The organism is Schleiferia thermophila, from assembly GCF_003337435.1.
GTDB classification, from domain to species: domain Bacteria; phylum Bacteroidota; class Bacteroidia; order Flavobacteriales; family Schleiferiaceae; genus Schleiferia; species Schleiferia thermophila.
Genome location: NZ_QPJS01000005.1, coordinates 1 through 57,671 on the forward strand (window position 1 = coordinate 1; position 57,671 = coordinate 57,671).

Sequence of the window (57,671 nt, forward strand, 5' to 3'; positions counted from 1 at the left end):
ATATTCCTGTTTAACACTTCTTTTGCCTTCTCGCCTCCCAATTCGCCTCTCCAAAGAACTACCCGCTTCTAAAAAAACGGGCTGCAAAGGTAAAGATGTATAATTCAAACTGGCAATACTCCACAATACTATTTTTACAAAAAACTTTTTTATTTAGAAATCATTAATGACCAAGAAGAGAAATACCTTGGCAACCCGTTGCAGAATATGAGGTTATTTATTTGAACTTGAATATTTTGGCTATTGTTTTCCCCAGGTCATCCAATTTTTCAATTGAGTCAGTCATCGAAGGATTTTTCAAATCCAGGTTTTCTGAATGCTCGGTAATATATTGGATTGGATACACCAGTATAAAGTTGTTTTGCATGAAATATTTATTGAGATAATGAGGCACCTTCACCATGTTGAGTTGGTAAGAAGGCTTGTGAGGGCGGCTCAATTGAATAATTATATTATCATCTATCCTTACATCCCTGGATAATATCAGAAAGTCATCCCAGTCATCAAATACATTAAATTCGCAATTGATAGGTTGGCGCTCGTTGATACTTTTAATGATTTTGGAGGTGTTTTCGGTGGAATAAAATACAACTTTGGCTCCTGAGTTTTTTGAAATGTTCCATATCTTATACATCCAAAATAAAAACCCTATTTCTTTTTCTGCTTTATCGGGCACTACGACCAAATGTCGTTTGATGGTTGCTAATGGTTGTGCAGGTTTATAGATAAGTGTGGTGACGTTGTTTTTTGCCAGGATTCCTTCTGTCAGGTTTCCAAGGAAATTTTTGGACAGGCCTTTCTGGGGATTTAGTCCGAGTATCAGTTCGGTTATTTTCTTTTCTTTTATCGTTCCCGTAATGGCATTAACAACATTTACGTCATATCGCAAAATGTCTTGCAGCCTGACGTCAGCCCCGGATGCAGTAATTACCGCTTTTTCAAGAATTCTTTTTGCTGCTTTATCCGTAATCTCATCTCCATACTCTTCAACTACAGTGAGCCCATACAGACCCGATTTATTTTTGGGAGATTTAATTAAAAGTGCCAGCTGAACTAATTCTTCAACTTGTTTTTCCTGATGAGAGGCTATGAGTATACGCTCTTCTTCTTCTGTCTGTTCATCGCTTTCTTCATTGCTCATTTCTTTTAAAGCGAGTGCCTGCGCTCCTTTCTGTGCTGCAAATGAAGCGATAGTGCAAGTGACGAGAATCATCAAAATTGTACCGTTCAATACGCTGTCGTTTAAAAGCCGGACGGGCTCTATTACTTCACCAATTGCCTCGGCAGCTTTGATTTCTTCTACATTGAGAATGATATTGTACCCCACCAAAACAGCGGCAAGTGTGGCAGCTGCCTGAGCATTGGACAATCCAAAAATGACCAAGCGCTCGTCTTTTGAAAAACCAAAAATCTTTTGAGTCAGGAAAGCAGCTAGAAATTTTGAAGAAGTGGCAGCAACTATCATTACCGCTGCTACAAGTAGTGTTTCATACCCGTGAAAAAATACCCGGTAATCAATAAGCATCCCGACTCCAATAAGAAAAAAAGGAATAAAAAGTGCGTTTCCTACGAATTCGATTCTATTCATTAAAGGAGAGGTATGAGGAATTAATTTGTTAAGGGCTAAACCCACTAAAAAGGCCCCTATAATTGCTTCAAGTCCTGCAACCTCTGCAGCAAATGCACCGAGGAACAACAGAGCCAGCACAAAAATGTATTGGGAAATACTGTCATCGAAGTTTTTAAAAAACCATCTGGCAAGAATAGGAAATCCAACTAGTACAACGGTGCCAAAAATTATTACTGATATGATCAACCGATACCAAAAGCTTTCATCCACATTGCCGGTAGCCATACCAGCTATTACTGCCAACACCAAGAGAGCCATCGTGTCAGTAATCACCGTACCTCCAACCGTAATGTTTACCGCTCTGTTTTTTGTAATTCCAAATTTGCTGATTAAAGGATAAGTAAGTAAAGTGTGCGAGGCATACATGCTGGCGAGCAACACAGAGGTCATTAATGAAAATTTCAATATGTATTGGCCCGAAAAAATCCCCAAAATCATTGGAATCGAAAAAGTAAGCAGTCCAAAAACAAGGCTTTTTCCACTGTTCTTTTTAAATTCTGCCAGATCTATTTCAAGACCCGCCAAAAACATTATGTACAACAAGCCGGCATTACCAAATAAAATAATGCTGCTATCACGATCCATAATGTAAAACCCATTAGGACCTATTAATGCACCTGCTATAATTAATCCTATTAAATGAGGAATTCTGATTTTGTTGAGTAGTAGCGGTGCAAATAATATAATGAATAAAATGAGAGAGAATATTAGAACGGGATTCTTCAGTGGAATGGAAAAATTTGTATCAAGTGCCAAAAATGTCATAACCTTCTTTCAAAATTTTCAGTCGCAAGATATAGAAATATTCGAAATAGCACAGGTCCTGAGTAAATTAAATAGGTTTACACAAAATTTTATCTGCGAGGTCAAAAATTTATCTACCTGAATATCAACAAAAAGTAGGTCTACACTACATGCTCGTATCTGGCCCGATTGAAAACCATACCTTTGCCCTCTAAAAATTCAGCAAACATGCCCGTGTTTTCAATGACAGGCTTCGGCAAACACTCTTTTCAAGTAAAAAATAAGAACTATACTATTGAAATTAAAACCTTAAACAGCAAACAATTAGATCTCACTCTAAGGATACCTCCCGAATTCAGACCCCTTGAACCTACTATTCGAAAAATCATGTCCTCTGCTCTCGAAAGGGGTAAGGTAGATGTGGCAATATATGCCGAAAACTGTTTTGATTATCTTCCATTTGACGAAAAAACATTGCTTAAATACGTTTCGTATTTTAAAAAACTTTCGGAAAGTCAAAGCATCCACTCAGATCCGCTGCTTGCTGCACTGCGCATGCCCGATTTGTTTAGTTCGCCTATTTCCGAAGATTTCAGCACTGATGAAATTTTTCTGATTGAAAGTGAAATTTTTCAATGTGTATCATCTGTAATAACGCATCGCAAGGAAGAGGGTCAAAGTTTAAAAACTGAATTTCAAAGGGCTTTGGGAGAAATTAAAAAGCTCCTGAGTCAGATTGAACCTTATGAACAATCCCGTATTGCTCACGTGCGCAGTAAACTAATGAGCAATCTAAAATCTCTGGGCGATGAGTGTTCTTTCGACACCAACCGTTTTGAGCAAGAACTCATCTATTATCTCGAGAAAATGGACTTCACTGAGGAAAAAGTCAGACTTGCGAGTCATTTGAATTACTTTGAAACGACCATGGAAAATGAAGCTTCTTGCGGCCGCAAACTCAATTTTATTGCTCAGGAAATGGGAAGAGAAATTAATACTCTTGGTGCCAAGGCCAATCACGCTGAAATCCAAAAAATAGTAGTTCAGATGAAAGATGAGCTTGAGAAAATCAAAGAGCAAGTTTTGAATGTATTGTAAAACCAAGAAACCAAAACCTTGAAAAAGCTTCTCATATTTTCTGCCCCATCGGGAGCTGGGAAAACCACGATTGTACGACATTTACTCAATAAATATCCGGATCACCTGGAATTTTCGATCTCTGCAACCAGCAGACAGCCCAGAGCTCAGGAAGTAGATGGCAGAGATTATTACTTTCTATCCAAAGAAGCATTTCTTGAAAAAGTCAAAAATGACGAATTTGCTGAGTGGGAGGAGGTATATACCCAGACATATTACGGAACATTAAAAAGTGAAATTGAAAGGATTTTTAAAAAAAATAAATCAGTGATATTTGACATTGACGTGATCGGTGGGCTAAATTTGAAATCAAAATTTGGCAACAATGCATTGGCAGTTTTCATAGAGCCGCCTTCAATTGAAGAGTTGAAAAAAAGATTGATGGAAAGAAATACCGAAACGCCGGAAAAGCTAAAGCAAAGAATTGAAAAGGCGTCTAGAGAGTTGAAATACAAAAGTTATTTTGATGCGATAATTGTAAATGAAAATCTCGATGCTGCTTTACGCTTGGCAGAAAAATTAACAGAAGAATTTCTTGAAATCAGAAAATGAAAAAAATTGGATTGTACTTCGGTACTTTTAACCCAATTCATATCGGGCATCTGATTATTGCTCAATACTTTTACAATGAAACCGATCTGTATGAAGTTTGGCTGATTTTAAGCCCCAGAAGCCCTTTTAAAATAAAAGAAACAATCGCTGACGACCGCCAAAGGCTTTACATGGCTCAACTAGCTTTGGATGGAATAAGCGGAATAAAAGTATCCGACATTGAATTCACGCTTCCCAAGCCATCATATTCGGCCACTACTTTAAAAGCTCTTAAAGACAGATATCCCGAAACGGAATTTGTATTGCTTATGGGTGCTGATAATGTAAAAAGTATTAAAAAATGGCATTTGTATGAAGAAGTAATCAGTAAACATCAAATTTACATATACCCAAGGCCCTACATACGGTTAGATGCAGATGAGGCTGAACTAGGCGTATTCTTCGAAAAAGCACCTTTAATCGACATTTCTTCAACCTATATCAGGGATTGTCTTAAAAAAAAGAAAGACATCAGGTTTTTACTTCATCACAAAGTGTGGAATTACATTGATTCTACCGGGCTATACCGATGATTTGATGAATACGAATTTTATATCAGCACACCTACAATAATAGCGGTGAACATAGAGGCCATATTGCCACCAATGAGTGCATATATTCCGAGTCTGCTCAGATCACTTTTCCTGTTTGGAGCCAATGAGCCGATGCCGCCAATTTGAATGCCGATGCTTGCAAAATTCGCGAAACCACACAGAATGTATGTAGCAATGATGATGGACTTTGGATCGACAAATCCGCCAGACTGAATGATTTGACTCATCGAAACATAAGCAACAAATTCGTTCAAAATGGATTTTTCGCCCAATAGCTGTCCAACCAGCACGATGTCTGTGCCATTTACTCCCATAAGCCAGGTCAGGGGAGCCAAAATGTACCCAAGAATAAATTGCAAGGATAAGCCTTGATATTGCCCTTTGGTAAGTGTTTTAATCGCCTCATTGATACCGGCCAATTCCCCAACTGCATTCATCAAAATGTAGTTCATAAGGGCTATTAAAGAAATAAATACCAACAGCATCGCTGCCACATTTACAGCCAGCTTCAAACCATCTGTAGTTCCGTTTGCAATGGCTTCGAGAGCGTTGGAGCCAATTTTGTTCTGCTCTATGTGCATTTCTTCTGAGAATTTTTCTGTTTCAGGTAATAAGAGCTTCGATGCGACAATTGCCCCTGGAGCAGCCATTACGGAAGCTGTGATGAGATGTTTTGCAAAAAAAACCTGCATTTCCGGGTCATTTCCTCCCAAAAATCCAATATATGCTGCAAGTACTCCTCCTGCTATGGTAGCCATTCCTCCTGTCATTACACAAAGCAATTCCGAACGCGTCATTTTGCTCAGATAGGGTTTGACCAGAAGTGGTGACTCGGTTTGACCAAGAAAAATATTTCCTGCGGCAGATAAGCTCTCAGCTCCACTGAGCCTAAGAGTGTATTTCATAAACCAGGCGAAGGCATACACAACTTTTTGAAGAATACCATAGTAAAAAAGCAAACTGGTCAAAGCTGAAAAGAATATCACTGTAGGCAGCACCTGAAATGCAAATATGAACCCAAATGATTCGGTATTTTCGATGATGCTCCCAAATAGAAACCGTGCCCCGTTTTGGGTAAAAGAGAGCAACAACACAAACTTTTGACTGATGAAGTTTACAACATTTTGAACCCATACTAACTTAAGCACTGAAATGGCAATCAGAATTTGAATTGCCAGGCCTTTGCCAATCAACCACCAATTGATTTGTTTCCGGTCTTTTGAAATCAAAGCGCCAATTATCAAAAGGACCGTAAGCCCAAGTATACCTCTCAGTAGCGATTGAAGTGAAAAGCTTCCGGTATTGAATGTTCGTATGGCCGACGACAGATTGTTATTCTCTGAAACAACAGGCCGTTCTGCTGGAATATTTTCTGACATATTGATCAGCAAACCCTCAGTATGGCCATCTAAAGAGTCCAACTGCACCTCAGCAGACTGAGCAAAGCAGTAAGCAAAATGGAGTAAAAAAAACAGGATTACGGTCAGGAGTAGTCTTGTCTTTGTATTCATTATTTTGTTCAGAGATTAAACAGGCAATATTAACTAGTTAATAATTATTTTTTTGTTCCCGCCTGTTCATCTCATCTCGTATACGCGCTGCTAATTCATAGTCTTCTGTTTCTACGGCTTTTTGTAGCATTTTTTTCAGTTGTTCTGTGGTTTTATTGGTCAAAGATGTCTTTTTCTCAGGTTCATTGGTTGAAGTTTTGTCAGTATGAATTGGTCTATTGGATTGCTCGGGGTTTTCCAAAACTACACCTGCCTTTTCAAGAATTTCCTCGGTTGTGTAAATCGGGCAATTGAATCTGATAGCAAGGGCAACTGCATCTGAAGGTCTTGAATCGATCAAAACTTCCTGATCACCTTGATGGCAAACGATATATGCATAAAAAATCCCCTCTTCAAGTTTATGGATGACTACTTCTGTAATTTCTATTCCAAATGTCTCAGCGAATGATTTGAACAAATCATGGGTGAGGGGTCGGGGCACGGCCATTTCATACTCCACGGCCATTGCAATGCTCTGTGCCTCAAATCCTCCGATGATAATAGGAAGGCGTCTATTTTGAACATCTTCGCCCAATACGAGCGCATAGGCACCGGATTGAGTCTGACTATACGACAGACCTTTCAGATAAAGTTGCACCTTTGTCATGGGTGCAAAATTACGTCAACATTATTGGGCTTTAAATTTTCTTATTGCCTCTGTCAATGCAGGTACTACTTTAAAAGCATCGCCCACGACTCCATAATCTGCAGCTTTAAAAAACGGTGCTTCCGGATCGCTGTTGATGACGACGATGGTCTTTGAACCACTGACTCCGGCTAAATGCTGTATGGCACCTGAAATACCTATGGCGATGTACAGCTGAGGATTAATGGTAATACCCGTCTGGCCTACGTGTTCGCTGTGAGGTCTCCAGTGCATATCGCTCACAGGTTTTGAACACGCTGTACTTGCACCTAATGCTTCTGCAAGTTCTTCAATCATCCCCCAGTTATCAGGAGATTTTAATCCTCTTCCAGCAGATACCACAATTTCAGCCTCAGGCAGTGGTACTTTTCCTTTTACTTTATCAATTTCAACAATTTGTATTTCAATGTTTGTTTCCGGGGTGTGGACAATTTCTTCTACTTCTCCCTGGCCTGTTGATTCGGAAACGCCAAGGGCATTTGGTAAAATGGAAAGAATATTTACTTCAGACTGACTTTCATAGTATACAAAACCCTTATTCGAAAATGCACTTCTCTTTACGGTCAGAGGGGTGACTTCTTGAGGGTCACTTACCACGTTGGTTATCAATGCTGCATTGATTTTTACGGCAAGTAGGGGTGCCACCATCTTTCCTGTAAATGTTCCTGACAATACCAAGGCTTTAGCCTGAATTTGTTCTGCCACATGAGCAATGGCCTCTACATATTTATAATTGTGAAAATGCTGGAAATGCTCCCCTTTTACAGAAAATGTTTTTTTTATTCCGTATTTGCCCAGTACTGATGCGTCATCAGAGGCATTTAGAACAATTGCGTAGGCATCTGTCCCCAGTCTGCTTGCAAGTCTTGCGCCGTATGAGGCGGCTTCGTAGGAAGCTTTTTTCAATTTTCCTTCCCAGGTTTCTACATACACTAGTACACTCATGACAAAAATTTTTTTAAATTTAAATTACTTTGGCTTCTTCATGAAGCAGGCGGACCAACTCTTCGATATTATCTGGATCGACCAGTTTTACAGATGCTTTTGAGGCTGGTTTTTCGAATAAAACAGCTTTGGTTTTACGCTCGCTTTCAACTGGTGCAACCACTTTGAGAGGTTTGGTTCTTGCCTGCATTATGCCTCTCATATTTGGTATTCTAAGGTCGCTTTCTTCTACAAGTCCTTTCTGACCGGCAATTACGGCAGGTAGAGATATAATACTTTTTTCCTTTCCCCCATCGATTTCTCTAATTACAGTGGCTTTTCCGCCATCTACTTCCAACCCCACACACGCATTTACAAACGGTACTCCCAACATGGCAGCAACCATTCCCGGGACTTGAGAGCCGTTGTAGTCAATCGATTCTCTTCCACCGATGATCAGGTCATATCCTCCCTCTTTTGCCTGAGCGGCTATCTGTGATGCGACAAACCAGGCATCAGTTGGCTCAGCATCTATTCGTATAGCATCATTTGCTCCTATGGCCAGTGCTTTTCGGAGCGTGGGTTCGGTTTCAGATGTACCGACATTAATTACCGTGATATGGGCACCTTGCTTTTCCTGCAACCAAATGGCCCTGGTAAGGCCAAATTCGTCGTAGGGATTTATTATAAAGGTAATTCCGGATTTATCAAACTCCGTATTGTTGTTGGTAAAATTTATTTTAGAGGTTGTATCGGGCACATGACTAATGCAGACAAGTACTTTCATTATTGCTTATTTTTGATGTCAAGTTGGTTGCGAAGGTAATGTTGATGTTTAAAAAATTAAAATTTATATGCATGCATAACATTTTATTTAGCATGCAGGTTCAACTTTTTTTCAAATCGTTGAAGGTTCTGAGCACGGGTGCTAAACCATAGTATTGAACGAGTACAAAACGCTCTTTTCCAGTTTGGTCAGTGATATATGCATGCAGTCTGTCAGGATCATACTTACCTAAGTTGGTATAAAATTCCTCTGATTCTTCACTTGCTTTGATGTGATAGGTTGTGAGTTTTCTCCAATATCCATTGGATTTCCAGACGGTGATTTCAAAGGCAGGTACTGACGCTTTTAATGAATCCTGCCTATTGTAGATAGGGTCCTGAGGCAGAATAACTCCTTCGTATTCTACAACCCTAAAACCACCCAGGTAAACAGCACTTTTGATTGTATCAGCTACAGCCGTCTTTCCGGTTCGATCCGTGAGAAGGAAACCGTCTTCCTTGACAACCAATTCAAAAGATTCCTGAGGTTGATCGTAGTTAACGTATTTTACTTTTGAGATTTCCAGGTTGTCAAACCCCCAAATAATTTTTTTAATCCAAAGTGCTTCGTTTGCAAAAAAGCGTGTAGATAAGAACCCATTAAATCCAGGTATAAACATGGCATACGGATTTTTTCCATTTTTGAGCATCATATAGGTGCCCATTTCATCCATTGTTTCAGTGCCCACGTAAAAATGTCTAATTAATTTATTTCCAGCATATACTTTAACTTCTTTGCCTGCGCTAGCCATACGTTTCAGCACATTGTCTCGTGCGGATTCCGGAACGAAATTTTTGAGGCGTACCCTGTACAGGGTTTCGAGCAATGTTTCAATAGCATCTTTTCTGGTTAGTTCTCCGGAACCCGTTCGCCACACATTTCCATCGCGTACCAAGGTGACTGATTGGGGTGTTTTGTCACTGATTATAATCCTGGTTATTGAGGCTGTATCTTCTATGTGAATGGTGTAATCTTTTTTAAGTCTTTCCAAATCATCTTTTTTATTGAAGAGGTTCCACACAATCCAAAGTAACATCAAGAGCGCTACGGCAACCCCCACAAACTTTGCCATTCCTTTCATTGCCTTGTAATTAAGGTGCTAAAGTACTGTGTTCTCGATAGCATTTCCTTTCAAAAAAATGTTAAGGAAACTATTTGTATCGAAATGCAATCAGCCCCTCTCCGTTTGTAATTTCAGCTAGGGACGAATCATTTACTGAAATGAGGAAACAGGAAAAGCGTATTTCAGCTTCAATATATTTTTTTTCAGAAACTGTAAAGTCTCTCAATGATATGGTAAGTAATTTTTTATCTTCATTTAAAGCTATTTCTGTGGATTTGGTCAGTTGCTCACTGGCAAACATTTCGATAAGTACACTTCCGGGATGGTTTCCGGAGGAGGTTTTAAAGGGTAGCCCTTCAGAAGAATTTAGTAGGTGTACCAAATCTTTTTCTGGTCGTTCGGTGTTTTTTTTACTAAAGAAAGTGATTCTGAAAAATTCATTTCCATCCAGGTGCAATTCATACACAAATTTCCGATTTCCGTCTGAGTTGATGAGAACAAAACTTCTGGAAAACATTGCATTTTCTCCGACCCGGTATTCATATTCAATTCCATTGATGTTCCATTTTAAATACAAGGGTATTACAAAAGCGTAATCAGGCAAACTATCTTTTTTGGAACAAGAATTGGCTAAAAAAGCCAGTACTATGTACAAAGTTATTTTTCTCACAAAAATTTAAAAATAATATTTCCATTCGAATCCTATATCCCAACCGTAAAATCTGTCTATATTGGCATTTTGTACACCGCCATATGGGCTTAACTTCGTGAATATCTCTATAGAGTTTTTTTCAGAAATTATCCAGCCCAGCTCAGTCCTGAAACCAGGATTGATCCCGGGAATCCCTGCATCGTAGTTTGATGCTCTTTTTCTTCTTTCATCAGTCTCGACATTAAGAGAGGGAATCTGTGTTTTCATTCCTAAAATGGCTGACTGGTATAGCAGGATATCTGCAGTAAATGCACCTCCAATATAGGTTCTGCTGTTATTCAAATAATATTGAATGCCAAGTGGAATTTCAAGCCAATAGGTACTTTGTACATAGAGTGTGTAAATATTTATTTGTTCTACATCGTATATTTCTCTTGTCTTTGAAAAAATATTGAGATCTTGATTGCCTCTGTGGACATATCTGAATCCTGTGTTCCATCGGATATTTTTTCGAAGGACACCTGAGAATTGTACGCCTAAACCGGGATGATTGCCTCCCATAAAATTACCTCCATCGATAAAGTGATTGTGCAGCATATAGCCCAATGAAAGATTTACTGAAAATTTCTTTCCGTATGTATTGCCACTCGATTGATAATCGGCAATCATATTTCGTAATCCTAAGGTGTTTTGATGAAATTCTGTCATTCTCTGAACTGCTTCGATATGTTTTGATGCATCAGTTACATCTGGATGGGATAAAATTTGAGGTATTTCTTCCCATTCCTTGGGATTTTCATCGACCGAAACATTGGATATAATTGTTTCTTTAATCTGTTTTTTTTGTGTGCTTTGAGATGTTTTTTGGAGGATATCTATAGGTATTTCTTTCTCAGTGCTGGTAACTGTCGGAGCAGAGTCCATTTTATCGTTGGTTACTGGTTTTAATATGTGTAAATCACCCTGGTGATGGCTAAATCGATTTGAGACATAGAAAAATCCTGCTAAAGCAATCATTAATGGAGGCAATATCAAATAGGACATTACCGACCGATTTCTTTTTCTCTGAAATTTTTTCCAGGCAGAATGCTCATCAGGGGCACTATTGTATATTCTTTCAAATGCCTCTTTAAACAACCGGTCAAGCTCGTTGTAATCTTTTTCGATTTTCATTTGGATTTTTTGAGCTTTTGCTGCAACATTTTACGCGCCTCATGAAGGAGCAGCTTGCTGTTTCCCTCAGTGATTCCAAGTGCTTCGGCTATCTCTTTGTGAGAGAATCCTTCAATAGCAAAGAGCATAAAAACCATACGTCTGCGTTCGGGTAATTGATGGACAAGGTTAATTAAGTACTTGTAATCATACTCTACTTCGGGAGCAGTATTATGGTCTGCTATTTTTCTGATCGCATCATCCATAGGCTGGAAAAATTCTTTGTTCTTTTTATTAGCCCTTAGAGAGTCTAGTGCGGTATTTACAATTACTTTTCTGATCCAGCTTTCTACTTTTTCATAATCCTCTAGTGTATTGATGTGCCTGAACACCTTAATCATTGCTGTGTTAAAAACCTCTAAAGCATCGTCGTGATTGGGGATATATCTGAGAACAACCGAGTAAAATTTCTTGTAAGAATATTTGTAAAGTTCTTCTTCGGACTTACTATTTCCACGGGATAAACCGGCTATCCAATCAAGAACCGACTCAGCGGTACTTGATTGACCAATATCATGGGTCAGAGGTATTGACAGGCTGTCCAATTTATCCCGTTTACCCATTATGTAACGGAGTAAGTACGCAATTCGTTAGAAACAAATGTAAAACAGAAGTACGAAGTCACTCCCTTGAATCTTATTTAGGATATTGAATTCTATTGTGATAGATGTTCATTATTTTCTTTTTGAGCGTTTTATTTACTTCACTTATTTCTGATAGGGTAATGTTGGCATGATCAAATTGTTTTTGTTCCATGAGGCTTTCAAATATCTGATCTATTTGTTTTTCCATTTGCGCCTTATCTGCTCCGGCTTGTGCAAGACTACGACACGATGCCTCAACACTGTCTGCCAGCATCAGTATAGCCGTCTCTTTTGAGAAAGGTGTGGGTCCGGGATATCGAAACCGCTCCTCCGATGATGTGATGTTTGGGAAATTTTTCAGGTACAGTTTGTAAAAATAGTGCACTTTGGTGGTTCCGTGATGGGTTCGTATAAAATCGATGATTGATTCGGGTAGTTTTCGTTCTCTGGCTATTTTGATGCCTTCTTTTACATGGTCTATGATCACACGGGCACTTTCTTCAAAAGACAGTTCGTCATGAGGATTGTACCCTGTGATTTGATTTTCGATAAAATATTGCGGGTGGTTCATTTTACCGATGTCGTGATACAATGCAGCCGTCCGGACCAATAAGGTATTGGCACCGATGGCAGATGCTGCACTTTCAGCCAGATTGGATACCTGTAAGCTGTGGTGAAAGGTGCCGGGAGCTTTTTCTGCCAATTCTTTAAGCAATGGCATATTAGTATCTAAAAGCTCCAGTAGACTCAAATCGGAAATCAACCCAAAGATTTTCTCAATACTGTAAATCAGTGGAAAAGCAAGCAAAATCAAAAAGGCATTTATCACCAGTTTAATGTAATTGTTCACTCCATACTCAAACACCTCCCCACTTGTGAGTTGAAGAGCAAAATAAATTAAAATATACACTGCTATAATCTTAAATACGGAAGTGAAAAGCTGACTTCTTTTATAAATAGATTCGACGGTAATGATGGAAAAAACTCCTGCAGTAAAATGCAGAATGTAAAATGAATAAACATTGTGCAGGAAAATACCTAACAATAAAAGCAAAAGGAAGTGTGTGAATAATGCAAGTCTTGTGTCAAAAAAAGCTTTTAACACTATTGGCACTATTGGTAAAGGGATAAAATAAATCCAATCTTTGTCCTTGAGATATGCCTGAAGCGTAGCAACAAAAAAAATCAAAACAAGACTAAGAATCATCAGTAACTTTGAGCTGTCTTCAAAAATATTCGGTCTGAAAAACAACAAGAATTGATGGAGCATTATCAGTACAAAAGCTACCAGAATCCAACGTCCAAGCAACACCCAATATTTGTTTATTCCATTAGGGTATCCGGTGATATATAATTCTCTGTAGTACTTAATCAAATCGTCTAAATTTCGGTCGATAAATTGTCCCTTTTTTACCAGTAATTGACCTTCAGAAATCACAATGTTTCCTTGCATTCTACTTAAGGATATATCGGATTCCCCAGATGATTTTTGAAGTAAAAATGCATTGTGTCTTATTTGAATTTTCAAGTGTGAGGATAGGGTTTCATCGACCAGACCATTTTGTCTGAGCATTGAAAGTATAAAGCTTATCACCTGGGCTTTACTGTGAAAATCACCTGCGTCAGCTTCCATTGTGTCTCCTCGCGGGCCAAACAAGAACAGACGTGAATTGTCTGAAATCTCTAAAAAATCGGAGTCTTCAAGTACAAAGCGATATTTCTGACCGACAATTTTTTTAATATCAAGGGTAAGTTTGTCATCCATCAAGTTGCTCAATCCACTTAAATCTACAGAGGGCTTTTCACCAGTGTAGTAAAAAAATTTTAATGTTTCGGAATTTTGTGTTTGAGAGATGCTGAACGGCTTTTTTATGCTTTGGTATACAAAAGAGAATTCGGCGTACAAATCTTGATTTTCCCACTGTGAATTTATTTTCCAATCATAGGGAAATCTTCTCGTATCGGGCAGGAGGAATGTGATGATAAGAGAGAACAGTCCAAATAAAAATAGCTCTTTGTTTTTTATGAAAGAATTTTTTAGGAAGATGATGATTTTTTTAATTGTTTTCATGCAAAACAATCGGCTAAATTAATCTGCAATATGGGCAAACTGAATTTCATATAATTTACTGTAGTATCCATTATTTTTCATCAATTGCTGATGGGTTCCCATTTCTACTATTTTGCCTTTTTTAAGTACGAGTATGTTATTGGCATGTTGAATGGTGCTCAATCGATGTGCAATGATGATGCTGGTGCGGCCCTGAGTGATTTTTTCAATAGCTCCCTGTACGAGGAGCTCTGTTTGACTGTCAATACTGGAAGTAGCTTCATCTAAAATAAAAATGGCGGGTCTGGCCAGATAAGCCCTAAGAAAGGCAATGAGCTGACGCTGACCGGTACTGAGTGTTGCTCCCCTTTCCCTTACATTGTAGTTCCATCCGCCAGGCAGTGATTCAATAAAGGACAGAATACCGATCTGGCGGGCAGCCTCTTCTACTTCCTTTTGTGCATACTGCTGACCCAGCGTGATATTTTTCAATATGGTATCTGAGAAAAGAAATACATCCTGCAGGACTACGGCCATCTGGCTGCGCAAACTGCTGAGGGACACTGTGCTGATATCTATGCCGTCTATGTAAATCCTTCCTGATTGCTGTTCATAGAAGCGGGAGAGAAGCTGTATGATGGTGGATTTTCCTGCGCCGGTAGCTCCAACTATTGCCAGCGAAGTGCCTGAGGGTATTTCAAAGCTCAGATCTTTAAGTACCCATTCATTTGGTTTGTATCCAAAAGTCACTTTGTCAAATACGATGTGCCCTTTAATGGGCGGCATCACCTTACCTTGTTCTTTTTCGGGCTCGTGCTGGTCATCCAGCAGGTTAAAGACTCTAGAAGAGGCCACTATACCCATCTGAAGGGAATTGACACGGTCAGCCAGCTGTCTCAATGGTCTGAAGATCATATTGATGAACATAATCAAGGAGGTAAGCTCCCCAAGTGAAACGTCCATTCCAGATACGGCCCACCACGAGCCTACACTCACTACCAGTGCAATGGATACAGCTGACAACAGCTCCAAGAGGGGAAGAAAGATGCTAAAGTACCAGATTCCTTTAATGTTGGCATCTCTATGTCGGGCATTAATGCGCTTAAACTTTTCGTATTCTTCTTTTTCGCGACCAAAGATCTGTACTATGCTCATGCCGGTAAGCCTTTCCTGTACAAAGGCATTGAGATTAGCTACTTCGTTTCGTACTTGCTGAAAAGAGATTTTTATGTTTTTCTGAAACCAACGTGTGGCGATGTACAATAAAGGTAATACTGAAAGTGAAATCAGAACCAGTCTGTAATCGATGAAATAAAACATTGCAAAAAGCATAGCCGCAACTTTCAGCAAATCGCCTATGATTACCAGAAGACCTTCTGAAAAAATTTCAGATATTACCTCGATATCACTGATGGATCTGGTGACGAGATTGCCTACAGGAGTTCGGTCATAAAACGAGAGTCTGAAGCTCATCAATTGCTTGTAAAGAGAGGCTCTTATATCCTTGATAATGTTTTGACCGAGAAAGTTTGCCAGATATGTATAAAAGTATTGTCCGATACTTTCGGCAATCATCAGCAGCAGGATACCCACTGAGAAATTGAGCAGGAGTCTGTAATCTGAAAGCAAAATGGCGTCATCAATAGCTTTTTGCACCAGGATTGGTCTGGCGGAAGTGACCACCGAAAGCAGGATGACCAATCCCATACCTGCATAAAATTTCTTTTTGTAAGGTCCCAGGAATCTGAAGACTTTACGCAGGGCGGTTAGATCAAATGTATTATTTCTGTCTTGTTTTTTCATGCAAAAAAATGGTATCCGGATAACATACTTCTGTCAGATAAAGTGCATAAGGTGCAGCGGATGAACCCGCTATTTTGCGGTCGCCACTTTGTAAGATGCACGCAAAGTCTCGGGATTTTAGTTTTCCGGTGGATACATCCAGCATGGTCCCTACGATGGCGCGCACCATATTTCGCAGAAACCTGTTGGCCGTAATAGTAAATACAGCACCATGCTTAGTAGGTTTCCAGTTGGCGTAGCTCACATTGCACAAAGAGTGGCTGTTGCTACCCCCTACTTTTTCAAAACAGGAAAAATCCTTTTCGCCGAGAAGCAGTTCACACAAGGTATTGAGAACTTGAAGATCCAGTGGAGTCCAAAGCCAAAGCAAACTGCGGTGATGCAGGAAAGGATTGGGAGAATAATGGACAAAGTATTTATAAGTACGGCTCAATGCGCTGAACCTGGCATGGGCATCCCCAGGCACCTCAAATATTTGTTTCACTGCTACGTCGGGGTATAACACTCCGTTAAGGGATCTTACTATTTTGTTTGAATCAGGAATACGTTCAGCCAGGTCAAAGTGTGCAAACATCTGCAGAGCATGAACTCCTGTATCGGTGCGGCCAGCTCCTACGGCATAAACTTTTTGTCTGAGCACCAAAGAAAGAGCCTCATTTAGTCTTTGCTGTACTGTTACGGCATTTGGCTGAATCTGCCAGCCGTGAAAGGCCATTCCATTGTAGGCAATTTCTATAAAATAGCGCAACGATTTCAGTACTTTACCTTTGCAAAGGTACATGTAAACGACTCCATACCATCAAAAAGATATTCTTACTTTCGGACACACACTCTTATATAGACACTGCCATAAGCCGATATGCCTCTACGGCAGACGAGGTTTGGCATGCCGGCGACATAGGATCAGTAGAAGTCACCGATACTCTGGCTGCACTGTCGCCCCAACTTCGGGCTGTGTATGGCAATATTGACGACACCTCACTGAGGTTGCGCTTTCCTCTAGATCAGGTTTTCGAGATAGAAGGTCTTAAGGTCTGGATCACACACATTGGGGGCTATCCGGGGCGCTATTCAAAACGCGTCAAAGACCTTTGGCCAGAAATTAGACCTAATTTGTTCATTTGCGGGCATTCCCACATTTTAAAGGTCATCAAGGATACAAAAAAACAATGCCTGCATTTGAATCCCGGGGCTGTCGGTCATCATGGTTTTCATCAGATGCGCACAGCTCTCCTTTTTGAACTATCTGAGGGCACTGTCAGAAATCTGGAGATCATCGAATTCGGTAAACGCGGTATGCTTTAATGAAAATAGCTGTTGTAGGTCCGGAATCAACCGGAAAAACCCAATTGTGCAAAAGACTCGCCCACTACTATGGAGGTCACTGGGTCCCCGAATATGCTCGTTACTACCTGGCGACACGCAACCATCAATACCAGGCAGAAGATCTTACACAAATGGCTGGAGGCCAATTATTTTGGAGGGAGCTGTACAGCACTTGCTTTCCTTCAGGCTATCTCTTTTTCGATACTGCACTAATCACTTACTGCATCTGGAGCCAATGGAAGTACCATTACACGCCATCTTTCATTGAAAAAAACTTTGAAAACGAGCACTTTGACCTCGTTCTGCTCACCTATCCCGACCTTCCCTGGACCTATGACCCCCAGCGCGAGAATCCTGACGACCGGGAAGCACTCTTTGAACGACACCTGAAAATCCTTACCGAGCGAAATACAAACTTTCATGTCGTAAGTGGATTTCAACACTATAGAATACTGAATGCCATACAAATTATCGAAATGGAGAAAAAAAATCTCCACATTTAAAATTTTTCCCTTTGTTTTGTAAAAATTTATCTAACATGAAAAAAATTTACACGCTTGGATTGGCCCTTTGCATCGCATTCACAGCTTTTGGCCAGCAGAGAAAGACAGGTAAAACCACTTACAAAAACCACCAAAATTTAACTCAACACTTCAAAAGTACAGGTGCCGAGGCAGTCAACGACACACTTTCGGCCAATGTTCTTCCTGGATGTAACCTTGGACCTACGCTCCTTCAGTCAACAAATGGAGGTTTTGTAGCCGGTACCAATGGATATGGAGATGTAGAAAAAGCTCAGCGCATTCAAACCAATACACTGGGTACTATTCACTCAGTGCTGGTAGCTTTTGGCGCCAAGAAAATAGTTGGTACAGCTGACAATATTAATGCTATCATTTATAACGTAAATGCAACCAGTGGCTCACCAAGTGGCACCGGCGTAGCTACTTCAGAAGCTGTAAGCGTATCCAATATTGATACCTCTGGACAATTCACTCGGTTTTCTTTTGCTACACCGGTCAGCTATTCGGGCGATTTCTTTGCCAGTATTGTGGTGTCTGGCGGCACCATCAACGATACTGTGGGAATATTGCATACCGGTGGAAATTGTGGTGGCGGTTCGGCCTGGGAGCGTTGGGATACCGGTCAATGGTATGCCTTTAACGATCCTAACTCATGGGGCCCTAATACGGATATTGTGCTTTACATCTTTGTCGAAGTAGAAAAATCTGGCAATATCGGTCTTGACAATGCATTTCTGCTCGACAGAAATTCTGTAAAAGTATTCCCCAACCCGGCACATGACCTGATTACCGTATCATACAAGCTGGCACAAGGTACTAAAGCGCTCTTTACCATTCACGACCTTACTGGCCGTACTGTTCTCTCCGAAGAGCTATCAGCCGCTTACAACGGTCTCAATGCTAAAAATATCCGAATTGGCCATCTGCCTGCCGGTGTATTCACCTACACGCTGAAGACTGCTACCCAATCCATCAGCGGAAAGTTGGTAATCCGGTAAACCAGGTTTAAATTTATTTAAAGGTTGCTGACCCGGAATCCCAGTGATTTCGGGTCTTTTATTTTCATGACAGGTGATCGCCGGTGATTTGATCGGCTGATCGGGTTTTCTTTTTGTTTATGTTCTTTTTACAGACGTGTTTCGAATCATAGGCCAGTGTACTATTTGATTAATTGAATTTTTTGGACCGTGGAAAAAGAGCAGGAAGTTCCTTCGGCTACTTGGGTTAAAAATCTGTAGTTGACTTGAATGGTTATTTGGGTTTTTGGTGCAGAACTTCATCTGTAATCTTCTGGTTGGATGTGATGCGGAGGAAGTAGTTATCAGTTTATGCATGCGTGCGTGTAGTCAACCTGCTGAAAACTGCTGTACACCTTTGGTGTAAATATTTTTTTAGGTGCAGAGGGTGGTGCATCCGTTTAAACTTATGGCTTTTGAATGCTGGACCTGTAGGAATTATATCAGATGCTATGGTTGGGGCGGAACTCTCTAATGAGCGGGAGATGAGTTGGTCTTTATATGCAAAGATTGCATATAGCAGTGATTTAATGATTTTTCTTAAATTCGAAAATTTTTAAGCAGGGTGTGGTGCCAAATGGTTTGCAGACAATGAGACCGGATGCTGATTGAAAATGTGTTGGGTAATTTGTGTTGTGGGTGGCATTCTGAAGGCACCTGTGCCGGAGTGATGTATTGCGTGAGGGATGCGTAGGGCGCCCGCAGGGCGGTGCGCAGCACGGGAGCGAAGCGTACCCCGGAGCAGCCCGACCCCGCGCGGTAAGGCCGACGGCAGGAGGCCGGCGCACGGGGGCACGCCCAAAAAATTTAAAATGAAGAAAATGGTGCAATAAATATATTTGAAGGGTTTTAAGAAAAATGTGGCGATGAGATTGCTGTGTTTGGTTTTTGCATTAATGGTCTGCGGCTCGGTCGATGGGCAGGTCTGGTATGATATGATTTTGAATGGGGAGCGAGATTTTCGGAAGATTAGGGCACATGCTGAGGAGTTTTTTTCGCAGAAAGTCACCCGGGAGAGAGGGATTGGATACAATTGGTACAAACGGTGGGAATACCATCAGCTGCAGGCTATAGGGGAGGACAGTCTGCTGCCGGTGGTGGATGTAGCGGATGAATGGACTGCTTACATCAGCCGGCAAAGGAATAGACCTGAAAGCTTTGCGGGCAATTGGGAACCATTGGGTCCTGTGGCCTGGTCCGTGCTGAACAACGGATACAGTCCGGGCCTTGGTCGGGTAAATTACATCTACCTTGATACGCTATACAGCGGAACGATGTATGTGTGTACGCCTTCAGGTGGACTTTGGCGCAGCTACGACGGAGGGGTCACCTATACGGTGCTTACCGACCAGCTGGCTTCAATAGGTTGTGGTATGGTGGTAGTGAATCCACTGGATACCAATGTATTGTATTTGGCTACGGGCGATAATTTCGGGTCGGATACCTACTCGATAGGGGTGCTTAAATCGACGGACTATGGCCAGACCTGGCAGCCAACGGGTCTTAGTTACGTGCAGTCGCAAATGGTGAGAATATTCAGATTGGTCATGCATCCAGTGGATACAGCTACGCTTTTGGCGAGTACATCGCAAGGTATCTTTCGCACGACGGACGGGGGCTTGACATGGGCGCTGGTGAGCAGCCTGCAGGCGCGAAGTCTTGTGTATAATCCAAAAAACCCGAATACGGTATTTGCTGCCTTTAAAACACTGATCAGAAGTCACGATTTTGGGGCTACTTGGATTCAGGTGACGGATACTGTGCCTCCGGCAAGCGCTGTGTCGAGAATGGAGGTGGCGATTTCTCCGTCAGATACGAGTGTGGTCTATCTGCTGATTGGAAATTCGGAGAATGGCTTTTTGAATGTGAGCCGTTCGGCTGATGGGGGTCATACTTTTGAAGTAAGGGCTACAACACCCAACATACTTCATCATTCGCTGCAGGGTACTGGTACGGGTGGACAGGCCTGGTACGATTTGGCCATCGCGGTGGATCCGGTAAATCCAAATATCGTTTACACTGGTGGTATCAACATCTGGAAATCGGTAAACGGGGGGCAGTCATTTGCCATTAATACGCATTGGGTATATACCAATCAAGGTTTGCCGTATGTGCATGCGGACATTCACTATCTGGGATTTTACAACGGGGCACTATATGCGGGCTGCGACGGGGGTGTCTATCGCACTACCAATGGAGGGGCCAGTTGGACGGATTTGTCGGAAGGATTAAAGATTACACAGGTCTATCGGCTGGGCACGTCGCATACGCATCCGGACATAGTGCAGTTTGGGGCTCAGGACAACGGGAGCATGAGGAGATTTCCGGCTGGTACCTGGAAACAGGCCTTCGGAGCTGATGGAATGGAGACGGTGATTGACTATTCAAATCCAAATATTGCGGTGATTAGCTATCAGAATGGAGGCTTGCTGCTGACTATGGACGGTGGAAATTCGTTTACTGAATTTATGAATGGAGTAAATCAGCCTTCTGGCTGGATTACGCCGTTTGTACTACATCCTACTGATCCGGAGCGCTGGCTGGTGGGTAGGCGTGCTGTGTGGGAAACGTACGACCGTGGTGTAAGCTGGGGGACTATATCGCCGTCTGATAACGTAAACATAGGCGCTTTGGCCTGGTCAAAGTCTGATCCTCTGGTGATATACTTTTCGAAGGGCAATGTGCTGAGAAAAACTACCGATGGAGGTGGAACCTGGAGTATTGTGAATCAAGGATTGCCGTTTCAAAATATTTCGAGTATTGCCATCCACCCCACTCATCCAGATCATGTAGTGATCACGTATAGTTCATTTGCAGCCGGACAAAAGGTATATCGCACGCTGAACGGTGGTGCCACATGGACTAATATTTCTGAGAACCTACCGAATTTGCAGGCTTGGTCGGTGATTTTTCAGGAGAATAGTCCATTGGATGCCATGTACCTGGGCATGGGAATCGGGGTGTATTACCGCGACAGCACCATGGCGCAGTGGGAGCCTTTTTTCGATGGTTTGCCCAATGTGGCAGTAAGAGAGCTGGAAATAAATTACAATAACGGCAAGCTTTATGCGGCCACCTATGGACGTGGTGTATGGTATAGCGATTTGAAATTGATAACTTCCGGCCTTTCAGATGGTGGTCTCTTACCTGCTGTGGAGGTCTATCCGAATCCCTTCCGTTCGGAATTCAAGATAGCCGTGAGTTCCACCGGTGTAGTGGAAATATGCGACTTGTCTGGCAGAGTGATCTACGAAAGCCCGATAGAGAGTGATAAGGCTGTTCTCAAGCCAGGAAAACTGCCAGCAAGCATCTATCTACTAAAATTTCAAGATCGGCATGGACGCACTGTGATCAAAAAAATCGTCAGCCGAGGTGACTGATGTAAAATGGGGTACATAGGACGAAAATTTGACTTCTTGAAAAAATCATTTGGTATCCTGAACGGAAACCGGATGAACCGAAAGACTCTATGATTTACTTACGTGTGATCAGACTTCAATCAGTTGGCCTTTGAGGTCAAGCCGGAGGGGATCACCTGTGTGCCGTGTAATGGTGGTTCCTTGGTGAGAGGTGTTGATTTCGAGGATTCTGCCGTGAAAAATGATTTTAAAACTAAGTCGCTTCCAGTGGCGCGGCAAGACTGGATTGAAGTACAGTTGTTGGTTTCGCACGCGCATGCCTCCGAAACCTTCGACTACGCTCATCCAGGTACCGGCCATTGAGGTAATGTGCAAACCTTCGTGAACTTCCTTATTGTAATCGTCGAGGTCAAGTCGAGAGGTTCGAAGGTAAAGCTCATAAGCCTTGTCCAACTTGCCGAGTTTGGCAGCCAGGACTACGTGTACACAAGGACTAAGAGAGGATTCGTGTACTGTGCGGGGCTCGTAAAAGTCAAAATGGCGTTGGTGTTCATCGGTTGTGAAGTGGTCTTCGAAGAAGTAAAAGGCCTGCAAGGTGTCTGCCTGTTTTATAAAGCATGATCGCAGGATTCGGTCCCAACTCCAATGCTGATTGATAGGGCGCTGGGTATGTGGTATTTCGGATGCCAGTTGTTGTATTTTGTCCAGGTAACCTTCTTGCTGTAGGTAGATTTGATACTTTTCAGAATAGGGGAAATAGATATTTGAAATGATTTTTTTCCAGAGAATGGGCTCTGATTGTGTATCAAAATTGGTTTTTTGAAAGACATCGCTGAGCTCTTTTGGGTACTGGTTTTTTAGCAGTTCAATGGTTTGGAGGGTATACTCCAGGCACCATCGGGCGATGTAGGAAGTGTAAAAGTTGTTGTTGATGTTGTTTTCGTATTCATTTGGTCCGGTTACACCGAGCATTACATACTGCTGCTTCTCTTCACTCCAGTTAAAGCGCTGTGCCCAGAACCTTGCGATGGCGATCATCACTTCAAGGCCATAATCAGCCAGATACCGGAAGTCGCCTGTGTATTCGACGTATCGGTGTATGGCTTTTACCATGGCTCCATTGCGGTGAATTTCTTCGAAGGTAATTTCCCATTCGTTGTGGCACTCTTCTCCATTGATGGTGACCATGGGATAGAGGGCTGCTCCATCCGTGAAGCCAAGTTTGCAGGCATTTTCTATTGCTTTGGGCAAGTGACGGTAGCGATAGAGCAGCAGATTACGGGCGACCTGCGGGTCACGGGTACTGAGGTAAAAGGGGAAGCAATAGGCTTCGGTATCCCAATAAGTGACTCCGCCGTACTTTTCACCGGTGAAGCCTTTAGGTCCGATGTTAAGGCGTTCGTCTTCGCCGGTATAGGTCTGATTGAGTTGGAAGATATTGAAACGTATGCCTTGTTGCGCTTCCGGATCGCCTTCAATGACGATATCGGATGTTTCCCAGATGGCAGCCCATGCTTTTTTTTGTTCTTCAAGCAGTGCATCAAATCCGGCCCGCATTGCTTCCGAGGCTTTGTAATCGGCTTCTTCCGCGATTTTTTCAATGGGATAGTTGAGGGAAGAAGTAATGGCTGCATACTTATAAAGGGTATAGGTAGTGCCGGCCTGGGCATTGATTTCAAAGCGATTGGCTACATATTTTTCGCGTTTGATGTTTTCGGGATACAGTGTAAGGTGTCTGCTGTCGGCTTCGAGTTCATAGCGCATGGCAGCTGCTACGTGAAAGTTGGTTTTCTTGGTTGCGGCTACATTGATGGCTTTCTGGGAGGCTACAGAGGTAAATACTTCATCCCAGAATTTTTCTCCATAGTTGGAATCTTCGTTGTACACATCAAAATCCAGATAAGGTGTATAGGAAATTTTTGGAGAAAAGCCCCTGGGCGTAATGGAATAGCGGATGGCTCCTATTTCATGTCTTTTCATGGAGATGAAGCGAAGGGCTTCAACCTCAAGAGTTTTAAATTCGTCGAATTGTGCGGTAAATTTTCTCAGCAGATAGCCTTCTTTCATATTTAGCTCTCGATAGAAGCCGGAAACTTTCACTTTGGCAAGGTCAAGTGGCTGGCCGTCGATGGAAATGTCAATTCCAATCCAGTTGACAGAATTGATGACTTTGGCGAAGTACTCCGGATAGCCATTTTTCCACCATCCCACTCTGGTTTTATCGGGATAATATACTCCCCCGATATAACTGCCTTGCATGGAACGACCTGAGTAAGTCTCTTCAAAATTTGCCCTTTGTCCCATCCGGCCATTGCCGATTGAAAAAAGGCTTTCGGAGCAAGGATGAAGAGCTGGGTCAAAGCCCTTTTCGATGATTTTCCATTCGTCGGTGATGATGTATTTTCTGTGCATGGGAATGTTGTAATCAAATTATTTGTTTAATACTTCTGATATCACAATAGATGGGGTAAGAAACTCGAGTGAGCCGGCCTGAAAGTCGGCGATTCCTTTGGGCAACATGTAGCCGATGCCGACTGTGTACATGCCGGCACCTTTAGCGGCCTGAATTCCTGCCAGAGAATCTTCAAACACAATGCATGAGAGAGGGTCGACGTTCAGCTCACTGGCACCCAGCAGAAACACTTCCGGGTCGGGTTTGCTTTTGGTAGCTTTGTTACCATCGATCAAAACGTCGAATAAATGTTTAACCCCGAGCTTTTCGACGATGGGGATGGCATTTTTACTGGCTGAGCCGAGGGCTGTTTTGATTCCGGCCTCCCGGGTAGCCAATAGAAATTCTCTGGCGCCAGGCAACAGGTCGTTTGCGGAAACTTCCTGGATATACTGCAGATACCATTGATTTTTTTGTTCTGCCAATCTGATTTTTTCTTCTTCAGATAAGGTGATTCCTCCCCACTGCAGGATTTTGTTGAGGCTTTCCAGACGGCCAACACCTTTGAGTTCTTCATTTTTTTCTTCACTGAAATCAAAACCAAGTTCATTGGCCATTCTTCTCCAGGCTTTGAAGTGATAACGGGCTGTGTCGGTTATGACTCCATCGAGATCGAAGATAAATGCTTTGATTTGCTGATTCATCATCTGCGGGCGGTTTCCTTTTTAATCAGGCCAATAATGATCAGCTCGGCTGCCAGGGCGTTGGTAGCTATAGGTACATTATGGTTGTCGCAGGCATCGAGCAGAGCCTGAATATCTTCGTGATTGGCTTGTTTGATGGAAGGGTCCCTGAAGAAGATGACAAAGCTAATTTCACCACTTTTGATCATTCGGGTAATTTCCTGATAACCGCCACTTTCACCCTTATTTACATGGAGTATATCAAGCCCTGGAGAGGCTTTTTCAAGGGCTTCGGCTGTACGTCCTGTAGCTACAAGTGATTTGCCCCACAACCAGTCTTTTCGCTCTGCAAGGAAACTGCAGAGCATTGGTTTGAATCTATCGTGAGCGATCACGGCTATTTTTTTCATGCTTCGGAATTTTCGAGAATTTTCATGTATTTGATATGATAGTTGATCAATCCTTCCAAGGGTTTTTGAATCACATTTGTAATTTTTAAACCAAGGGAATCTGCTACTTCAAAAAGATATTTTCGGAAATGGTATGCTACGGAGCCTACAAAGTTGATTTCAACTTCACGAGCGTTTTTATAGCTGAGAACGTGAGTTTTTAAAAACAGCTCAAAACCTTCTTTTACAATTTGTTGAAAGATAGGTAAATTTATGTGTTTATACACAAAAAGGCTGAAACTGGCGAGAAAAACATTGGCGTAGGGTTCGTTGTAAACTCGTCTGAAAATATCAGCCTTTTCCATTTTATAGGTATTGCGGAAATCCTCAGACACCTCTTTGGGTAGTTGCTTATAGAAATACATGGCAATCAATTTTTTGCCCAACCAACTGGCACTGCCTTCATCGCCAAGGATATAAGCCAGGGCAGGTACTTCCTGAAACAATTCGTTTCCGTCGAAATAACAGCTGTTTGACCCGGTGCCTATTATGCATGCAATTTCAGGATTGCCATTGTAGGTTGCATAAGCAGCCGCTTTCAAGTCGTGATCTACATGAACCGTAGCATTTGAAAACACCTTTCTTAGACCGGCAGCTATGATTTCGTTGTAATATGGTGATTCGCACCCTGCACCATAAAAGAATACTTTTGAAATTTTATCAGCATACATGCGAATTGTCTCAATTTTTGACAACTCATTGAACACTAATTCGCTGCTGTGAAAAAAGGGGTTAAACCCCATGTGCTTGATTTCTTCGAATACAGTTCCATCTTCGTTGATAAGCACTGCATCGCATTTTGTTGATCCGCTTTCTGCCAGATAAATCATCGGATGTGAGATTAAAAGAGGTGTCAAAAATACACTTAGTCAGATAAGGATTCAATCCCTTTGATTCCTATATGTATGAAATTCAACCAAAGGTACGCAATTCTAAAAAATTTGAGACTCCGAGAGAATGTATAAGTCTGATAGAGAGTTAAATTAAGATGAAAAATTCTCCATTGCCTGCATTGTTGAACTATTTTAACGGTTAGCCCAGATGTTTCTTAATCCACTTTCTGGAATCCGGAACAATATCCAGGAGCAGGTCTTTGAAATGTTTTTCCAACTCTTCTTTGTATTCATATATGACGGCAGCCGCTTCGCTGAGTCGATTAGAGTATTTGGTTCGGCGACTCATACCGTCAAATGCCTTTTGCAAGCCTTCAATAGTGCTGTACGATTGAAGCCAGTTGTAACGAATCATATAGGTCATCACAGTCCGAAACTGAGCAGGGAGTTCGCCTTTGTATTCAAGATATTCATTGTAAAAACCTCGCACATACTCGTCGAGAGCAATCTCAGAATACACATCCCAATTCAGCGCCAGAAAGTGGTCATACGCCAGATCAACAACGACGGCGGCATAGTGCCCCTGATGTGGAGACAGCAAAGCCTTACTTCTCTTAAAACCATGGTGACCATCTGTATATTCATCAATCCAATGATGATAGCGATATCCAAGCTGCATCATTGGCGGATAGCCAGATAGCTGAGATGCCGGAAGGCCGTCTGCCATGAGATTGCCTATTCTAAACTCAGTGTTGTCAATGGAAAGAAATAAATGCCCCAAAAAATTCATATTGTAAAGCTAAGGTTTGAAAAGATACAATTAAACCAATCTGAAGGCAGAAATTTGAAAAAATGGATAATGAACAAAATTGTTTCTTTTGCAATTGTATCATTATTTTTGACCAATAGTTTCACAAATGAGGAGGAAGTACAGCATTGGATTAGGTATTGGATTAATTGCAATAATATATGGCAAATTGGCCAGTTACAGCGGTGGATTTTTTAGTACAGGATATACCGGTTCACCTGGTGATAATGGAATGAGCTGTGTATCCTGCCATGCAGGATCACCGGTAACTTCGACACAAGGGGCCATTACTACCAACATACCACAGGCAGGTTATGTGCCCGGACAAAGCTATACTGTGACTGTGACCGCCCAGCATCCTACTTTTAATGTTTTCGGATTTATGTTGACTGCAGAAACTTCGACAGGAGCAAAGGCAGGGACCTGGTCCATTCTTAACGCAACAGAAACTCAGCTCACTGCAGGCGGCAATTATGTTTCCCACACTTCATCAGGCATTTTTGGCTCATCAAACAGCAAGAGCTGGACAGTCCAATGGACAGCGCCCACACCTGGTGTTGGGCCTGTGACATTTTATGTCGCCATTAACAGAGCCAATGGAAACTCAACCACATCCGGCGATCATATACAGATTGCTTCTTTACAAGTTATGCAATACACTCCACCTCCTCCACCGCCGGTTTCTGTCAAAATCGACACTGTACTTGACGAAAGATGTTTGAATGGTTGTAATGGAAGTATTCAGGCATCGGCTACAGGAGGAATTCCACCGATCACGCTGTCAATCACGGGCAATAGTTTCACTAATCTATGTGGTGGTCAATATTGGGTAATTGCAACCGACAGTATCGGACAGACAGATTCTGTGTTAGTACAAGTCAAAAACGGTTCAAATCCGCCGATACCCGATATTCACTATGACCAGGCCTATTCATTGCTTTATACTACCGCAAAGGCTCAGGGATATGAGTGGTATTATTTTGGTCAAGCCATCCCAAACAGCAATAATGACACATTAAGTCTTACAGGAATGCAAGCAGGAGAGTACTCTGTAGAAATATCTGACTCCCTCAGCTGTAGAAGTATGTCTCAGGTCTTAAGCATTATCTTTGGAAATATTGCGGAAGGCAATGCTTACAGGTGTGTTGTTTATCCCAATCCGGTTTTATCGGGAGATTGGTTGTTTATTAAATATGAGGGAGGGCCGGCTACAATTCAAATACTAAGTATTGAAGGTCGCTTGGTATTATCCGATAAAATTTATCACGGAATTCATTCGATAAACACCCATACTATAGCACCTGGAGTATATCTTTTGTTTTTGAAAAGCAGCAAAGGCGATCTGAGGACTGTAAAATTTCTGGTAAAATAACTACGACATAAATGCACTTATTTTCAACCTTGAATTTTCGAAAACTTCAGGAGAAAGTTTAAGCTTTGGCTTTGAAAAATTTAAATCATCTATCTGATTGATTGGCATGAGGTGTATATGTGCATGCGGAACTTCTAATCCTACAACTGCTACCCCTACTTTTATACAGGGATAAGCTGATTTGATTGCAAAAGCTACTTTTTTGGCCAGGGTCCACAGTTCGGAATAAATTTCGTCAGGAAGGTCGAATAAATCGTCTACCTCAATTTTTGGAATTACTAAAGTATGACCCTCGACTAAGGGGAAAATATCCAGAAAAGCAATGCAATTTTCGGTTTCTGCCACGATGTAGGCCGGAACCTCTCCTTTGACAATTTTTGTGAAAATAGAGGCCATAAGTGTTTAGTTTTTATTCTACAGAAATTTCAAGAATTTCAAACTCGAGGATACCCGCAGGCACCTTGATAGCTACTTTCTCACCCACTTTTTTACCGACAAGACCTTGTCCGATGGGCGAGTTGATTGATATTTTTCCCTTTTTCAGATCAGCTTCAGATTCAGAGACCAAGGTGTACGAAACCACTTGTTTAGTTTTCAAATTTTTTAGCTTAACAGTGCTCATCACCATTACTTTGGAAACATCCACATCGCTTTTGTCCATAATCTTGGCATTGGCAATAAGGTCCTCTAATTTGGCTATTTTCAGTTCCAGTAATCCTTGTGCTTCTTTTGCCGCATCGTACTCTGCGTTTTCGGAGAGGTCTCCTTTATCACGTGCTTCAGCTATTTGCTGAGAGATTTTAGGCCTTTCAACATTTTTAAGATATTCAAGCTCTTCTTTTAATTTTTTCAAACCTTCAGCTGTCAGATATGATACTTTGGTCATACGTCTTAATAATTGATAATGAAGTTAAACAATAAAAGAATGAGACCTCAAGCAGAGGCCTCATTCGGGCGACAAATATAATGAGAAATCGTCAGAGCGTTAGACGTATTCCCAGTGAGTGTGTGCCTAAGAATGGAGTACGGGTAGCTCTGAAGGAATAGTCCAGTGCAAGATTGTTGCCACCGGCGTCTTTTGACATTGGTAACATAAATGAAACACCTGCTGCAAGGCCGGTATGCACATTGGTTTGTTGGCGGTCAATTCTATTGTCAAAGATTGTGTAACCGACCCGTGCCATAAAAGTTTGCCTGAAACTATACTCAAGACCGAGTCCATATTCATCTTTTTGTAGAGAATTTGACTGGAAGTTGATGGCAGCGGTAAGCATTTGATCCGAACCCAGGTAAAAGTCGTAGCTACCACCGATTACAAGGTTTGAGGGAAATTCAAATTTAGCTGATCGGCTGCTAAATGTCTGAGAATACCCTCCTCCCGGAACCGTCGCCTGTATGGACAGTCCGTCTCCGCCAAATGCAGCAGAGGGGCCAATATTTCTGAGTGTAATTCCAAACTTTAAGCGATTGTCTTTACCGGTATGGTATTGTACACCGGCATCCACCAACAAGGCTGAAACGGATAAGTTTGGAAGACCTTGGTTATAGAATTTTAAATTAACCCCTCCAAAAATACTTTCGGTGAATTTTTGAGCATAACCACCCGTAATAATTGCTGCATATGGTGATATTGTAGATATTCCTCCATCTGGCTGTGCCTCAGTTCTGACGATCAGGTCACCATAGGAAAAATTACTTAAAGAGATGGCTAACGCTCCACTACCTCCTACAGTTTTAACTAATCCAATAGAATTGATTGTGATATCACTTCCTGAAAGCCACTGGGTATTGCTGAAGGCAAGCTCAAGATTTTCGACATTAGCTATGCCTGCAATGTTCAGAAAAACAGACTCAACACCACGTACTCCTGCAGTATTCACATTGCCCCAGCCAGAATTTCTCGCCCATGAATTGTTGAGCAATTCACTTGCACCAGCTGAACCCACCCGTTGGGGGTTTCCGGCAAACAGTGAGCCTGACACCAGGCTCACTATTGTTAATATGCTGATTTTCTTCACTTTTTTAGTTAAATTATTGTTTTAGAATGCGTTTAAGTCCACTGGTCTCATGGCACCGAACCATTTAATGACCTTATGTCCTATTCCTGGAGCATCTACATGAATTATGTACATACCACTGGCGATGGGTATGCCATAATTATTTCGTAAATCCCATTCTACCCAAGTATCGGAATTATCTTTTGTAATGGTTCGCACAAGTTCACCGTTGGTGGTAAATATATTCACGTTGCAACGGATAGGCAGATTGATGATTTTGACTCTGTTGTCGAGCTGCGATGTTTCATACAGAGAATACGCAAAGTAGGGATTAGGAACAACTCCGATCAGATCCAAAGCATTTTTTGCGGTTTGCAGATCGTTGTTTTTAGCTGCTATGTTCTTTGTGCTGAATTTGTACATCGGAAATCCTCCGTTGCCATCAGGGTTGGAGCTAAAAGATGTTTCATATCTGTCAAACGTCCGCGAGACTCTCAGCTTGATTTTTACTTCCGCCGGCATACTGACGTTGGGATCCACATTATATCCCGGAGCTGTTAGCGGAATATTGGCCCAATCGATATTTCTGAAAACGGCTGCTCTGGCGATCGGTTGGCTGAGGTTGTTAATTTCATTGAAGAGAGGAAAATCCTCTGGGGCATCGCCTCTGTAAGTTAAGTCAATAGGTTGTCCTTGTCCGTTAAGCCCGTCGGCAGCAAACACATAGACATAGTGCTGACCTCCGAAGACAAAATTTCCGAGTTTGTCCTGTACTTCCGAAGTGGGATTCCATTTCATATCGTTACCCCTTTGTCCTACTCTGAAAGAGTTTTCGCCAAAGGCCATGCATAGTCTTCTTCCGGTTTCTACATCGATTGCATATCCAGGGAAGAATGACCAGCCTTGTGGTATGGAGGGATCTTCCACCAATTGGCCATTAACGAGACTTAGGGACGTACTTTTTCTCAATTCAAATTTGGCTGCATTTCCAATCGCAAGTGGCGGCTCTTCACAAAGCTCAAACACCGGTACGCGTGTCCATTTTGAACGGTCATTGGTAATGACGACGTTTATGGAACGAAGTAATGAAATATCCCTCCTCGGTGTCTGTGCTCTGGCAGGTCCCATTCCGAGATTGTTGGGTAAAGCCAGCGTGTTGGTTCTGGCGAAAACGTAAGGACCCCATGTACCATCCACAAATGTTGCAAAATACCTGCACGGATCCATGGGCTCCGTCACATTGCTGTTTGGCAATACAAACGTGGCATCAGGATACAGGTTTGCCGGGGGAGATGTAGCTACTGTATTTGTTCCTACGGCAATCCAGTTTCTCGGGGTAAAGGAGGTGTTGTCGCTTACACCGGACAGCCATGCCTGAGTAGGAACGCTAAATTCAATACTTGAGCCAACTACGCCATTTCTGTACGTGCATTGCCAATCTCTTCCTGGATTGTTAAAATTTGAAACGGTAACGGATAACCCCAACTCAGGAATTATTTGTTCATTTGGGAAGCTCAAAGTTGTGTCACTAAAAATCGGATTGACTAGAGTTCCTCCACTGATCACCCATTTAGCTGTGTCACCCATACCCAGCAATCGGAGGGTAAAGTCACCTGCTGGTACTCTCTTTGGATCAACAACTTTAATATTTACAGGACCAAAACCTGGTAGGTAGGCCAATTCGTCTGCTCTTCCTTCTCTAACTATTTTTTCCTCAATATCTGGTCTTAGTTCAATAAAATTACCCATATTGCCAAGTCCTTCATATCGAATGATCTCAGGTGAATCGCCATAGTTGGCACCGAGAACCAACCCATTTTGTTCAGGTTTTGTGATACGAGGTATTCCTTTAAAGACGACGATACCTTCCGCACCGGAGGTTTTCCGACCAGGCAAGAAAGGAGTTTGTTGCGTTAATTCGGGTCTGGCTGGATCGAAAGGAGCAAATTGGTTTACTGCATACGCTATAGCAATAAAATAATAATCCTTATGATTTATTAACCTTCTGTTTGTACCTGTAGCGAATGCATCCTCAATTATCCTAAACGACATTTGTATCCCATCGTTATTTGCTTGAATGGTCATATCTTGAGGCACAAGTGCATTCATGCTTGCATCTCGGGTGTAATTGATGAGTTGCGCATGTTGATTTTTAATATCGCACTGAGCAACGAGTCGTGAGAGAGAAGGATTGTATAAGTCGGCCACACTTACATTGGCATCTCTGAGTTGGAATATTTGAAATCCTTCAAATTTGTAATCATAATACCCTGTATCGCGGGCTTCTTGAATTTGTTGGGGAGTAGCACCAGGAGGATCTGGAATTAATGGATCTCTCTGACGATATCTGAGATTGAAGTTATTGGAGGTCTCATCATACATCAAGTTAAGAATTAATTCTCTATCCAGTTCCACGATTTCCAATTTAGGACCATCTGGACCATCAAGCAATTGGAAGCAATTATCGAAAAGTTTTTGAGCCTTATCGTCAGCAATGATTACAAGTTCCATGGAGGCGAACAGATCGTCTGAGAAAAAGTTTCTGGCCCATACAGCCCCTGTAGTAATAAAGTTGAGAGCTCCTGGTGCCAGAGAGAAGGGACCCGCGCAGTGAAGACCCCTTTTGTCAGCCTTATTTGCGGGTGACTCCCACCAGCCACCATTGGGCAGTGGAGCATCTGGCTTATAGGCTCCTGTGGTATCGTAAGACAATCCGGGATAAGCAAAGAAAGTCCTCTCTCCACTTCCATCGACAGTAAAACCATCACCATTATTGGTGTTGCCTTTGCCACTTGGATTTTCTATGACTAATGGGTTTCCGTTTCTCCAGATGCACTGCAGGTATTGATAAAATTCAGCTGCATTTCGCGGGTCAGTCGTATTGGGATTTACCCCTGGGCTTCCTGTATTGTTGTAATACATAAACCCACTCATGATAATTCTTTCATTTCTTCCAATTGAAGGATCTTCGGGCTGGCAAACTCCGAAATCGTCTCTGACACCATCAACACATCCATCTCTGTCGTTGTCGATTCCATCAAAGTAATCAGCAAAAGGTCCCTGGAAAAAGTCAAGACCTATAGCAGGTGGAAAGGGTCCATACCCCAGTGGACCGGCATCGACGGGTTCAGCATTATATACATATCCGAGTCCTCTTGCTATATCGCATCCAATGATATCATCATAAGGATTGCCCAGGTCTGCATCAAACCAGGTCCCGAAAAATGTATTGGTAAGTCTGAAGGTGGATTTATTGAGAATGCGATAGTTGTAAAAAGTCATGTTGTTGATTTCATCATTGGTGGAAAAAGCAAAAGCCTGTGCTCTGATTTCAAAACCTAAAGCACCGGCCTGCGTTTCTGTGTGTATATTTCCTCTGTCGTTGTATACCCACCAAATGGTCATGTCCCCGTAGAGCAAATCCACTTCTTTTATGCGGCAGTCGAATGATCGGTCTAAATCGTATGCCGGGTAATCAAATCTGTAATCGTACAAATCGTTGCCATCTAAATCCATAAATGGAGCCAATCGAAAATCCAGCTCACCATTAATGCCATTACCTGGCCAATCGCGGATGATGGTCGGCACTTCGTTCTCGTAGTTAGGATAACGGACTGATACATCGCAATCCGGGTCTTCCTGACATCTGAGCCATCCTCTGTGTTTTTCGACCTGTGAGCGGAAAATGATCCAGAATCTGTCATATGTCCGACACACTTCGGCATTGACGCTTGCCAGGCCGTCGTTTGACAAAGGGCCAGGCCAAAAGTCATTACCTCTTTGACGATAGGTCATGGCCGCCATTTTCAATTGGTTTCCTTCGTCAAGGCCTCCCAGCCATAAGGCCCCGGCAAACATGGAATGCCTGTTAGACCCTTTGGGCACTTCGTACCTTGGCTGATTGAGGTTCCACCACATATCGCCAGCGGCTAATACGGTAGCTCTGACGTTGTTGAGATTTAAATCAGCCTGTGCTGTGGCCGGAGCACACAATTCAGAAAGTGTTCGACCAGTTCTTTTTTTAGGACTTCCGAGACCCGGAATTTCTCGGGCTCCCAAGTACACTGCATTGGCCAGAAAAGTAATGATCCACAAAAACCGCATATACTTCATTTTAACTCGATTAAAAATTAAACATAATACCTAGGCGAATACGTCTGGGCAACCCAAAATTAAATGGACTTAATAGTCTTACATTATACAGGTCAATGTAAGATTGGGCACTTACCTGTGAATTAATCGCGTTTATTGCCTGAGGAGAGGTCAGGTAACCATCGTCATCGGGCAATCCGGTGTAGGGATAAACCGCTACAACATTTCTTGTGTTCAAGGCATTGAGCACCTGAAGATAAACATCCAGTTGTTGTGATTTTTTGCTGTCTTTATTCAATTTAACATCAAATATTTTATTTACACGAAGATCGACTCTCAACTGCCAGGGAAGTCTTGAACCATTTACCTGGCCGATCAATGGGGATTGTGTTTCTGATGCATTGATAGGGTAGGCAAACAATCTTCTGGAATAAGGGGTCCCTGAGTTTGCAGTGACCAGAATGTTTACCCCGGCATTTTCAAAAACTTTTTTGTTAAACCATACTGGCCCATTGTAATTGACTCCTTTTCCGTAGCGATAATCGAGTCTGGTTACAATCCTGTGTCTGGTATCAAAGCTAAGAGGAAGAATGTATCTGATGTTGGGTTGACCTGATCTTGCAAGGTTGGCTCCTGAGTTAGGGCCAGAACCTGTTCCATCTGCAAACTGCAAAGTATAATTGGCCGTAAGCGACACATTACCGGTTCTTCTCAGGTCGTATTCAAATGTAAATCCTTTCACAGTTCCAAAGTCTCTGTTTCCATAGGTAATATAGGTATTTGGATACGCTTGGGTCAGAGCTATTGTCTGCATCATATCGCGCATCTCGCGGTAGAAAGATGCAATTTTTAGTACCGACCTTGCAGAAAGCACCTGTTGAAAACCTATTTCATAGTCAGTGGTTCTCTGTGGCCTTAAGTTTGGATTGTTGATAGGATCTAATAGATTTTTACCAAATTCCAGTTCGAGATATTCAATAGGGTTGAACCTCGATAGCCCTACATCAGGACGCTGAGCCAACACATCGTAGTGCGCATAAAACAAAGCTACATCGGAAATCGGGAAGTTGAAGCTAATCCGGGGCATCACAACGACCTGCGGACGGTAATCAGTGAAAGAATTTGGCCCGAGTCTTTGATTTTCTGGTCTGTCGTATAGGACTGGTCTCACGTTTCCTCCCCCGAGGTCGGCAATCAGTTTGGGGTTGTCAATTCTACGGCCTTGTACATCGTACCAGTCATTGCCATTTCGAAAACCTACTACATTAGAGAATTCATTTCCACCAATGAAATAATTGTAGTTGTCTACATATACGGCAAAGTTGTCGCCGATATTGGAGGGAATGGTACCTCTGATGTTGGGGAATATGCCATTTCTGACTTCGCCTACAGACACTCCAGGATAAAGGTTGTAAGGATCTTTTAGTACCGGCTGGTTCAGATCGAAATAGTCAACACGAACTCCTACGTTGAATCTCAAATCGTAAAATTCAAATTGGTCTTGAATGTAACCGGCTACATATATAGGTTCGAAGGCTCCTATAGGTCTAAGAAGTCTTCCGTCGGCTCCCCTTCTTGTAAAAAAGTCATTGATGGAGACTCGGCGGTCGGATATTCGACCTGTATGATCAAATCCATAATAATTCACCAGTCTCGAACCACTTAGGTTAATAAGTTCATCTGCAGCAAACAAATCCAATGAAAAAATAGAGGGGTCGTGACTAAAGACATTCAAAAAGTCAAGACCATTCGGATCTAGTCCTAATCTTCTACGAAATCTTTCGTCAAATGCATTTTGCTTTCCGGCATCAAACTTTCTCGGATAAAAAATGGTATCTAAAAAAACGCCATTTTCATCGCGAACCGGCATGGGATTTCCAAAATCCAATTCCCTGATGTGATCGTTTTGAAGCTGTTGCATGAGAGTCCACAATCCATTGGCTCCTACACTAAAAGCCCGGTCTACCCTCTGTTCAAATTCAAAGCCGGTGATAATTTGATGACGTTCATATTCAAATGAAAAGGACCCTGTAACTCTGAATTGCGAAAATCTTCCTTTGCTGTAGCCAGCGATCTGGGCACCGACGTTACCCCACAGGCCATTGTAAACGGTTTGAGGATTATCCCCGTTCCACAATGCACGACCTTGACGAAGAGCATCGTAGGTGCGTGTATTGCCTAGGAAGGGATTTTGACGAACAGTCTCGTAAAAAATTTCAGTATAGCGCGCTCTTATCGGATTATATGGACCTGGTCTAAAAGTAATTGCCGTGTCAAAAGGAACAATAGCCAGCCAACCTGTCAGCCCGGTCGCCGTGTCTGTGCCGTATGTGTAAAAGAAATCTTGGAATCTATCGAAATACCCAATGTGACCGTAAGCAAAAATGTTGTCGCCAAAGCGAGGGTCAAAACTTCTCCTTTCATTTCTTTGGTAATCCACTTGTATTTGATAGAAGGCATTCTTTAGCTTAGAAGATCCTTGATTGCTGCCAAGGGTTTGCTGAAAGCGTCCAAACACGGCCCAGTCAGTATTTCTGGATTCTCCGTAAAACTCATAATTAAAGAGAGAATTGAGAAAACTCGGATCTTTTCCCCATCGCGATGAAAGACGAACTCCCATCAATATTCCTGTATTGTCATTAAGTTTAATATTAAAATTTGTTTGCATTCTGAAATCATTTCTAGCTGCATTCAGGCGTGCCGGAATCTCTTCCAAATCATCCATTGTGATAAATTCGGAATTGTAGAGCACACCTTGCCCAAGATTAGCAGGTCTCACTGGTGTTTTTTGCAGATCTCTTAATACATCCTCTCTGACGCGATACTGCTTTGTATAAAAGGGGCGAGGGTCAGCCTGGTATTCATATTCGGATGAAAACAGAAATCCTACGATAGGTTTACCCTTCTTTTTGATCAATGGGCCTCCGGCCGTAAAGCCGAACAGGTTGTAGTGATAAGGGTCAAAAAGTGAGGAGGATAATATTTCTGCTTCTCCATAATATACCGGAGAGGGTCCTTTGGTGGTTGTGGATATAACCCCCCCGATGGCATCACCAAATTGCGCCGGGACTCCGCCGGTATAAACCTGTTGCTGAGCAATGGCACCTTGCGGAAGCGAAAGGCTTCCTCTGACCTTAACACCATCTATAAAATAAGTCGTGGCGTCTTCACGACCTCCACGAATACTGATACCACCTCCCTCAACTGCCTGAAAGGCTCCGGCTGCAGTAGCTGCCACGGCTGCCACATCGCGGATGGCCATGTTGACGATTTCTTCGGAGGTCACTACAGTTTTGTTGTCAACCAATGGTTTCTCCCACGTAATGGTGACTTCGGTTAGCATCTCAGTGGCTTCCTGAAGTGGAATATTGAGTGTGGTAGCTTCATTAGGTTTGATCAAAATACCGGCAATTGTAGCTTTAGCATACCCAACAGCCGTCACTTCAACATAATAGGTTCCAGGATTTAGCGGAGATATGTTGTAATTGCCATTATCATCTGCAGCTGTTCCCTTTACTATGGCCCCGGCTTTGTCCTTGACCACTACATTGGCAAACGGTACTGGCTCTCTTGGATTGGTTTTTTCAAATACTCTCCCCAGCAAACGACCCGGACGTTCCTGTGCATAAACATTTAAAGCAAACACTACACAGAAAAAAATGAGTAATCTATTCGCCATTTTTAAAGTTTAAATTTGGGTAAATTTGGACGGGTTAAATTAAAAACATTTTAAATTAAGAGCCAAAAATGCTCTTTCATTTTTTTTAAGTGAAATTTTTAGTGTAACATTTTGATTTTATAATTGTTATCTTTGACCTACAAACAAAGGTTGTATTTGAAACTTTTTTATGGGCTACCGGCGTTTAAATAGACTGCGCAAGATGCTGCTTTTTTTCTCAATAAATGTATTATCTGTCGTGATGATTGGATGTCGAGAGCAGCGTCAGCATCAGGTTCCCAATGTACCAGTCGATGAGGTTATTTTTTTAAATCTTCCTTCGAGTCTACCACTGCAAGCACCGGGCGGGTGGATTTACCATCCCGGCGGGTTCAGAGGTCTTTTGATTTATCGTGCTTTCTTCAATGGTAATGCCGACGATTTCCGAGCTTTTGACAGGACCTGCCCGTCACATATAAATGAGCCATGCGGATTGGTCCACGTCAGCGACGACAATATTATCAGTAGGTGTGGATGCGACAGTGCAGGATATATTCTCTTTGATGGCACTCCAGAAGCCGGGAATCAATCATTGCCTTTAAAACAATACCGCGTACAATTTTTTGGAAATAGCATCCGCGTTTTCAATTAGAAGTTACTTTTTCTTCTTTTTATTTGCTATAAAATTGAGTTTATGAGAAAACTGTCTGGCATTTCCGCCTTCACTATGGTATTGCTCTGCACTCTGAACGCCCAGAATTATTACCAGCAGGGATTTTTTCTGAGAGCTGGAAACTCTTACACCTTTAGCATGCCATATTCCTTACCTTTCAATCAATGGGAAAACCGTACACTCACTGATTCAACTGCCAGCATCCAAACTCAATATTTCTCACCGGGTTCCGGACTTTACGCTCATTTGGGATTTGGCTATCAGGTTAATGATATTTTCCGGTTTGGATTGGATATTGGATATCAGTACAGCAGTTCATCCACAGTAAAGGACATCTACTCTACGAGGATTGACACCATTGATTTCTCTTTTGAATCGCCAAGGACATTGAAATCCAATGCCTTGCTCTTCACTCCGGAAATCACTTTTATGCTCCCGATGGAATATATTACCAGGCCATACCTAAGAGTAGGTTTTCCGATACTTATCGGTGTACTGCAGGAAAAAAATACGGTGGTATTGCCTTCCAACAATAATTTTTTTGATGTAATAGAATCCCATACCAATCATGTCGGTAGGTTGACCTTTGGCTTCAGTGGGGCTATCGGCCTTGAATGGGTTTTGAGCGACAATTTGTTTTTCTTCACCGAAGTAAGAGCCTTAGGAGCTCATTTCACACCAAAAAGTTCTTCATTGGTGAAACTGGAGGTCAATGGCGTTGGTGAGCTAAATCAATTGGCCATTTACCAGAAAGAAACGGTGTATGAACGCAACCTGACATTTACAACCAATGACGAACTGGTGGCTAACCAGCCAACAAAAGCATCGCCCTTTAATCTTCCATTTAATCACGTTGGAATTTCTGCAGGGCTGACCATACAGCTCTTTTGACAGCAATTCAGACAATGTCTACTTTTATTTTTTAGTTATTCCAGAAAATAACTTAAATGGAAAGTGTTGCAGCAATCTGCAATAGATGTTTGTTTAATTCCTTGTTGTGTTTTATTGCTTTTTCAAAGGGCACAAAGACAATCTCCCTTCCCTGTCTTCCTACCATAGCATTGAATTTACCATCGAGCAAACCTTCAACTGCAGCATATCCCATCTCACTTGCGAGGACCCGGTCATAAGCCGATGGACTGCCACCGCGCTGAATGTGTCCAAGCACGGTAACTCTCACATCGTATCGGTCGAAATTCTGTTTTACTGCCTTGGCCACTTCGTATGCTCCTCCGCTTTCATCGCCTTCGGCTACAATTACTATGGAGGAGTGTTTCTGCCTGTTCCAGCCATCTCTCAGTTTTTGAATTAAGGCATCGATGTAAGTAGGAGTTTCAGGCACCAGAATGGCTTCAGCACCACAAGCGATCCCAGACCTCAGAGCGATAAATCCGGCATCTCTACCCATTACTTCTACAATAAATAACCTGTTATGCGAAGCTGCAGTATCACGAAGCTTGTCCACTGCCTGAACTACCGTATTGACGGCAGTATCGTATCCGATGGTCGAATCAGTTCCGTACAAGTCGTTGTCAATGGTTCCCGGGGCTCCTATGGTCTTAATTCCGTGCTCTTCGTATAGAATTGAAGCACCTTTGAAAGAACCATCGCCACCTATACACACCAATCCCTCGATGCCGTACTTCCTCAAATTTTCAGCTGCCTTTCTTCTTCCCTGCTCAGTGCGGAAATCATCGCTCCGGGCAGTTTTAAGAATGGTGCCGCCTCTCTGAATGATGTTGGAAACATCACCCGAATTCATCGGTACAATATCGCCCTCAATCATTCCCTGGTAACCTCTGTAAATTCCGAAAACTTCGAGACCTCGGGATAAAGCGGTACGAACTGCAGCCCTGATACAGGCATTCATACCGGGTGCATCTCCTCCTGAAGTAAAGACTCCAATTCGTTTCATGACGTCAGTAAATTTTGAACTGTTGTAAAAGTACCGGAATTTTCCCGTTGTATAAAGCTATGGAATGGGAAGATTTCAAATCCATGTACTTGGTATGCTCTCTACCAGCTGATAAAACCCAGCATTCACCTCCTGGGAATGACTTTTTGAGCCGTTTACCAAGGTCTTTAAAAAATGGCTCATAATTAATTTTCAATCTATGGTTATAGGGAACATTAAGAATCACAAAAGCATCTTCCACAACCTTATCCCAGCGCAAAAAATCCCAGTGTATCAATTGTACCTGTTCGTTTTTTTGTATTTTTTGCAGGGTTACTTCAGTGGCTTTAAGGGCGTCCGCATCACTATCGATTCCGATAAATTGGGCAACCTTTTCGCGGAAGACATCCTTAAAATTCATCGTTATTTTGAGAAAGATTTCTTCAAAGTTATCCCAATCAAATTTTCTGAAAGCATACGAAGTACGATACCGATTGGCGCATTCTTTCCTTTGAAGCAAAATTGCCTCAGAAATCAATGTCCCACTGCCACACATTGGATTGATAAATCTTTGCTCGCCGGAATATCCGGCTAATCTTAAAATTCCATGTGCCAATACCTCATTGATAGGTGCTTTTGCTCCCATCACCTTATAGCCTCTTCTGTACAGAGGAGCACCGGAAGTATTTATGTATACAGCTACTTTTGATTGATGTACGTATTGATAAAATTCTGCATCCGGGTATTCTCTGTCTACATTGGATCTCTTACCAGATATATCTCTCTGCCGATCAGCAATTGCATCTTTTAACAGTAGAGAAGCATAAAGAGAATTGTCAAAGTAATTGCTTCCAAATACATCACTTTTTATGGAAAATGTTTGAGTGGTAAGAAGGTAATTTTCCCATTTGAAATCCCTTATGCGAGTTGTGTACTCTCTCTTGTGATGCGCTTCAAAATGATAAAGGAGAATATACACATATACTGCAACCCCGCTGCATACGTTTAATTTTACTACCAAATCTGCATCTCCCTGACAGATTATACTTCTTTTTTGTACAGATATAACCACGCCACCGTACGCAAGGATGTCTTGCTCGAGAAGCTGCTCAAAACCTGATACCGTTTTGACTAATATGGTATACATCATTTATAAATAAATTCCACTTTTGGCGGGTTGTTGTTGTCATATTCCAACTGAGTAAAAACAATGCTGGCTGTAGCAGAATCTCCTTTTTTGACGGCAAAACTCAGACTGTCCAAATACACCATATTTCCCTTATTGGCCTTTACTACTAGAATGAAAGCTGAGTCTTCGAAGATATTTTTCACATCGGTTTTAATTAAGGTTACCGTTTGTTCATCAGAAATTTCGTACGGTAAAATTTCATAAGTCACTAATGGGGTTTCTGTTTTTTTTGAGAGTTCCTGTGTATTTCTTAATGTGTGGTCGGCATCACAAGCCAATAACACATACCCTAAAATGGTCAGATTAATGAAGGTTGTAAGCGCGAATAATGATTTCTTTTTGCTCATATTAAGTGGTTATAAATATTGACGTATGCACTTGACGCATTCGGCCGGATAGCTTAAACCAAAAATAGCTGCATGGACCAGCAGGGGATAGAGCTGATATAGAGAGACTCTTTCCTTAAAATCAGATAAAAGAGGGTTCGACGACTGATAGGCTTCGTAAAAGGATTGGCCAAAGCCTCCGAAAAGCATTGTCATGGCCAAATCTACTTCTCTATGACCATAATACACTGCAGGGTCGATAAAATAAGGTTCACCCTCTTCGGATACCATCAAATTGCCTCCCCATAAATCGCCATGCAGAAGCGACGGATGTTCTTCCGGTAAAAGAGCCGGAAGTTTCTGTTCCAATCTTTCAAGCATCGAAAGCACGGAGGATGATAAATGACCCTTTGAATTAGCTCGTAAAGCCATAGGCCAAAGTTTACTGTGAAAATAGCACTCGTGCCAGGTCTTGAAGATTCCATTGACTTGTGGCTCTGAGCCGATGTAATTGGGATGTTCCAATCCATAAAAGTTATATTTTTTGCTGTGAAGTATGGCCAACGATTCACCGGCTCTATACAAGGATGTTTGCGTTTTAACTCCCTGATTAACCCAACTGAGAATTAGGAAATCTCGATCCACAGCGATTATGGTTGGAACATTTCTCAATCCGCTGTCTTGCAGAAGTCTCAACCCTTCAGCCTCTTTGGCGAAAAAATCTCCCGGAGCCTTTTCAGAAGTTGTTTTTAAAAAATAAGAACCTCCGTCTCTAGTTATCAATTTGTAGGATTGGCCAATACATCCGCCATGTACCGGCTCAAAACTCAGCTGCGATTTGGGGACTTTTACCCTGACGGCAATGGACTCCAGGACCTCGTTCCTTATCATCTGGTCAATACTGCTTCATGCACTGTTTGTTCAAAAAGTTGCAATGCTTCAGCGACAGAGCCGTAAAAAGTTCCTCCTGCAGCATTCTTATGGCCACCTCCATTGAAGTATTTTCTGGCATACAGATTTACATCATGGTCGCCTTTGGACCTGAAAGAAATCCTGATTTTTCCATCCTCCTCCCGCATAAATGCTGAAATTACAACTCCCTTGAGTGATAATCCCATATTGGAAAAACCTTCAACATCTTCTCTGCGGCAACCTGTCGCCTGCAAGTCACATTCGGTGATGTAGGAAACCGACACTACACCGTCCAAAATCACCCTGAGATTGGAGAGCATGATGGTCATCAATTTAAACCTCTCAAGGGAATTGGAATCATAGAGATATTCATGCACAGCGGTATGATTGAATCCCGTATCGAGGAGGCGTGCCACTTTTCGATGTGTTTCCGGTTTGACTGTATCAAATCTAAACGATCCGCTATCGGTAACAATGCCTGTATAAAGGCATTCTGCAATGTCTTTTGTAAGCCAGTTGATATGGCTGAAGGCTCCATCCAAAACATCAAAAAGCAATTCACAGGTACTGCATGAGGTACTATCAGAAAAAGCGAGATTAAATTCCTGATCCGGTTGCAAATGGTGATCGATTAAGACTTTTGAAGCTGTCACGTCTGCAAGTACTGCCTTCATTGCCTCACCGGTGCGGCTCAGGGTGTTGAAATCCAAAGCAAACACCACATCTGCATTTTTCAGGGCCCTGGTGAGGTTGTCCGAATATTCAGTAAACGGCTGGTATACTTCAAATTCAGGTAAAAAACGTAGATTTTCAGGGGCATCGTTTGGACCTGCCACAATTACCTGCTTGCCTATATTTTTCAGGAAATGATACAATGCCAGACTGCTGCCTATTGCATCTCCATCGGGATTGATGTGGGTAGTTATTGCAAAATTGGTTTTTGTCTCAATCAGCTTTCGAAGTGATTTAAATTTTTCTTCCATGGTTTTTAAAGGGTGTAAAATATGGCTTGTAAGGAGTTTGGGCTGAACAGTTACAACGGCAAATATCCCTCCAGCAGTTCCAGTCTTCTGGCCCATGTGTTGTGCATAGCCTCTGAGATAGGTGCATTGGGTTCGTATGGTTTTTTTAAAAGAAAATACATCGCATCTCTCCAGCTTCTGGCATCTTCTGCTACAATCACATGAAGTGAATTTTTATCGACCAGGTCAGGCAGTGGAGTTGTAATTACTGGTTTGTTACACGCCAGGTATTCATAGTATTTAGTTGGGAAAACTCCAGAAGTTTTTTCATTGATTAAATATGGAATGATTCCAATGTCGAGACTATTGACTGCTTCATTCAGCTCGAAATACCCAATCCTGCCGGTGAATACTACATTCTTATACACATTTAGAGCCGTCTTAGTCGAGTTTTTAAAATTTCCAATAAATACAAAGAATATTTCAGGACAAAGTCTGATCACCTCACTGAGCAATTGAAGGTCCACTGCTAGATCAGTGCCCATGTATCCGGCTATTCCTTTATATCCTTTGGCAAGGGATTTTATAGATTCCATTCCTGTAGTTGGGTAAAATCTTCCTGCATCCACACCTTGTGGCAGATATAGGATATCTTTTCGAATACTCATGTAATCCGATATGGTATTCACATTGTCTGCAGTGACCAGATCAGCTGTTTCAACTGCTTTTGCCTCCAAGTTTTTTGCTTTTACAGATAGCTCAGACATCTTTTGACGTCGGGCAAACAAATCAAGCCACTTAAATCCTCCCTTTTGAAAATATTTGAACATAAATCCATTGACATATCCAGAGTAAATCAAAGACTCCTCCGGCGGGAATGCTTTACTGCTTACAAGTTGATAATTGATGCAATCGCTCCACCAGGTATAATGAATTGGCAGGTAGAAATGATTTACAAAGTGAAAGTTTTCCGCTGTAGGATTGGCAAGCAATCCTTTTTCAATTTTTTGTCTGTTGACCCAATAGTCTTTAAACTTTTTCAATACATGTGGCAATGAATAATTGATCAATCCATAGGGTTGGTGAATGTTAACCGCTTGAAACTTCCGGCTCAATCGGAAAATCAATTCGTGCTGCCTCTCCCAATTGTGATTCCAATGGACCGTAGGAAAAGCCGTTAAAAGATTGAATTTCAACTATTTTTTCTTTTTCTTTCTGTAAAGTACAAACACATGCATAGGAAAACCCTGAACATCTTGACTATATGCCGAATGCAGTATCCAGCCTTGTGAAGCAGCCGCATTTAACACCTCTGCTGCCGTTGTAAAGTTGGGTGAAATCAGCTGTCTCAACTCTGCCTTTGCAGTTGATGCGGCAGAAATTTCTGCAATCAACCCCATGTTTTTCATATCGGTGAGCTTTCTGTCTACATCGGTCTGGGCTGTGTGAAGCTGCAGAGCCGTCCTCAATACATCCGATTGGGGTGGCTCATAGACCGAAACAATGGCAAATTCCGGATTCTTTAGTGCTTTTTGTCCAAAAACCGGAATGGCAAGAAGTGCAAGAAGCACCAGAGCAACTACATTTTTATTCATCCTAAAAAATTTATTTAAACCATGAAGCATACATCACGTAATTGTTGGCGATTCTCATTATTTCACCTTCAAAGAGGGATTGATCGAGATCTTTAACTTTTTTTGCCGGTACACCCGCTAAGATACTACCGGAAGGAACTCTGGTACCTTCCAGCACTACAGCACCTGCTGCGATGATACAGTTGCTTTCGATCACACAGCCATCCATCACAATAGCTCCCATACCTATAAGCACGTTGTCGAAAATGGTGCATCCATGAACTATGGCATTGTGACCGATTGAAACATTGTTGCCAATATTGGTGGGTGCTTTTTGATAAGTGCAGTGAATGGTCGCATTGTCCTGCACATTTACTCTGTTTCCCATTTTGATGTAATGGACATCACCTCGTACCACAGCATTGAACCATACAGAACACTCGTTACCCATCACCACATCACCAACTACTACAGCGGTGTCAGCCAGAAAGCAGTTGCTTCCAAAGCGAGGTGACTTGCCATTAACAGATTTTACTATTGCCATTATAAAAGTGTGAAATCAGTGTACAAAGGTATTTTAGTACACTCTCAATCGAACCAATACCAGATACTTTTGTACTGATTTAAAGATTTGACTAATGCAAACCAAAAAAATACCAGTAAGCGTCTATGCCGAAAGCACACCCAACCCCGCGGTAATGAAATTTGTAGCCAACAAAATGCTGGTAGAAGAAGGGGCTTATGAGTTTAAAAACATTGAAGAGGCTCAGATCTCACCTTTGGCCAGTCAGTTATTTCATTTTCCATTTGTAAAAGAAGTATTTATCACTGCCAATTTTATCGCTATTGCCAAATACAACATCACAGACTGGAACGAAGTAGTTCAGGAAATCAGAGAGTTTATTTACCAATACCTGGCAGAAGGGAGGGCTGTAGTGCTTCCGGCAGCAAAATCATCCGATATAAATGAGCCGGATTCCGGTACACATAGTTCCTACAGCCTTTCCGGCATTGAACTGCCTGATCCGGACACATTAGATGAGGTTGAACGTCGCATCGTGGAGATCTTAGATGAATATGTAAAGCCAGCCGTCGAACAAGACGGCGGAAACATTGCCTTCGCAGGCTACAAGGATGGCATCGTGAAAGTTGTGCTTCGGGGCGCCTGTTCGGGGTGTCCATCATCTACACTGACTCTCAAAAACGGGATTTTGTCGCTGCTACAGAGGTTGCTTCCTACTTTGGTCAAGGATGTAGAGGCAATTAATGGCTGATTCCTGAAGCATTCACCATGGGATATTGTATTTGTCTCTAATTTCGCCACATGTTAAAAAATACCTTTTAAAATGCTAACTCTGATTGAAAATTTTCCCAAACATCTGGTAGATGCAATGATCACTGCGAAGAAGGCCTCGTTCAAGCAGTCCAATAGAGCAATAAAGAATGTGATCATTACCGGATTAGGAGGCAGCGGAATTGGTGCCTCTATGGTGCAAGACCTCCTGTCGCCTCATGCTGAAATTCCCATCATCGTCAATAAAGATTACCACCTGCCGGCTTTTGCTGACGAAAATACTCTGGTTATTGCCTGCAGCTACAGCGGTGAAACTGAAGAAACCCTCGCTGCACTGGCAGAAGCCGAAGAGCACAGCTGCGAAATCGCCATTATCACATCCGGTGGCACACTCCTCCAAATGGCCAAAAGCAAAAACTACAATTACCTGCAGATGCCAGAGGGCAACCCTCCGCGATCTATGATTGGATACAGCCTGGTATATCAGCTCTACATGCTGGCATATTACGGAATTTCCAGGCTGGCCTTGGATAACGATATCATACTCAGCTCCAATTATCTCCTCGAATTCAGGGAAAAAATCCAATCACAAGCTAGATACATAGCTGTGAGACTGCATAAAAAAATACCGGCTGTATATGCCTGCAGCGGATTCGGAAGTCTGGCAGAGCGGTTCAGACAACAACTCAATGAAAATTCAAAAATGCTTGCATGGAACGGAACGGTTCCCGAAATGAACCACAACGAACTGGTCGGATGGAAAGGCGGGGACGAACACTTTGCAGCCATATTCATCCATACCCCCTTTGACGACAACAGAAACGCCAAAAGGACAGAAATAAGCTCAAACATCATCCAGAACTTTACCTCTGGAGTTTTTCACATCCACTCCGAAGGCGAAACTCCACTGAGAGCTTTCTTTTACCTCATCCATATTACAGATTGGATTTCGTATTATCTAAGCGAGTTGAACGGGGTAGATGTAATGGATATATCAGCCATAAACCAACTAAAAGGTGAATTAGCCAATTTCAATTGACAGAGCTACAAAGCACAAGGCGAAAAGTTAAAATTCTTCGCCGGGGACTCACCGAATATGCCACTGCCTGGGCAGAGCAAGAGGCTTTGTTCAAGGTCGTAGAACAAGGCAAACTGCTCCGTCGAAAGGGTCAAACAGACTTCTTTCCGGTCAACTATCTCATTACCGTAGAGCATCCACCGGTGTACACCCTAGGTAAAAGTGCCAATTCAGGCAATCTGATTTATCCAGAGGAATTCTACACAAGCAAAGGTGCACAAATATTTCACATCAACAGAGGCGGTGATGTCACCTTTCACGGACATGGACAGCTTGTCGTCTATCCGATTTTTGACCTCGACCAATTCTTTACCGACATTCACCGCTACTTGCGATATCTGGAAGAAGCCGTCATCAATACCCTGGCAGATTATGGGGTTCAAGGTGAAAGGTCACCGGGTGAAACCGGTGTATGGCTCGACCCGAAAGGAAAAAATCCAAGAAAAATCTGCGCTATGGGTGTGAGAGCAGCCCGATGGATTACCATGCACGGTCTGGCTCTTAATGTTAACACGGATTTGAGTTGGTTTGACTATATAATTCCCTGTGGAATCAAAGGAAAAAGCGTCACCTCTATGGCCAAGGAAACCAATCAATATATTCCATTAACTGAAATTGAAGAAAAACTCCTCAAACATCTAAAAAACCTCTTTGAATTTGAGGAGATTTCAGACTAAAACGGTGCATTTTCCAATGCAAGCCAGAGTGCCAATGAAAACCCTCCTCCTGATACAAAAATCAACCAATCCCTGTGTTTATAATTTAGTAAATTCTGAACCAATAACGATATTCCCAGTATAAAAGCCACAACCACTAGTTGCCCCCACTCAATACCAAGATTAAAAGGAATCAAAGCAGACCAAAAAGAATCCGTTGATTCTGTAAGCATCGAGTAGTAATTGGAAAAACCAAAACCATGGATTAAACCAAAGAAAAAGGAAGTCCATCGAGCAAGCTTTGCTGACTTTTTTTCAAGTGCTACAAGATTACTTACTGCCGTAATTACAATAGTAATTGGTATAAAAAATTCTATCCAAACTTTTGAAGGCTGATACAACTGCAATGCTGAGACAATTAAGGTAAGTGAATGCCCTATGGTAAAAAGGGTAACAACGATCAGTATGTTTAGCAACTCCCTGGGCTGATACCTGACTATCAGCACTAAAAGAAATAGAATATGGTCTAATGCAGCCAGGTCTGTTATATGTCCATACCCCAACCAAAAATATACTGAAAAATTTTCCATTTTCAGAATGTATGCGTTTTTCTATTTCGATAAAAAATGACAGTATTTGTTTTTGCTTGCCTCTTCAAGTAGACAATATTTATCTGATTGGCAAATTCAGATAAAAATATGGTATTTGTCACTGTTAACTTCTGGTTCTCTTCAAAGTGAAATTCGGAAGTGACAACAACAGATTCCCCCTGGTCTGTCACATTTTTAAAATGTATTTTCACATCATTATCATTCGAAGAAATTTTAAAGTTTTCCCTGAAATATTCAAAGACCTTTTCCTTTATATTAACACTCAAATCATCCAATGAAACATCCAAAACCTTTTCCAGGTCATCCTTAAACACTTTTATTTCCAAAACAGCCTTATCTCCATAAATCGAAATTGTGGAAACACTCATATAAAAATCGTGTGCTATACCAATAAATGCAACTTTTAAAAAGATAAATATTAAGGACATCGTACACTGGTAGTTTTAGTTGTATCCATGTAAATAATAATTGCCTCCTCTACACAATTACGAACGACGAAATATACCTTATCAACCCCTTTGGATTCGAACAAATATTCCGGACAGTCAACGCCTCTAATCCTACTTTCGCTGAAGAGAACTTTTGACACACCAAGTAGACTATCAACATCCAACAACCCCTTCATTTCTAGCCTGTTTACCTGACATAAAGCAAACTCGGACCAGGTAAAGCTTTTTCGACGAAGGTTATCCACTACTCTGTCCTGCGGAAAGTAGGTACACGAAATATTTCTTCCACCAAATAAAAAATTTACAAGAAAGACGCCTAAAATGACACCTGAAAGGTAAAGGATGATTTTCTTTGCCATAAGTACATGGCAAAAATACTTTCATCCATTGATAAAACGATGAGAAACCCACTAGTGTCGCTTTTTATTTCCATCGTTTTGAACCTGACAGCCATCGGTCAGAGTCAGCAAATTCCTGCTCCCGATATATTCACTCAAGAAATCAGCGTATTTAGTGGTTCGTTCAATACGCCTATCTATTCCATTAATACGGATTCCTTGGGTTTTATCTATCTATCAACTGACCGGGGAATGTTTAGATATAATGGAATTAATTTTCAAAAGATCAATGATGGTGAATTGCTAGACCCTTCATTTAATTCCATTACATTTTTAAGTGACAAAAGGGTTATGGCGATTAATTTTTATGAAGGAGTTTTTGAGGTAATAAATAATACATTTTTTAAAAAAGATATACTTGGCATTAAAAGCAATAAATATACTTTCCTGGATTTGGCTGAAAAAGATGGAAAAATATACTTACTTACGGATAAAGCACTATTTATTTTAAATAGAAATTTTGATATTCTTCACAGAATTGATCCAGACACAAAAGATGAGACTGTAAAAGAATTTTCTCAATTGCATATCCACAAAAAATCTGTATTTATTACAACTTCTGGAAAATACTTATATAAAATTAATCCTGATGGAAATTTTTTAACATACGAATTGCCATATTATTGCAAATGGATAATTACCTCAGATCAAGAAAATATTTATATTAAGTGCAGAGATTTGAATTCCCCTGTTTACATATTTAAAAACAATGTACTTCAAAATTATTTTGAAGTTTTTCAAAACAGTGAAATCACTACATTTAAAATGAATAAAATTGGAAGTGAATTCTTCTTTTGTTCATCCTCAGGTCTCTTTTCATATCATCCAAAGAAGGGTATTTTTAAACAGATAATAAAGGATAAGAAAATCAGCGATATAATGATAGATAGAGTAGGAAACTACTGGGCCACATCTTTAGATGGAAAGCTGATTACATGGAAGACAGAGGACAAGAAAAAATTCACCCTTCCAATTAACGATGAATTTGCATTTACCACAAAATTAGACCGAAATAAGTTTATAAGTGCATCCAGTCAAAATAGATTTTACAAAATAGATTTTAAGAACAATCTATTTCATTACCTGGGCAGGTTTGGCGTAGATGACATAAAGTTTCTACACTACACGAAAGACGACGATCATGTGTACTTTAAATATGGAAAAATTGATTTGAAATCCCAATCGTATACATTTATGTATCTGGGAAATGACATGATTACAACACCACTCGGAGAAAAAGTTTTTTTATTAAACAATCGAGTGTATTACCAGCCAGCGGGAAAAGATTGTATGGCACTCAATCAAAAGAAAAAATTTATCGAATGTCTTACACTTCTACATGAGTCCAGAGCAAAAAGAGCCGTTTGGTTGGATAGTTCTATATATATCTTATCACTGGATGGACTATTAAAATACAAAAGAGATACTTTGGTAGAAGTAACCGATAAATCCACAGGCAAAAGAATCAAAGGTGTTGACCTAATAGCAGACTCAGAAAATAAATATTGGGTAGCAACTAATCATTCGACTATCGATGTATATTATCTGGATTTTCATAAAAAAACTTTTGATTTGAAGTATATTTTTCCGGAAAACAATTCCATTGTAAAACTAAAATATTACAAACCCTATGTTCTTGTCATCTTTAGAAACGGGGCATTGCTGATTGACCAAAAATCGTATGAAATATTCGATGTATCGAGTATTTTAAGCGCTTCAGATATGCAAGTGAGTGATGTGGAAATAGAAGACGATTTCATTTACTTTTTCTTCAGTAATAAAATTATTGTTAGTCCGATCAAGTCAGACAAAAAGATTTTATCCAAAATATTTGTAACAGGCATTTCAGACCTTAAGGCAAAAAAATATAATTTAAATTCACCTTCTGTAAAACTCAAAAACAACAGTTTCTTCGTAGAGTTTGACTATTTATGTCTAGGTGAATCTGCTGGCATTCGTATAGCTTACCGCATAAAGGATATTGATACAAACTGGAATTTTATCATTGCAGATGCCAACAAAATCTTTTTTCCCTACATGGAGTCAGGGGATCATTTATTGGAGTTGAGCGTTGTTGACCAAACGGGAAAAATCATTTCAAACCTGGCAAGCATAAGCGTATCCGTTCCGAAACCTTTTTATTATTCGACGTATTTCTTTGTAGTTATGCTGATATTGATGGTCATGGCATCAGCTCTCATTATTTACTTCAATGAGCAAAAATCCAGGAAAAAAGAATTATTGAATAGTCAAATTAGAATTTCAAAACTCACAGCATTAAGGTCCCGGATGAATCCACATTTTGTCTACAATATTCTCAATTCCATACAAAGTCTGATCTACATTGGAGACAAACGTTCAGCTAGCAGTTATTTGACAAAATTTTCAGAATTGATGCGTAAGGTGCTAGACTTATCGGAAAACGAAAATATTTCACTCGTTGAAGAGCTGAATGTCATTGAGTTATATCTTGAGCTCGAAAAGCTTCGACTTGGTGAGGACTTTAAATACAGCATAGAAGTTGACAATGAACTTAAATATTTAAATCCTGAAATTCCCGGATTTTTCATACAGCCTTTTGTTGAAAACTCGATAAAACACGGGCTTATGCACAAAAGAGATGAAAAAAGACTCCTGATCAAAGTAGAAAAGGGTACCAACAACGACATTCGCATCATAGTAGACGACAATGGGATTGGACGAAAAAAAGCTGAAGAAATCAATGCCCGGAGAAATGTAAAAAAGTCATCATTTGCACTGGAAGCTATCCGAAATAGAATACAATTAATAAATTCGCGTCTTAAACGAAAGATTGTGTTACAGATATTTGATAAGGTTGACCTGAATAACCAGCCCTCCGGCACTACTGTAATCTTAAGTATACCAATCGAATTTGACCTTGAATCCTGAAAACGAATCTCTATGGAAGATATCAAAATAACAGCCTTAATTGTAGATGATGAACTACATGCAAGAAATGTATTGCACAGCTTGCTCTCGGAATATTTTCCTGAAATCGAAGTAGTAGGTGAGGCTAAAACTCTACCTGAAGCCGTCAGACTTATCTCGGATTTAAATCCCACAGTAGTTTTTTTGGACGTAGAAATGCCGGAATACAACGGGACCCAAATATTTGAGTTCTTTCCGGAAGGCAATATACATTTCAAAATAATCTTTGTAACTGCTTACAGCGAATATGCCGTCACAGCATTTGAGCTCAGTGCCGTCGACTACATCCTCAAACCCATATCTCCAGAGGCTCTTTCCAGGGCAATTACCAAATTGAAAGCCACTTTAAACAATGATATCACCATAGAAAGAGAGCGGCTAAATGCTCTGATTGCAAATATTAAGAATCCTGAAGAAGCAAAACTCGTACTTCCCTCCAGCGATGGTCAGGCGGTGGTCAGGCTAAACGATATTGTGTTTCTGAAGGCGGACAGTTCCTATACTGAAATTTATCTTGCAGATGGTTCGAAACTTTTTTTAAGCCGCAAATTGCTGGAATTTGAAAAATTACAAAACATTGGACCTTTTTTACGAACTCATCGGTCCTATATCGTAAATCTGAACAGGATAAAAAAAATTCTGAGAAACGATGGAGGATTGGTCATGGACAATGGCAAAGAAGTATCCTTGGCATCTGATAAAAAGCAATTGCTTTATGAAAAACTGAATGCTATCAAATTTTGACTTCTTCCCCAAATAATTTTTTGAAAAGCTCAGAAATTATCCCTTTCATAGCTCCATACAGATCGTCGATTGCCGTATCATATCCGGGGAAAACATCTATGGAATAATATCTCTTTAATTCCAACAACAGAAAGAGAAAAAAGAATAAAAAAACAATGACATAGATGATTTCGAGTACAATTTTTACATCTTCCAAAAGCAATAAAAGTTTGGAAAAGCGGGAAGGGCTCTTTTTCTTTTGATTCTCATTATCCATTCATGTGAACAAAAATTAAATAGTGGCACGCCTGGCGCGTTCCCAGGTTGCTTTTTGTGTTCCCCTCAACCATCTGAAAAATCCAGCAAACACAGCATAATTCATCAGCGTGAAGTAAAACGGAACAAACAGCAATTTTACTTTCATTTTTTTGCTTTGAAGATACCATCCCAGGAGAGCCAGTACGTAAAAAATTATCTGAGCAATTAGGAGAAAAACATAGACTCCCCCCCTGTTTGCTAAAAAAATGTTCAGTATAAAAATTATCGGCAATACAAAAGCAGCAATACTCCATCTGAGTACCCGGTGAGATGTGTAAAGGAATGTCAGCAACGGATGTCTGAAAACATTGAATGCAGGCAATAGCCTTGACATGCTTTGCCATCCTCCGGCACAAATTCGAACTTTGCGCTTTAGCTCTTCCTTTACATCGGCTGAGGCTGTTTCCATAGCATATGCTTCAGGCTCATATATCACTCTATATCCTTTTAATGCAATGCGCATGCTTTGCATGAAATCGTCCAGTATTGTGTCTTCTTCCAGGTCCTCCACCAGATCGGTCCTAAAGGAAATGAGTTCTCCGGCCGCTCCTACTACGGTGCGCATTTCCGAATCCATTTTTTTTAAGGTGCTTTCATACTTCCAATACAGCCCTTCACCGGCTGCTGATGCGCCCTCTGCTTCTTGATTCATGATCCTTTTCTCTCCACTTACAGCCCCTACTTCAGGGTCTTTATAGTGTTTTACCAATTCGCGAATCGCATTTTTATTGAGCAGTGTATTGGCATCACAAAATACTACTATGTCGGATTTTACAAACCTCATCGCCCTGTTTTCGGCGGCTGCCTTGCCGGCCCTTCTGTCTTCGTGCAGCACTTTAACCCTTCCATCTTTTTCAAGTAGCTCTTTAGTGCGATCCGTAGATCCATCTGTGATAAAAATGATTTCAAATTTATCTTTCGGATAATCGAGCTGGAGACAGTTTTCTACTTTTTTAAGAATAAAATCTTCCTCATTGTAAGCTGGCACGACCAGTGTGACCGTAGGCTCAAAGACTTCGTTGCGTTCAGGTGTGGTCTTTTTGCTAAATAAGCGCTTTATTCTCAAGAGAATAAAGAGTATCATTCCATAGCCCACATAGGCATAAAACACAATGAAGAGCAAAAGCCAAAAAACCGTTTCCATGTTTTATCTTTTTTTCTGAGCAGAAAAGTAATGCGTGAAATATTTGAGATTGTATTTCAAACGGATCCAAAGCGCTTTTGCTATCGGTCCATCGGCTTTCATCCGCCTGGCAGATGTGTAAATAAAAGCTTTTGCCGATGGTACCATTCGAATCTTGCCAAATTTACTGAGTTCAAAGGCCAAAGTCCCATCACTACCTCTTTTCAGTCTTTCGTCGTAACCGCCAATTTGCAAGGCGACATCTCTGACATACGCGCTACTGGCACCTCCGCAGTTGAGGTGAGGTCTTTTAAAATTTTTCAGATAAACACCTAAAAGTTTGATGTATTGATAGATGTAAAGCGATATGGGATACTGATTGTCGTCGTCGTAAAACACATGAAGGCTATAGGTACAGACCACGTGGCTGTCTTTGAGCATGGGTTGAATCATCAGCTCCGGCCATTTGGGCTGGTAAATGGTGTCTACATCTCCTGAAATTACAAATTTGCCTTTAGCAGCTTTTAGTCCAGCGTTTCGTGCCCGGGCAATTCCAGGTGTTGGTTCGAAAACTGACTTCACGCCACATCTGTCGAGAAATTCCTGAGTCTTGTCGGTGCTGTTGTTATTGACTACAATGATTTCAATCGGATACTTGCTCTCAATATCTGCCAAACTGGCCAGGGTTGGCAATATGTTTTCTTGTTCATTCCAGGCGATTAACACTATCGAAATTAGAGGGTCAGCTGGCTGAAACTTTTTGAATTTTTGGTGAATAGACTCAAAAATTGTCGGATCTACCTGTTCGAAAGGGATTTTTCTGAGCTTTAGGTACGCCCTTATTGGTAACGGCACGTAAAATCTGGACAGTCTCAACATGGTAGCTGTGTTAATTTCTCAATTGGGTAAAATAATCAGTGAAGTTGTTTAACTGTTTTTTTACGCGGATAAAAAAAGCCCGGCCAATTTTGCCATCAGCTCTCATACGTCGGTTGCTGGTGTAAATGTAAGCCCGACGACTTTTGACCATTTTTAATTTGCCTTTTTTACTGAGTTCGAATGCCAAGGAGCCATCTTCCCATCGGATTAAGTCGATATTGTAGCCTCCCGCTGCCAAGGCATCTTCTCTTCGAAAAGCCATAGATGCACCACCACAATTGAGATGTGGCCTTTTGAGGCTGTGTAAAAATTTATTCGCGTGTTTAAGGTATTGATAAATATGTAGTTCCACCGGATACAGCATGTCGTCTGTGTAGAGTACGTGCATGGAGTAAGTGCCTGATACTTTTGGTTCTGAGACCAAGGGAGCCGTCATTTGAATGTGCCAATCTGGAAGATATACGGTATCTGTATCACCTGTTACGACATACTTACCTTTTGCCTGAGACAAACCACATTGCCGAGCTGGACCTGCCCCGACTTTCTTTTCCACTATGGTCTTGACTCCAAGTCGTCTAAGTATTTCTGTTGTTTTGTCTGAGGAATCGTTGTTTACCACCAAAAGTTCGATCGGTATGGAAGTATCAAATTCGGCTACACTTGACAGAGTACACAATATCCGATCTTCTTCATTTCTGGCAATGAGAACGACAGATATTTCGGGATTTGGATGATTTAGTTGGGTCAACTTGTTGCGCCAGTAGGTCCATTGATTTTCAGGAATGGTCTCGATTGGTTTTTTGAGCCATATCAGATGTTGCTTTACGCTGCGTGGCAAGACAAACCGGGGCATACAATGGGAATTTATGTTAGTTGTTTATAATGGTTCACCAGTTGGGAGGCTGAGTTTTCCCATTTGAATGTTTTGGCTCTTTCATATCCGCGCTCTATCAATGTGTTTTTTAATTCCTGATCTCTAAGAACTTTCCGGATAGCGGAGGCGATGATAGAAGGATTGTGAGGATCTACCAACAGTGCTGCCTGACCAGCCACCTCAGGCATTGAAGTCACATTGCTTGTAATCACCGGAGTTCCACAGGCCATTGCTTCCAGTATTGGAATTCCAAAAGATTCCCGAATGGAAGGGTAGAGAAACAAATCGGCTAATGACAAGATAGCCGGTAAATC

The 57,671-nt window shown here is 41.4% G+C and carries 53 protein-coding genes (1 of these 53 running past the window's edge); 15 read left to right on the top strand and 38 right to left on the bottom strand.

Annotation, left to right across the window (positions count from 1 at the left end):
- Positions 1 to 217: 217 nt before the first annotated feature.
- A complete protein-coding gene (locus tag DES35_RS09700; RefSeq protein WP_037359988.1) occupies positions 218 to 2,395 on the bottom strand; it encodes a cation:proton antiporter in 2,178 nt (725 codons plus the stop codon).
- A gap of 207 nt (positions 2,396 to 2,602) precedes the next feature.
- Here DES35_RS09700 and DES35_RS09705 point away from each other — a divergent pair, with 207 nt between their 5' ends.
- From DES35_RS09705 to nadD, 3 genes are read left to right on the top strand one after another with little or no spacing between them, the layout of a single operon-like run.
- Positions 2,603 to 3,472: a YicC/YloC family endoribonuclease gene (locus DES35_RS09705; RefSeq protein WP_037359986.1), complete on the top strand. Its 870-nt coding sequence runs from the start codon at positions 2,603 to 2,605 to the stop codon at positions 3,470 to 3,472.
- Positions 3,473 to 3,490: 18 nt separating this feature from the next.
- Entirely contained in the window at positions 3,491 to 4,063 is a 573-nt protein-coding gene (gene gmk / locus DES35_RS09710) for a guanylate kinase (RefSeq protein ID WP_037359984.1), read from the top strand.
- Positions 4,060 to 4,635 carry a nicotinate (nicotinamide) nucleotide adenylyltransferase gene (gene nadD, locus DES35_RS09715; protein ID WP_037359983.1) on the top strand — a complete coding sequence of 192 codons (576 nt, stop codon included), beginning with the start codon at positions 4,060 to 4,062 and terminating at the stop codon, positions 4,633 to 4,635. The genes gmk and nadD overlap by 4 nt, the downstream gene beginning before the upstream one ends.
- A gap of 17 nt (positions 4,636 to 4,652) precedes the next feature.
- Here the strand turns inward: nadD and DES35_RS09720 are convergent, their stop codons facing one another.
- The 11 genes from DES35_RS09720 to truA form a co-directional block, all read right to left on the bottom strand.
- Positions 4,653 to 6,167 carry a NupC/NupG family nucleoside CNT transporter gene (locus DES35_RS09720; protein WP_235183088.1) on the bottom strand — a complete coding sequence of 505 codons (1,515 nt, stop codon included), beginning with the start codon at positions 6,165 to 6,167 and terminating at the stop codon, positions 4,653 to 4,655.
- Positions 6,168 to 6,204: 37 nt separating this feature from the next.
- Positions 6,205 to 6,813 carry a bifunctional nuclease family protein gene (locus DES35_RS09725; protein WP_037359981.1) on the bottom strand — a complete coding sequence of 203 codons (609 nt, stop codon included), beginning with the start codon at positions 6,811 to 6,813 and terminating at the stop codon, positions 6,205 to 6,207.
- Between the two features lie 21 nt (positions 6,814 to 6,834).
- A complete protein-coding gene (locus tag DES35_RS09730) occupies positions 6,835 to 7,797 on the bottom strand; it encodes an electron transfer flavoprotein subunit alpha/FixB family protein (protein WP_037359979.1) in 963 nt (320 codons plus the stop codon).
- Positions 7,798 to 7,816: 19 nt separating this feature from the next.
- Positions 7,817 to 8,563, bottom strand: coding sequence for an electron transfer flavoprotein subunit beta/FixA family protein (locus tag DES35_RS09735; protein WP_114366469.1), 747 nt, complete (start codon positions 8,561 to 8,563; stop codon positions 7,817 to 7,819).
- 100 nt (positions 8,564 to 8,663) lie between these two features.
- On the bottom strand, positions 8,664 to 9,674 hold the full coding sequence (locus DES35_RS09740) for a hypothetical protein (protein WP_125039457.1): 1,011 nt from the start codon (positions 9,672 to 9,674) through the stop codon (positions 8,664 to 8,666).
- 79 nt (positions 9,675 to 9,753) lie between these two features.
- Positions 9,754 to 10,335 (bottom strand): hypothetical protein, encoded by a 582-nt coding sequence (locus DES35_RS09745; protein WP_125039458.1) that lies wholly within the window; start codon positions 10,333 to 10,335, stop codon positions 9,754 to 9,756.
- Between the two features lie 6 nt (positions 10,336 to 10,341).
- The gene (locus tag DES35_RS09750; RefSeq protein ID WP_037359971.1) at positions 10,342 to 11,490 is read right to left on the bottom strand and encodes a hypothetical protein; all 1,149 of its coding nucleotides are present in this window, start codon (positions 11,488 to 11,490) and stop codon (positions 10,342 to 10,344) included.
- Positions 11,487 to 12,074 (bottom strand): RNA polymerase sigma factor, encoded by a 588-nt coding sequence (locus tag DES35_RS09755; protein WP_160171997.1) that lies wholly within the window; start codon positions 12,072 to 12,074, stop codon positions 11,487 to 11,489. The genes DES35_RS09750 and DES35_RS09755 overlap by 4 nt, the downstream gene beginning before the upstream one ends.
- A 91-nt stretch (positions 12,075 to 12,165) precedes the next feature.
- Positions 12,166 to 14,184: an HD family phosphohydrolase gene (locus DES35_RS09760; RefSeq protein ID WP_114366471.1), complete on the bottom strand. Its 2,019-nt coding sequence runs from the start codon at positions 14,182 to 14,184 to the stop codon at positions 12,166 to 12,168.
- Positions 14,185 to 14,202: 18 nt separating this feature from the next.
- Positions 14,203 to 15,966, bottom strand: a complete 1,764-nt coding sequence (locus tag DES35_RS09765) for an ABC transporter ATP-binding protein (RefSeq protein WP_114366472.1) — start codon at positions 15,964 to 15,966, stop codon at positions 14,203 to 14,205.
- Positions 15,944 to 16,747, bottom strand: coding sequence for a tRNA pseudouridine(38-40) synthase TruA (truA, locus tag DES35_RS09770; RefSeq protein ID WP_051889391.1), 804 nt, complete (start codon positions 16,745 to 16,747; stop codon positions 15,944 to 15,946). The genes DES35_RS09765 and truA overlap by 23 nt, the downstream gene beginning before the upstream one ends.
- 26 nt (positions 16,748 to 16,773) lie before the next feature.
- Between truA and DES35_RS09775 the strand changes: the two genes are divergently transcribed.
- The 4 genes from DES35_RS09775 to DES35_RS09790 all read left to right on the top strand — a co-directional run bounded on the left by DES35_RS09775 (position 16,774) and on the right by DES35_RS09790 (position 22,212).
- A complete protein-coding gene (locus DES35_RS09775) occupies positions 16,774 to 17,271 on the top strand; it encodes a metallophosphoesterase family protein (protein WP_307718910.1) in 498 nt (165 codons plus the stop codon).
- Positions 17,271 to 17,795 carry an AAA family ATPase gene (locus tag DES35_RS09780; RefSeq protein ID WP_051889390.1) on the top strand — a complete coding sequence of 175 codons (525 nt, stop codon included), beginning with the start codon at positions 17,271 to 17,273 and terminating at the stop codon, positions 17,793 to 17,795. Before DES35_RS09775 ends, DES35_RS09780 begins: the two co-directional genes overlap by 1 nt.
- Before the next feature lie 35 nt (positions 17,796 to 17,830).
- Entirely contained in the window at positions 17,831 to 18,814 is a 984-nt protein-coding gene (locus tag DES35_RS09785) for a T9SS type A sorting domain-containing protein (protein ID WP_037359962.1), read from the top strand.
- Positions 18,815 to 19,698: 884 nt separating this feature from the next.
- On the top strand, positions 19,699 to 22,212 hold the full coding sequence (locus DES35_RS09790; protein ID WP_114366473.1) for a T9SS type A sorting domain-containing protein: 2,514 nt from the start codon (positions 19,699 to 19,701) through the stop codon (positions 22,210 to 22,212).
- 108 nt (positions 22,213 to 22,320) lie between these two features.
- On the opposite strand, the gene DES35_RS09795 is transcribed toward DES35_RS09790, so the two are convergent.
- From DES35_RS09795 to DES35_RS09815, 5 genes are all read right to left on the bottom strand, one after another.
- Positions 22,321 to 24,603 (bottom strand): family 65 glycosyl hydrolase domain-containing protein, encoded by a 2,283-nt coding sequence (locus DES35_RS09795; RefSeq protein ID WP_114366474.1) that lies wholly within the window; start codon positions 24,601 to 24,603, stop codon positions 22,321 to 22,323.
- Positions 24,604 to 24,621: 18 nt separating this feature from the next.
- Positions 24,622 to 25,290, bottom strand: a complete 669-nt coding sequence (gene pgmB / locus DES35_RS09800) for a beta-phosphoglucomutase (RefSeq protein WP_200876150.1) — start codon at positions 25,288 to 25,290, stop codon at positions 24,622 to 24,624.
- Positions 25,287 to 25,676, bottom strand: a complete 390-nt coding sequence (locus DES35_RS09805; RefSeq protein WP_114366475.1) for a methylglyoxal synthase — start codon at positions 25,674 to 25,676, stop codon at positions 25,287 to 25,289. Before DES35_RS09805 ends, pgmB begins: the two co-directional genes overlap by 4 nt.
- Positions 25,673 to 26,545 (bottom strand): hypothetical protein, encoded by an 873-nt coding sequence (locus DES35_RS09810; RefSeq protein ID WP_037359954.1) that lies wholly within the window; start codon positions 26,543 to 26,545, stop codon positions 25,673 to 25,675. Before DES35_RS09810 ends, DES35_RS09805 begins: the two co-directional genes overlap by 4 nt.
- 202 nt (positions 26,546 to 26,747) lie before the next feature.
- Positions 26,748 to 27,338 carry an acyl carrier protein phosphodiesterase gene (locus tag DES35_RS09815; RefSeq protein ID WP_037359952.1) on the bottom strand — a complete coding sequence of 197 codons (591 nt, stop codon included), beginning with the start codon at positions 27,336 to 27,338 and terminating at the stop codon, positions 26,748 to 26,750.
- Positions 27,339 to 27,465: 127 nt separating this feature from the next.
- On the opposite strand from DES35_RS09815, the gene DES35_RS09820 reads away from it, so the two are divergent.
- On the top strand, positions 27,466 to 28,728 hold the full coding sequence (locus DES35_RS09820; protein WP_037359950.1) for a choice-of-anchor V domain-containing protein: 1,263 nt from the start codon (positions 27,466 to 27,468) through the stop codon (positions 28,726 to 28,728).
- On the opposite strand, the gene DES35_RS09825 is transcribed toward DES35_RS09820, so the two are convergent.
- From DES35_RS09825 to DES35_RS09845, 5 genes are all read right to left on the bottom strand, one after another.
- Entirely contained in the window at positions 28,729 to 29,124 is a 396-nt protein-coding gene (locus tag DES35_RS09825) for an HIT family protein (RefSeq protein WP_037359948.1), read from the bottom strand.
- A 13-nt stretch (positions 29,125 to 29,137) separates the two neighbouring features.
- The gene (gene greA, locus DES35_RS09830) at positions 29,138 to 29,614 is read right to left on the bottom strand and encodes a transcription elongation factor GreA (RefSeq protein WP_114366476.1); all 477 of its coding nucleotides are present in this window, start codon (positions 29,612 to 29,614) and stop codon (positions 29,138 to 29,140) included.
- A 91-nt stretch (positions 29,615 to 29,705) separates the two neighbouring features.
- Positions 29,706 to 30,746: a PorV/PorQ family protein gene (locus DES35_RS09835; protein WP_125039459.1), complete on the bottom strand. Its 1,041-nt coding sequence runs from the start codon at positions 30,744 to 30,746 to the stop codon at positions 29,706 to 29,708.
- 21 nt (positions 30,747 to 30,767) lie between these two features.
- Positions 30,768 to 34,829, bottom strand: coding sequence for a T9SS type A sorting domain-containing protein (locus DES35_RS09840; RefSeq protein ID WP_114366478.1), 4,062 nt, complete (start codon positions 34,827 to 34,829; stop codon positions 30,768 to 30,770).
- A gap of 19 nt (positions 34,830 to 34,848) precedes the next feature.
- On the bottom strand, positions 34,849 to 38,496 hold the full coding sequence (locus DES35_RS09845; RefSeq protein ID WP_114366479.1) for a TonB-dependent receptor: 3,648 nt from the start codon (positions 38,494 to 38,496) through the stop codon (positions 34,849 to 34,851).
- Between the two features lie 202 nt (positions 38,497 to 38,698).
- Here DES35_RS09845 and DES35_RS09850 point away from each other — a divergent pair, with 202 nt between their 5' ends.
- Together DES35_RS09850 and DES35_RS09855 are read left to right on the top strand one after the other, a co-directional pair.
- On the top strand, positions 38,699 to 39,127 hold the full coding sequence (locus DES35_RS09850) for a hypothetical protein (protein ID WP_037359941.1): 429 nt from the start codon (positions 38,699 to 38,701) through the stop codon (positions 39,125 to 39,127).
- A gap of 42 nt (positions 39,128 to 39,169) precedes the next feature.
- The gene (locus DES35_RS09855; protein WP_037359939.1) at positions 39,170 to 40,039 is read left to right on the top strand and encodes an outer membrane beta-barrel protein; all 870 of its coding nucleotides are present in this window, start codon (positions 39,170 to 39,172) and stop codon (positions 40,037 to 40,039) included.
- Between the two features lie 52 nt (positions 40,040 to 40,091).
- Here the strand turns inward: DES35_RS09855 and pfkA are convergent, their stop codons facing one another.
- Genes pfkA through DES35_RS09895 form a run of 8 tightly spaced genes read right to left on the bottom strand, consistent with a single transcriptional unit; the run spans position 40,092 to position 46,549 of the window.
- Positions 40,092 to 41,063, bottom strand: a complete 972-nt coding sequence (pfkA, locus tag DES35_RS09860; protein WP_037359937.1) for a 6-phosphofructokinase — start codon at positions 41,061 to 41,063, stop codon at positions 40,092 to 40,094.
- Between the two features lie 4 nt (positions 41,064 to 41,067).
- On the bottom strand, positions 41,068 to 42,189 hold the full coding sequence (locus DES35_RS09865) for a THUMP domain-containing class I SAM-dependent RNA methyltransferase (RefSeq protein ID WP_037359934.1): 1,122 nt from the start codon (positions 42,187 to 42,189) through the stop codon (positions 41,068 to 41,070).
- The gene (locus DES35_RS09870; RefSeq protein WP_037359932.1) at positions 42,189 to 42,578 is read right to left on the bottom strand and encodes a hypothetical protein; all 390 of its coding nucleotides are present in this window, start codon (positions 42,576 to 42,578) and stop codon (positions 42,189 to 42,191) included. The genes DES35_RS09865 and DES35_RS09870 overlap by 1 nt, the downstream gene beginning before the upstream one ends.
- Positions 42,579 to 42,587: 9 nt before the next feature.
- Positions 42,588 to 43,448 carry a fructosamine kinase family protein gene (locus DES35_RS09875; protein ID WP_037359930.1) on the bottom strand — a complete coding sequence of 287 codons (861 nt, stop codon included), beginning with the start codon at positions 43,446 to 43,448 and terminating at the stop codon, positions 42,588 to 42,590.
- Positions 43,445 to 44,452 (bottom strand): DHH family phosphoesterase, encoded by a 1,008-nt coding sequence (locus DES35_RS09880; RefSeq protein WP_037359928.1) that lies wholly within the window; start codon positions 44,450 to 44,452, stop codon positions 43,445 to 43,447. The genes DES35_RS09875 and DES35_RS09880 overlap by 4 nt, the downstream gene beginning before the upstream one ends.
- A gap of 50 nt (positions 44,453 to 44,502) precedes the next feature.
- Positions 44,503 to 45,627, bottom strand: coding sequence for a glycosyltransferase (locus DES35_RS09885; protein ID WP_051889388.1), 1,125 nt, complete (start codon positions 45,625 to 45,627; stop codon positions 44,503 to 44,505).
- On the bottom strand, positions 45,628 to 46,026 hold the full coding sequence (locus tag DES35_RS09890) for a hypothetical protein (RefSeq protein WP_037359926.1): 399 nt from the start codon (positions 46,024 to 46,026) through the stop codon (positions 45,628 to 45,630).
- 10 nt (positions 46,027 to 46,036) lie between these two features.
- A complete protein-coding gene (locus DES35_RS09895; RefSeq protein WP_037359924.1) occupies positions 46,037 to 46,549 on the bottom strand; it encodes a gamma carbonic anhydrase family protein in 513 nt (170 codons plus the stop codon).
- Positions 46,550 to 46,643: 94 nt separating this feature from the next.
- On the opposite strand from DES35_RS09895, the gene DES35_RS09900 reads away from it, so the two are divergent.
- The 3 genes from DES35_RS09900 to lipB all read left to right on the top strand — a co-directional run bounded on the left by DES35_RS09900 (position 46,644) and on the right by lipB (position 49,054).
- A complete protein-coding gene (locus DES35_RS09900) occupies positions 46,644 to 47,279 on the top strand; it encodes a NifU family protein (RefSeq protein ID WP_037359922.1) in 636 nt (211 codons plus the stop codon).
- Between the two features lie 72 nt (positions 47,280 to 47,351).
- Positions 47,352 to 48,338 carry a bifunctional phosphoglucose/phosphomannose isomerase gene (locus DES35_RS09905; protein ID WP_037359920.1) on the top strand — a complete coding sequence of 329 codons (987 nt, stop codon included), beginning with the start codon at positions 47,352 to 47,354 and terminating at the stop codon, positions 48,336 to 48,338.
- Complete coding sequence (lipB, locus tag DES35_RS09910; protein ID WP_114366481.1) at positions 48,335 to 49,054, top strand: lipoyl(octanoyl) transferase LipB; 720 nt, start codon at positions 48,335 to 48,337, stop codon at positions 49,052 to 49,054. The genes DES35_RS09905 and lipB overlap by 4 nt, the downstream gene beginning before the upstream one ends.
- Here the strand turns inward: lipB and DES35_RS09915 are convergent.
- The 3 genes from DES35_RS09915 to DES35_RS09925 are packed head-to-tail and all read right to left on the bottom strand — an operon-like array spanning position 49,051 to position 50,452.
- The gene (locus tag DES35_RS09915; RefSeq protein ID WP_037359916.1) at positions 49,051 to 49,623 is read right to left on the bottom strand and encodes a HupE/UreJ family protein; all 573 of its coding nucleotides are present in this window, start codon (positions 49,621 to 49,623) and stop codon (positions 49,051 to 49,053) included. The two genes, lipB and DES35_RS09915, sit on opposite strands and share 4 nt — an antisense overlap.
- Before the next feature lie 2 nt (positions 49,624 to 49,625).
- A complete protein-coding gene (locus DES35_RS09920; RefSeq protein ID WP_037359914.1) occupies positions 49,626 to 50,072 on the bottom strand; it encodes a DUF6702 family protein in 447 nt (148 codons plus the stop codon).
- Positions 50,063 to 50,452, bottom strand: coding sequence for a hypothetical protein (locus DES35_RS09925; protein ID WP_037359913.1), 390 nt, complete (start codon positions 50,450 to 50,452; stop codon positions 50,063 to 50,065). The genes DES35_RS09920 and DES35_RS09925 overlap by 10 nt, the downstream gene beginning before the upstream one ends.
- Positions 50,453 to 50,491: 39 nt before the next feature.
- On the opposite strand from DES35_RS09925, the gene DES35_RS09930 reads away from it, so the two are divergent.
- Together DES35_RS09930 and DES35_RS09935 are read left to right on the top strand one after the other, a co-directional pair.
- Positions 50,492 to 53,401 carry a sensor histidine kinase gene (locus DES35_RS09930; protein ID WP_170125735.1) on the top strand — a complete coding sequence of 970 codons (2,910 nt, stop codon included), beginning with the start codon at positions 50,492 to 50,494 and terminating at the stop codon, positions 53,399 to 53,401.
- 12 nt (positions 53,402 to 53,413) lie between these two features.
- Positions 53,414 to 54,184, top strand: coding sequence for a LytR/AlgR family response regulator transcription factor (locus DES35_RS09935; protein WP_051889386.1), 771 nt, complete (start codon positions 53,414 to 53,416; stop codon positions 54,182 to 54,184).
- Here DES35_RS09935 and DES35_RS09940 read toward each other — a convergent pair.
- The 5 genes in view from DES35_RS09940 to DES35_RS09960 are tightly spaced (at most 15 nt apart) and all read right to left on the bottom strand, a layout consistent with a single transcriptional unit that may run on beyond the window.
- The gene (locus tag DES35_RS09940; RefSeq protein WP_037359911.1) at positions 54,174 to 54,440 is read right to left on the bottom strand and encodes a hypothetical protein; all 267 of its coding nucleotides are present in this window, start codon (positions 54,438 to 54,440) and stop codon (positions 54,174 to 54,176) included. The genes DES35_RS09935 and DES35_RS09940 overlap by 11 nt on opposite strands.
- 15 nt (positions 54,441 to 54,455) lie before the next feature.
- Positions 54,456 to 55,625: a glycosyltransferase family 2 protein gene (locus tag DES35_RS09945; protein WP_037359909.1), complete on the bottom strand. Its 1,170-nt coding sequence runs from the start codon at positions 55,623 to 55,625 to the stop codon at positions 54,456 to 54,458.
- Positions 55,626 to 55,628: 3 nt separating this feature from the next.
- On the bottom strand, positions 55,629 to 56,483 hold the full coding sequence (locus tag DES35_RS09950) for a glycosyltransferase family 2 protein (protein WP_037359907.1): 855 nt from the start codon (positions 56,481 to 56,483) through the stop codon (positions 55,629 to 55,631).
- 10 nt (positions 56,484 to 56,493) lie between these two features.
- The gene (locus DES35_RS09955; protein ID WP_051889385.1) at positions 56,494 to 57,336 is read right to left on the bottom strand and encodes a glycosyltransferase family 2 protein; all 843 of its coding nucleotides are present in this window, start codon (positions 57,334 to 57,336) and stop codon (positions 56,494 to 56,496) included.
- Positions 57,337 to 57,347: 11 nt separating this feature from the next.
- Positions 57,348 to 57,671, bottom strand: partial view of a glycosyltransferase family 4 protein gene (locus DES35_RS09960; protein WP_114366511.1) — the 3' end only. The gene runs 807 nt beyond the window's last position; the window shows 324 of its 1,131 coding nt (coding positions 808-1,131); the start codon falls outside the window, past its right edge; the stop codon is at positions 57,348 to 57,350.

Bases quoted from the DNA above. Each gene is read 5' to 3' on its own strand.
- DES35_RS09700 (WP_037359988.1), bottom strand. From the start codon at position 2,395: ATGACATTTTTGGCACTTGATACAAATTTTTCCATTCCACTGAAGAAT.
- DES35_RS09705 (WP_037359986.1), top strand. From the start codon at position 2,603: ATGCCCGTGTTTTCAATGACAGGCTTCGGCAAACACTCTTTTCAAGTA.
- nadD (WP_037359983.1), top strand. From the start codon at position 4,060: ATGAAAAAAATTGGATTGTACTTCGGTACTTTTAACCCAATTCATATC.
- DES35_RS09720 (WP_235183088.1), bottom strand. From the start codon at position 6,167: ATGAATACAAAGACAAGACTACTCCTGACCGTAATCCTGTTTTTTTTA.
- DES35_RS09725 (WP_037359981.1), bottom strand. From the start codon at position 6,813: ATGACAAAGGTGCAACTTTATCTGAAAGGTCTGTCGTATAGTCAGACT.
- DES35_RS09730 (WP_037359979.1), bottom strand. From the start codon at position 7,797: ATGAGTGTACTAGTGTATGTAGAAACCTGGGAAGGAAAATTGAAAAAA.
- DES35_RS09735 (WP_114366469.1), bottom strand. From the start codon at position 8,563: ATGAAAGTACTTGTCTGCATTAGTCATGTGCCCGATACAACCTCTAAA.
- DES35_RS09740 (WP_125039457.1), bottom strand. From the start codon at position 9,674: ATGGCAAAGTTTGTGGGGGTTGCCGTAGCGCTCTTGATGTTACTTTGG.
- DES35_RS09750 (WP_037359971.1), bottom strand. From the start codon at position 11,490: ATGAAAATCGAAAAAGATTACAACGAGCTTGACCGGTTGTTTAAAGAG.
- DES35_RS09760 (WP_114366471.1), bottom strand. From the start codon at position 14,184: ATGAAAACAATTAAAAAAATCATCATCTTCCTAAAAAATTCTTTCATA.
- DES35_RS09765 (WP_114366472.1), bottom strand. From the start codon at position 15,966: ATGAAAAAACAAGACAGAAATAATACATTTGATCTAACCGCCCTGCGT.
- truA (WP_051889391.1), bottom strand. From the start codon at position 16,747: ATGTACCTTTGCAAAGGTAAAGTACTGAAATCGTTGCGCTATTTTATA.
- DES35_RS09780 (WP_051889390.1), top strand. From the start codon at position 17,271: ATGAAAATAGCTGTTGTAGGTCCGGAATCAACCGGAAAAACCCAATTG.
- DES35_RS09785 (WP_037359962.1), top strand. From the start codon at position 17,831: ATGAAAAAAATTTACACGCTTGGATTGGCCCTTTGCATCGCATTCACA.
- DES35_RS09790 (WP_114366473.1), top strand. From the start codon at position 19,699: ATGAGATTGCTGTGTTTGGTTTTTGCATTAATGGTCTGCGGCTCGGTC.
- DES35_RS09795 (WP_114366474.1), bottom strand. From the start codon at position 24,603: ATGCACAGAAAATACATCATCACCGACGAATGGAAAATCATCGAAAAG.
- pgmB (WP_200876150.1), bottom strand. From the start codon at position 25,290: ATGATGAATCAGCAAATCAAAGCATTTATCTTCGATCTCGATGGAGTC.
- DES35_RS09805 (WP_114366475.1), bottom strand. From the start codon at position 25,676: ATGAAAAAAATAGCCGTGATCGCTCACGATAGATTCAAACCAATGCTC.
- DES35_RS09810 (WP_037359954.1), bottom strand. From the start codon at position 26,545: ATGATTTATCTGGCAGAAAGCGGATCAACAAAATGCGATGCAGTGCTT.
- DES35_RS09815 (WP_037359952.1), bottom strand. From the start codon at position 27,338: ATGAATTTTTTGGGGCATTTATTTCTTTCCATTGACAACACTGAGTTT.
- DES35_RS09820 (WP_037359950.1), top strand. From the start codon at position 27,466: ATGAGGAGGAAGTACAGCATTGGATTAGGTATTGGATTAATTGCAATA.
- DES35_RS09825 (WP_037359948.1), bottom strand. From the start codon at position 29,124: ATGGCCTCTATTTTCACAAAAATTGTCAAAGGAGAGGTTCCGGCCTAC.
- greA (WP_114366476.1), bottom strand. From the start codon at position 29,614: ATGACCAAAGTATCATATCTGACAGCTGAAGGTTTGAAAAAATTAAAA.
- DES35_RS09840 (WP_114366478.1), bottom strand. From the start codon at position 34,829: ATGCGGTTTTTGTGGATCATTACTTTTCTGGCCAATGCAGTGTACTTG.
- DES35_RS09845 (WP_114366479.1), bottom strand. From the start codon at position 38,496: ATGGCGAATAGATTACTCATTTTTTTCTGTGTAGTGTTTGCTTTAAAT.
- DES35_RS09850 (WP_037359941.1), top strand. From the start codon at position 38,699: ATGCTGCTTTTTTTCTCAATAAATGTATTATCTGTCGTGATGATTGGA.
- DES35_RS09855 (WP_037359939.1), top strand. From the start codon at position 39,170: ATGAGAAAACTGTCTGGCATTTCCGCCTTCACTATGGTATTGCTCTGC.
- pfkA (WP_037359937.1), bottom strand. From the start codon at position 41,063: ATGAAACGAATTGGAGTCTTTACTTCAGGAGGAGATGCACCCGGTATG.
- DES35_RS09865 (WP_037359934.1), bottom strand. From the start codon at position 42,189: ATGTATACCATATTAGTCAAAACGGTATCAGGTTTTGAGCAGCTTCTC.
- DES35_RS09870 (WP_037359932.1), bottom strand. From the start codon at position 42,578: ATGAGCAAAAAGAAATCATTATTCGCGCTTACAACCTTCATTAATCTG.
- DES35_RS09875 (WP_037359930.1), bottom strand. From the start codon at position 43,448: ATGATAAGGAACGAGGTCCTGGAGTCCATTGCCGTCAGGGTAAAAGTC.
- DES35_RS09880 (WP_037359928.1), bottom strand. From the start codon at position 44,452: ATGGAAGAAAAATTTAAATCACTTCGAAAGCTGATTGAGACAAAAACC.
- DES35_RS09890 (WP_037359926.1), bottom strand. From the start codon at position 46,026: ATGAATAAAAATGTAGTTGCTCTGGTGCTTCTTGCACTTCTTGCCATT.
- DES35_RS09895 (WP_037359924.1), bottom strand. From the start codon at position 46,549: ATGGCAATAGTAAAATCTGTTAATGGCAAGTCACCTCGCTTTGGAAGC.
- DES35_RS09900 (WP_037359922.1), top strand. From the start codon at position 46,644: ATGCAAACCAAAAAAATACCAGTAAGCGTCTATGCCGAAAGCACACCC.
- DES35_RS09905 (WP_037359920.1), top strand. From the start codon at position 47,352: ATGCTAACTCTGATTGAAAATTTTCCCAAACATCTGGTAGATGCAATG.
- DES35_RS09915 (WP_037359916.1), bottom strand. From the start codon at position 49,623: ATGGAAAATTTTTCAGTATATTTTTGGTTGGGGTATGGACATATAACA.
- DES35_RS09920 (WP_037359914.1), bottom strand. From the start codon at position 50,072: ATGTCCTTAATATTTATCTTTTTAAAAGTTGCATTTATTGGTATAGCA.
- DES35_RS09925 (WP_037359913.1), bottom strand. From the start codon at position 50,452: ATGGCAAAGAAAATCATCCTTTACCTTTCAGGTGTCATTTTAGGCGTC.
- DES35_RS09930 (WP_170125735.1), top strand. From the start codon at position 50,492: ATGAGAAACCCACTAGTGTCGCTTTTTATTTCCATCGTTTTGAACCTG.
- DES35_RS09935 (WP_051889386.1), top strand. From the start codon at position 53,414: ATGGAAGATATCAAAATAACAGCCTTAATTGTAGATGATGAACTACAT.
- DES35_RS09940 (WP_037359911.1), bottom strand. From the start codon at position 54,440: ATGGATAATGAGAATCAAAAGAAAAAGAGCCCTTCCCGCTTTTCCAAA.
- DES35_RS09945 (WP_037359909.1), bottom strand. From the start codon at position 55,625: ATGGAAACGGTTTTTTGGCTTTTGCTCTTCATTGTGTTTTATGCCTAT.
- DES35_RS09950 (WP_037359907.1), bottom strand. From the start codon at position 56,483: ATGTTGAGACTGTCCAGATTTTACGTGCCGTTACCAATAAGGGCGTAC.
- DES35_RS09955 (WP_051889385.1), bottom strand. From the start codon at position 57,336: ATGCCCCGGTTTGTCTTGCCACGCAGCGTAAAGCAACATCTGATATGG.